The sequence below is a fragment of the Micromonospora sp. NPDC051543 genome (assembly GCF_044454415.1).
Taxonomy (GTDB): domain Bacteria; phylum Actinomycetota; class Actinomycetes; order Mycobacteriales; family Micromonosporaceae; genus Micromonospora.
Window position 1 is genome coordinate 507,541 of the sequence record NZ_JBITDT010000001.1, and the last position, 56,729, is coordinate 564,269.

Annotated in this window: 52 protein-coding genes (2 of these 52 only partly in view); 32 read left to right on the forward strand and 20 right to left on the reverse strand. The window is 71.2% G+C overall.

Annotated elements, in window-relative coordinates:
• On the forward strand, positions 1-282 hold the 3' portion of the coding sequence (locus ACIA3K_RS02425) for a hypothetical protein (protein ID WP_396798619.1). It extends 372 nt beyond the left edge of the window; only the last 282 of its 654 coding nucleotides appear in the window; its start codon lies beyond the left edge, outside the window; the stop codon is at positions 280-282.
• A 314-nt stretch (positions 283-596) separates the two neighbouring features.
• A complete protein-coding gene (locus ACIA3K_RS02430) occupies positions 597-1,163 on the forward strand; it encodes a hypothetical protein (protein ID WP_396798622.1) in 567 nt (188 codons plus the stop codon).
• A 133-nt stretch (positions 1,164-1,296) separates the two neighbouring features.
• Here the strand turns inward: ACIA3K_RS02430 and ACIA3K_RS02435 are convergent, their stop codons facing one another.
• Positions 1,297-1,581, reverse strand: a complete 285-nt coding sequence (locus ACIA3K_RS02435; protein WP_396798623.1) for a hypothetical protein — start codon at positions 1,579-1,581, stop codon at positions 1,297-1,299.
• Positions 1,582-1,680: 99 nt separating this feature from the next.
• Between ACIA3K_RS02435 and ACIA3K_RS02440 the strand changes: the two genes are divergently transcribed.
• A complete protein-coding gene (locus ACIA3K_RS02440; RefSeq protein WP_396798625.1) occupies positions 1,681-1,887 on the forward strand; it encodes a hypothetical protein in 207 nt (68 codons plus the stop codon).
• Between the two features lie 4 nt (positions 1,888-1,891).
• On the forward strand, positions 1,892-2,278 hold the full coding sequence (locus ACIA3K_RS02445) for a hypothetical protein (protein WP_396798627.1): 387 nt from the start codon (positions 1,892-1,894) through the stop codon (positions 2,276-2,278).
• A gap of 332 nt (positions 2,279-2,610) precedes the next feature.
• Here the strand turns inward: ACIA3K_RS02445 and ACIA3K_RS02450 are convergent, their stop codons facing one another.
• Positions 2,611-3,795 (reverse strand): LLM class flavin-dependent oxidoreductase, encoded by a 1,185-nt coding sequence (locus ACIA3K_RS02450; RefSeq protein WP_396798628.1) that lies wholly within the window; start codon positions 3,793-3,795, stop codon positions 2,611-2,613.
• 156 nt (positions 3,796-3,951) lie between these two features.
• Here ACIA3K_RS02450 and ACIA3K_RS02455 point away from each other — a divergent pair, with 156 nt between their 5' ends.
• The 5 genes from ACIA3K_RS02455 to ACIA3K_RS02475 are packed head-to-tail and all read left to right on the forward strand — an operon-like array spanning position 3,952 to position 8,508.
• A complete protein-coding gene (locus tag ACIA3K_RS02455) occupies positions 3,952-4,929 on the forward strand; it encodes an aliphatic sulfonate ABC transporter substrate-binding protein (RefSeq protein ID WP_396798629.1) in 978 nt (325 codons plus the stop codon).
• Complete coding sequence (locus tag ACIA3K_RS02460; RefSeq protein WP_396798631.1) at positions 4,926-5,756, forward strand: ABC transporter permease; 831 nt, start codon at positions 4,926-4,928, stop codon at positions 5,754-5,756. The genes ACIA3K_RS02455 and ACIA3K_RS02460 overlap by 4 nt, the downstream gene beginning before the upstream one ends.
• Complete coding sequence (locus ACIA3K_RS02465; RefSeq protein ID WP_396798632.1) at positions 5,729-6,460, forward strand: ABC transporter ATP-binding protein; 732 nt, start codon at positions 5,729-5,731, stop codon at positions 6,458-6,460. Before ACIA3K_RS02460 ends, ACIA3K_RS02465 begins: the two co-directional genes overlap by 28 nt.
• A 15-nt stretch (positions 6,461-6,475) precedes the next feature.
• Positions 6,476-7,882 (forward strand): selenium-binding family protein, encoded by a 1,407-nt coding sequence (locus ACIA3K_RS02470; RefSeq protein ID WP_396798634.1) that lies wholly within the window; start codon positions 6,476-6,478, stop codon positions 7,880-7,882.
• Positions 7,879-8,508: a hypothetical protein gene (locus ACIA3K_RS02475; protein WP_396798635.1), complete on the forward strand. Its 630-nt coding sequence runs from the start codon at positions 7,879-7,881 to the stop codon at positions 8,506-8,508. Before ACIA3K_RS02470 ends, ACIA3K_RS02475 begins: the two co-directional genes overlap by 4 nt.
• 95 nt (positions 8,509-8,603) lie before the next feature.
• Here ACIA3K_RS02475 and ACIA3K_RS02480 read toward each other — a convergent pair whose 3' ends face one another.
• On the reverse strand, positions 8,604-9,455 hold the full coding sequence (locus ACIA3K_RS02480) for an alpha/beta fold hydrolase (protein ID WP_396798637.1): 852 nt from the start codon (positions 9,453-9,455) through the stop codon (positions 8,604-8,606).
• A gap of 168 nt (positions 9,456-9,623) precedes the next feature.
• Between ACIA3K_RS02480 and ACIA3K_RS02485 the strand changes: the two genes are divergently transcribed.
• The 3 genes from ACIA3K_RS02485 to ACIA3K_RS02495 all read left to right on the forward strand — a co-directional run bounded on the left by ACIA3K_RS02485 (position 9,624) and on the right by ACIA3K_RS02495 (position 13,277).
• Positions 9,624-10,490, forward strand: a complete 867-nt coding sequence (locus tag ACIA3K_RS02485; protein ID WP_396798638.1) for a metallophosphoesterase family protein — start codon at positions 9,624-9,626, stop codon at positions 10,488-10,490.
• Between the two features lie 553 nt (positions 10,491-11,043).
• Positions 11,044-12,210 carry a hypothetical protein gene (locus tag ACIA3K_RS02490; RefSeq protein ID WP_396798640.1) on the forward strand — a complete coding sequence of 389 codons (1,167 nt, stop codon included), beginning with the start codon at positions 11,044-11,046 and terminating at the stop codon, positions 12,208-12,210.
• A 224-nt stretch (positions 12,211-12,434) separates the two neighbouring features.
• Positions 12,435-13,277: a hypothetical protein gene (locus ACIA3K_RS02495; RefSeq protein WP_396798642.1), complete on the forward strand. Its 843-nt coding sequence runs from the start codon at positions 12,435-12,437 to the stop codon at positions 13,275-13,277.
• A 156-nt stretch (positions 13,278-13,433) separates the two neighbouring features.
• Here the strand turns inward: ACIA3K_RS02495 and ACIA3K_RS02500 are convergent, their stop codons facing one another.
• The 6 genes from ACIA3K_RS02500 to ACIA3K_RS02525 all read right to left on the reverse strand — a co-directional run bounded on the left by ACIA3K_RS02500 (position 13,434) and on the right by ACIA3K_RS02525 (position 20,792).
• Positions 13,434-14,720, reverse strand: a complete 1,287-nt coding sequence (locus ACIA3K_RS02500; protein WP_396798644.1) for a helix-turn-helix domain-containing protein — start codon at positions 14,718-14,720, stop codon at positions 13,434-13,436.
• Positions 14,707-14,886 (reverse strand): hypothetical protein, encoded by a 180-nt coding sequence (locus tag ACIA3K_RS02505; RefSeq protein ID WP_396798646.1) that lies wholly within the window; start codon positions 14,884-14,886, stop codon positions 14,707-14,709. Before ACIA3K_RS02505 ends, ACIA3K_RS02500 begins: the two co-directional genes overlap by 14 nt.
• Positions 14,887-15,034: 148 nt before the next feature.
• Positions 15,035-16,354, reverse strand: coding sequence for a multiprotein-bridging factor 1 family protein (locus tag ACIA3K_RS02510; protein WP_396798648.1), 1,320 nt, complete (start codon positions 16,352-16,354; stop codon positions 15,035-15,037).
• Between the two features lie 158 nt (positions 16,355-16,512).
• Positions 16,513-17,067: an HDIG domain-containing metalloprotein gene (locus tag ACIA3K_RS02515; RefSeq protein WP_396798650.1), complete on the reverse strand. Its 555-nt coding sequence runs from the start codon at positions 17,065-17,067 to the stop codon at positions 16,513-16,515.
• A 118-nt stretch (positions 17,068-17,185) separates the two neighbouring features.
• Positions 17,186-17,857: a hypothetical protein gene (locus ACIA3K_RS02520; RefSeq protein ID WP_396798652.1), complete on the reverse strand. Its 672-nt coding sequence runs from the start codon at positions 17,855-17,857 to the stop codon at positions 17,186-17,188.
• A 556-nt stretch (positions 17,858-18,413) separates the two neighbouring features.
• Positions 18,414-20,792: a discoidin domain-containing protein gene (locus tag ACIA3K_RS02525; RefSeq protein WP_396798654.1), complete on the reverse strand. Its 2,379-nt coding sequence runs from the start codon at positions 20,790-20,792 to the stop codon at positions 18,414-18,416.
• Positions 20,793-20,973: 181 nt separating this feature from the next.
• Between ACIA3K_RS02525 and rfbD the strand changes: the two genes are divergently transcribed.
• Positions 20,974-21,906, forward strand: coding sequence for a dTDP-4-dehydrorhamnose reductase (gene rfbD / locus ACIA3K_RS02530; protein ID WP_396798656.1), 933 nt, complete (start codon positions 20,974-20,976; stop codon positions 21,904-21,906).
• 29 nt (positions 21,907-21,935) lie between these two features.
• On the opposite strand, the gene ACIA3K_RS02535 is transcribed toward rfbD, so the two are convergent.
• The gene (locus tag ACIA3K_RS02535) at positions 21,936-22,988 is read right to left on the reverse strand and encodes an NAD-dependent epimerase/dehydratase family protein (protein ID WP_396798658.1); all 1,053 of its coding nucleotides are present in this window, start codon (positions 22,986-22,988) and stop codon (positions 21,936-21,938) included.
• A gap of 208 nt (positions 22,989-23,196) precedes the next feature.
• Here ACIA3K_RS02535 and ACIA3K_RS02540 point away from each other — a divergent pair, with 208 nt between their 5' ends.
• The 11 genes from ACIA3K_RS02540 to ACIA3K_RS02590 all read left to right on the forward strand — a co-directional run bounded on the left by ACIA3K_RS02540 (position 23,197) and on the right by ACIA3K_RS02590 (position 36,346).
• Complete coding sequence (locus ACIA3K_RS02540; RefSeq protein ID WP_396798659.1) at positions 23,197-24,300, forward strand: sugar transferase; 1,104 nt, start codon at positions 23,197-23,199, stop codon at positions 24,298-24,300.
• Complete coding sequence (locus tag ACIA3K_RS02545; protein WP_396798660.1) at positions 24,293-25,858, forward strand: lipopolysaccharide biosynthesis protein; 1,566 nt, start codon at positions 24,293-24,295, stop codon at positions 25,856-25,858. The genes ACIA3K_RS02540 and ACIA3K_RS02545 overlap by 8 nt, the downstream gene beginning before the upstream one ends.
• A complete protein-coding gene (locus ACIA3K_RS02550) occupies positions 25,855-26,706 on the forward strand; it encodes a class I SAM-dependent methyltransferase (protein ID WP_396798661.1) in 852 nt (283 codons plus the stop codon). Before ACIA3K_RS02545 ends, ACIA3K_RS02550 begins: the two co-directional genes overlap by 4 nt.
• Positions 26,703-27,554: a class I SAM-dependent methyltransferase gene (locus tag ACIA3K_RS02555; protein WP_396798662.1), complete on the forward strand. Its 852-nt coding sequence runs from the start codon at positions 26,703-26,705 to the stop codon at positions 27,552-27,554. Before ACIA3K_RS02550 ends, ACIA3K_RS02555 begins: the two co-directional genes overlap by 4 nt.
• A complete protein-coding gene (locus ACIA3K_RS02560; protein ID WP_396798663.1) occupies positions 27,554-28,861 on the forward strand; it encodes a glycosyltransferase family 2 protein in 1,308 nt (435 codons plus the stop codon). Before ACIA3K_RS02555 ends, ACIA3K_RS02560 begins: the two co-directional genes overlap by 1 nt.
• Positions 28,854-30,014, forward strand: a complete 1,161-nt coding sequence (locus ACIA3K_RS02565) for a glycosyltransferase (protein WP_396798664.1) — start codon at positions 28,854-28,856, stop codon at positions 30,012-30,014. Before ACIA3K_RS02560 ends, ACIA3K_RS02565 begins: the two co-directional genes overlap by 8 nt.
• Entirely contained in the window at positions 30,011-31,327 is a 1,317-nt protein-coding gene (locus ACIA3K_RS02570; protein WP_396798666.1) for a hypothetical protein, read from the forward strand. The genes ACIA3K_RS02565 and ACIA3K_RS02570 overlap by 4 nt, the downstream gene beginning before the upstream one ends.
• Positions 31,324-32,271 carry a glycosyltransferase family 2 protein gene (locus ACIA3K_RS02575; protein ID WP_396798667.1) on the forward strand — a complete coding sequence of 316 codons (948 nt, stop codon included), beginning with the start codon at positions 31,324-31,326 and terminating at the stop codon, positions 32,269-32,271. Before ACIA3K_RS02570 ends, ACIA3K_RS02575 begins: the two co-directional genes overlap by 4 nt.
• The gene (locus tag ACIA3K_RS02580; protein WP_396798669.1) at positions 32,271-33,470 is read left to right on the forward strand and encodes a glycosyltransferase family 4 protein; all 1,200 of its coding nucleotides are present in this window, start codon (positions 32,271-32,273) and stop codon (positions 33,468-33,470) included. The genes ACIA3K_RS02575 and ACIA3K_RS02580 overlap by 1 nt, the downstream gene beginning before the upstream one ends.
• Positions 33,470-35,395, forward strand: a complete 1,926-nt coding sequence (locus ACIA3K_RS02585) for a hypothetical protein (RefSeq protein ID WP_396798671.1) — start codon at positions 33,470-33,472, stop codon at positions 35,393-35,395. The genes ACIA3K_RS02580 and ACIA3K_RS02585 overlap by 1 nt, the downstream gene beginning before the upstream one ends.
• An 87-nt stretch (positions 35,396-35,482) precedes the next feature.
• Positions 35,483-36,346 (forward strand): TylF/MycF family methyltransferase, encoded by an 864-nt coding sequence (locus tag ACIA3K_RS02590; RefSeq protein WP_396798673.1) that lies wholly within the window; start codon positions 35,483-35,485, stop codon positions 36,344-36,346.
• Positions 36,347-36,427: 81 nt separating this feature from the next.
• On the opposite strand, the gene ACIA3K_RS02595 is transcribed toward ACIA3K_RS02590, so the two are convergent.
• Positions 36,428-36,886 (reverse strand): ankyrin repeat domain-containing protein, encoded by a 459-nt coding sequence (locus tag ACIA3K_RS02595; protein ID WP_396798675.1) that lies wholly within the window; start codon positions 36,884-36,886, stop codon positions 36,428-36,430.
• Positions 36,887-37,020: 134 nt separating this feature from the next.
• Positions 37,021-38,073 carry an LCP family protein gene (locus ACIA3K_RS02600; protein ID WP_396798677.1) on the reverse strand — a complete coding sequence of 351 codons (1,053 nt, stop codon included), beginning with the start codon at positions 38,071-38,073 and terminating at the stop codon, positions 37,021-37,023.
• A gap of 188 nt (positions 38,074-38,261) precedes the next feature.
• On the opposite strand from ACIA3K_RS02600, the gene ACIA3K_RS02605 reads away from it, so the two are divergent.
• From ACIA3K_RS02605 to ACIA3K_RS02630, 6 genes are all read left to right on the forward strand, one after another.
• Positions 38,262-38,411 (forward strand): peptidase, encoded by a 150-nt coding sequence (locus ACIA3K_RS02605; RefSeq protein WP_396798679.1) that lies wholly within the window; start codon positions 38,262-38,264, stop codon positions 38,409-38,411.
• Positions 38,408-38,953 (forward strand): hypothetical protein, encoded by a 546-nt coding sequence (locus tag ACIA3K_RS02610; protein ID WP_396798681.1) that lies wholly within the window; start codon positions 38,408-38,410, stop codon positions 38,951-38,953. The genes ACIA3K_RS02605 and ACIA3K_RS02610 overlap by 4 nt, the downstream gene beginning before the upstream one ends.
• On the forward strand, positions 38,943-40,520 hold the full coding sequence (locus tag ACIA3K_RS02615; RefSeq protein WP_396798682.1) for a glycosyltransferase family 2 protein: 1,578 nt from the start codon (positions 38,943-38,945) through the stop codon (positions 40,518-40,520). Before ACIA3K_RS02610 ends, ACIA3K_RS02615 begins: the two co-directional genes overlap by 11 nt.
• Before the next feature lie 6 nt (positions 40,521-40,526).
• Complete coding sequence (locus ACIA3K_RS02620; protein WP_396798683.1) at positions 40,527-41,390, forward strand: choice-of-anchor P family protein; 864 nt, start codon at positions 40,527-40,529, stop codon at positions 41,388-41,390.
• Between the two features lie 6 nt (positions 41,391-41,396).
• Positions 41,397-42,554 (forward strand): non-hydrolyzing UDP-N-acetylglucosamine 2-epimerase, encoded by a 1,158-nt coding sequence (wecB, locus tag ACIA3K_RS02625; protein WP_396798685.1) that lies wholly within the window; start codon positions 41,397-41,399, stop codon positions 42,552-42,554.
• Positions 42,555-42,684: 130 nt separating this feature from the next.
• On the forward strand, positions 42,685-44,151 hold the full coding sequence (locus ACIA3K_RS02630; RefSeq protein WP_396798687.1) for an acyltransferase family protein: 1,467 nt from the start codon (positions 42,685-42,687) through the stop codon (positions 44,149-44,151).
• Positions 44,152-44,259: 108 nt separating this feature from the next.
• On the opposite strand, the gene ACIA3K_RS02635 is transcribed toward ACIA3K_RS02630, so the two are convergent.
• Complete coding sequence (locus tag ACIA3K_RS02635; protein ID WP_396798689.1) at positions 44,260-46,113, reverse strand: adenylyl cyclase; 1,854 nt, start codon at positions 46,111-46,113, stop codon at positions 44,260-44,262.
• Between the two features lie 157 nt (positions 46,114-46,270).
• Between ACIA3K_RS02635 and ACIA3K_RS02640 the strand changes: the two genes are divergently transcribed.
• Positions 46,271-46,723, forward strand: a complete 453-nt coding sequence (locus tag ACIA3K_RS02640; protein ID WP_396798691.1) for a hypothetical protein — start codon at positions 46,271-46,273, stop codon at positions 46,721-46,723.
• A 319-nt stretch (positions 46,724-47,042) separates the two neighbouring features.
• Here ACIA3K_RS02640 and ACIA3K_RS02645 read toward each other — a convergent pair whose 3' ends face one another.
• Together ACIA3K_RS02645 and ACIA3K_RS02650 are read right to left on the reverse strand one after the other, a co-directional pair.
• Complete coding sequence (locus ACIA3K_RS02645) at positions 47,043-47,717, reverse strand: maleylpyruvate isomerase N-terminal domain-containing protein (RefSeq protein ID WP_396798692.1); 675 nt, start codon at positions 47,715-47,717, stop codon at positions 47,043-47,045.
• Between the two features lie 75 nt (positions 47,718-47,792).
• A complete protein-coding gene (locus tag ACIA3K_RS02650; protein ID WP_396798693.1) occupies positions 47,793-48,602 on the reverse strand; it encodes an alpha/beta fold hydrolase in 810 nt (269 codons plus the stop codon).
• Positions 48,603-48,711: 109 nt separating this feature from the next.
• Between ACIA3K_RS02650 and ACIA3K_RS02655 the strand changes: the two genes are divergently transcribed.
• Positions 48,712-51,753 (forward strand): BTAD domain-containing putative transcriptional regulator, encoded by a 3,042-nt coding sequence (locus tag ACIA3K_RS02655; protein WP_396798695.1) that lies wholly within the window; start codon positions 48,712-48,714, stop codon positions 51,751-51,753.
• A gap of 30 nt (positions 51,754-51,783) precedes the next feature.
• On the opposite strand, the gene ACIA3K_RS02660 is transcribed toward ACIA3K_RS02655, so the two are convergent.
• From ACIA3K_RS02660 to ACIA3K_RS02680, 5 genes are all read right to left on the reverse strand, one after another.
• The gene (locus ACIA3K_RS02660; protein WP_396798696.1) at positions 51,784-52,338 is read right to left on the reverse strand and encodes a dihydrofolate reductase family protein; all 555 of its coding nucleotides are present in this window, start codon (positions 52,336-52,338) and stop codon (positions 51,784-51,786) included.
• A 73-nt stretch (positions 52,339-52,411) separates the two neighbouring features.
• Positions 52,412-52,990, reverse strand: a complete 579-nt coding sequence (locus ACIA3K_RS02665; protein WP_396798697.1) for a hypothetical protein — start codon at positions 52,988-52,990, stop codon at positions 52,412-52,414.
• Positions 52,991-53,007: 17 nt separating this feature from the next.
• Positions 53,008-54,843, reverse strand: a complete 1,836-nt coding sequence (locus ACIA3K_RS02670) for a S9 family peptidase (protein WP_396798699.1) — start codon at positions 54,841-54,843, stop codon at positions 53,008-53,010.
• Positions 54,844-56,622, reverse strand: a complete 1,779-nt coding sequence (locus ACIA3K_RS02675; protein WP_396798700.1) for an N-acetylglutaminylglutamine amidotransferase — start codon at positions 56,620-56,622, stop codon at positions 54,844-54,846.
• 98 nt (positions 56,623-56,720) lie between these two features.
• A protein-coding gene (locus ACIA3K_RS02680; RefSeq protein ID WP_396798814.1) for a glutamate--cysteine ligase crosses the window boundary here: on the reverse strand, positions 56,721-56,729 show its final stretch. The gene runs 2,658 nt beyond the window's last position; the window shows 9 of its 2,667 coding nt (coding positions 2,659-2,667); its start codon lies beyond the right edge, outside the window — the gene reads right to left on this strand; it ends in the stop codon at positions 56,721-56,723.

Below are 56,729 nucleotides of genomic sequence, written 5' to 3' on the forward strand. Positions count from 1 at the left end.
GTCCGAGTCGCCGATGTGCTCACCGACTACGCATGGCTATGGGACGACGACGACCTCGAACTCTCAATCAACCCCGACGAGTACTACGCCGTCGCCGTGGAGGCCAACGGGAATCTGACGCTGGCGCATCGCGACGACGGCCGGCTCCTTCTCTTCGCACCAGACCACGCTTTCGCGAATGTCACGCCGTTGACCGGCTCCCCGCCGTACTCGCTACTCACGATCGATCATGTGCCCAACCTCGCGGCCTGGATAGAGGTATGCGCCTCGGCCTGGCGATAGCAGTTGACCGACGAGCATCCGCATCTGCCGCCACGAGCGCGCTGCCCGGAGCCCGCAGATCCCACCAGAGTTTCCCAAGGACCAAATCGTCAGGCACGCCGGCATCCTGTCATGCCGCCGACCGTGCGCGCTGGTGCGGAGCGTCCGTCACCCCTGATAGCTGTCGGAGGTCGTGCCTATCTGCAGCATGTGGCGGCGGCATCGGGTGGCCGGGGCCGTGGCGGCCGACAATCTGTCCGAGGTCGCGGCAGCGGTGGCCCCTGCTGGCCCCTTTGCGGATGCGTACGCTCAGCTTGAAATGACACACTCCAGGAGTGGAAAGCCTTCAGTGCGCGTCGTGCGGGAACGAGTTGAGCGTTCCGCTGCGGCTGGTCGAGCTGCCCGCCGGACCGCACTGGTCGCTGCTGGACCACCACCATGTGAACCCTCCGCGGCTCCAACCCGGCACCTATGCGATCGACGCGACCGCCTACGGCCGTGATCAGGTCGTCAACACGTTCCTGCTCTCGCCCGGCGACGTCCGTGGCACACGATTCGTCCACGACCTCGTTCAGGTCGGCTGCTGGTCCCTCGTGGGATGGAACCCTTGCGTAGCCTGCGAGAAGTGCGGCGCCTTGGTCGCTTCTCGGACCGACGACTGCGATGTGGCCCAGGAGACGCGCTTTAATCCACTTATGGTCGTCCTGACGACCTGCGACGATAAGGCGGGCATCATCCCAGACCCATTCGCGTTGATCGCTGACTGGGACAACGAAGCGCTCGACACCAGACGATACGGCTGGGTGCCCAAACCCGTCCGGCAGCGGCCGGAGCTTACGGCCACTCGCTGGAGCGGCCGAGATGTGAAATCGGATCTCTACCGGGACGACCCACCTGCCTGACCAGGCGGCCGGGATCGGTCTCCCAAGCGGCATACGGTATCTGCCGGCCCCTAGAGAGGGGCTATCGGACTCATCGCCGAGTCGCCACCTGCGCACTCATCTGCCGCGAAGTGCGTGGGTCTTGAGGCTCGGGCTATCCGTCAGCGGATTCCCACACATGCTCGAACGCATCCCGTGCGACGACGAACGGGCTCCAGTCTTCTTCAGGATCATCCAGGCTCGCCTGCCCGAGGCCGCCGTACCGGTCTTCCTCATGTCCAGGCCCGTACCGGAGGACTGGGCCATGGTCGTACACCTGGACCTGCCGAACCGGCCAACCGTCGTCATCCACCTCGAAGTACCAGACCGAGTGCCCCCAACCGTCGAACTCGTCGCCGCGCGATTCGTCCCAGTGGCGACGGTAGAAGCGACCAACCATGTCCGTAAGCGTAGATCCACTCGCGCGCGGATCTGCCGCAGGTCGCGTGCTGCTCCAGGGACCGGTGTCGGGAACCGGCGACAGTGGCCCACTTCGCTCGTGAACGCGACGGTGGCAGTCGGCCGGCTCTCGGAGATCCTGGAATCTCTCGCGGCGCAGGGCTTCGACGCCCGACCGCTGGTGGTCGATTCGCCGGCTTCGCCGGGGAAGGTCGATGCGGTAGAGGGCCAACTGGGATGCAAGCTGCCGACGTCGTTGCGCCACTGGAGTCGGGAGCGGCGCGGGCGACACGGCAAGCGACCATGAGAGGGTGACCCACGCCGTATCGTCTTCCTTGGCTGCTGTGATCGACCTCATCGATGGATACATGCATCGAGTGCTGAAGGGCAGAGAAGACCCGGTGGGGGTCATCGGGGACCTGATGTATGCGCTGATCGACCTGCCCCCCGCCCACGTCGGCCGCTTGTACAACATCTACGGGGACTTGTCGGACATTGTCGACGGCTACCCGTTCGACTACGGCGATGGCACCGAGATGATCGCCCAACGGGAGATTCGTGACGCTGCGTGGGACTGGTTGACCACTGCGCGCAATGCCGAGGGAATTAAGACCTACGTCGACCAGTGGGTTGCGAAAATTGCAGCGTTACCGAAGACCGAAGGAGGACGGCCGTTCCGCCACCCCTCGGCTCAGTGACGTACGGTACCGGCACCGTGCGTACGGCAGGCCGACCTCCAGGTGCAGTGCCCGGACCAACGCAGGGCGTCCCCACATGCCGCTGACACGCGCGGCGTCGCGGGGTCGGCGTCGCTCGCGCCGATGAGTTGCCAGAGTCCGTCGTCGGCGTCGTGGCTGACGTACTAGCGGCACGGACGGAGCGGGCAGGTAGGCGGCGACGCGTCGCTGGGTGCTGGCGCGCGCCACCTACCTGTTCGTCCGCGCCATGGGCCGGTCAGCGGGACGGCAGCGGCGGGTGACCCGATGATCGTTGGCTGCTCAGCCGCAAACGGCACGTCGTGTCGTGTCGCTCAGCGACCAACGATCGCGGGCTCCGGCGTCGGGCGGCGGGTCGTAGTGCCGGCGAAGGGGATATCCGGGAGGTCCACGGGCTGGGCGTCGGGGCGTTGCCACAGGCCGCGTTCGCGCAGGATCGGCAGGACGCCCTCGCCGAACCAGTACGCCTCCTCCAGGTGGGGGTAGCCGGAGAGGATGAACTCGTCGATGCCGAGCGCGTGGTACTCGGCGATCCGGTCGGCGATCTCGCGGTGGCTGCCGACGAGGGCGGTGCCGGCCCCTCCCCGTACCAGGCCGACCCCGGCCCACAGGTTGGGTGCGACCTCCAGGCTGTCGCGGGAGCCGCCGTGCAGGTCGAGCATCCGGCGCTGTCCCTCCGACTCGCTGCGGCGCAGCCCCTCCTGCACCGCCTTGATGTCGGCCTCGGCGATGCCGTTGAGCAGCCGGCGGGCCTGTGCCCACGCCTCGTCGGCGGTGTCGCGGGCGATGACGTGCAGCCGGATGCCGAAGCGCAACTCCCGGCCGGCGTCGGCGGCCAGGGCCCGTACCCGGTCGAGTTTCTCGGCGACCTGGGCCGGTGGCTCGCCCCAGGTGAGGTAGACGTCGCTGTGCCGTACGGCCACGGGCAGGGCGGCGGCGGACGAGCCACCGAAGTAGACCGGCGGCGTGGGGTCGGGCAGCCGGTGCAGTCGCGCCTGCTCGACGCGCAGGTGTTCGCCCGCGTGGTCGACGGTCTCGCCCCGCCACAGCGCGCGGACGATGTGCAGGAACTCATCCGTGCGCGCGTACCGGGCGTCCTTGTCCAGGAAGTCGCCGTACGCCCGCTGCTCGGTCGACTCGCCGCCGGTGACCACGTTGAGCAGCAGTCGGCCCCGGGACAGCCGCTGGAAGGTGGAGGCCATCTGCGCGGCCAGGGTGGGTGAGGTCAGGCCGGGCCGGAACGCCACCAGGAACTTGAGGCGTTCGGTGACCTCGGTGAGCATCGCGGTGCTGAGCCAGGCGTCCTCGCACCACGCGCCGGTCGGGGTGAGCGCCCCGACGAAGCCGAGTTGCTCGGCGGTGCGGGCGATCTGACCCAGGTAGGCCACGCTCGGCGGGCGGGCGCCTCCGGCCGTGCCGGTGGGTACGCCGTGTCCACCGCCGACGACGTCCCGGCTGTCGCCGTTGGTGGGCAGGAACCAGTGGAAGGTGAGGGTCATCGGGACTCTTTCCGTGTGTGCGCGTGGCGCTCCTGAGGGGTGGGACGAACCCGCCGACAGCCTACCGATAAAACCTATCGGGTTAGTAGGCTACCGCCCACGCCATCCCACGCCGGTCGACGCGGCCCGGCCCACCCGCTCGTCCAAGGAGCCGTCATGCGTACCCCCTCACCTGGTCATCCTCCGCGTCGCCGCCTGCTCACGGCGGCGATCACCGCCGTCGTCCTGCTCGCCACGGGCGGCGTGAGCGCCTGCGGCGGGTCGGCTGACGCCGGCGACGACGGGGGCAAGTTGCGGATCGGCTACCAGCGCTTCGGCGGGCTCAGCCTGGTCAAGGCGCGCGACGCGGCCCCCGGCGTCGAGTGGTCGCTGTTCGAGAGCGGGCCGGCGCTCACCGAGGCGCTCAAGGCCGGGTCGATCGACATCGGACAGGTGGGCGAGGCCCCGCCGGTCTTCGCCGCCGCCGGCAAGATCCCGTTCTCCATCATCGGCACCTCGGCGCCGATCCCGCAGGGTGAGGCCGTGCTCGTCAAGGCCGACAGTGGCTACCGCAGCTTCGCCGACCTCAAGGGCAAGACGGTCGCCCTCAACAAGGGCTCCAACGTGCACTGGCTGCTGGTCCGGCTGCTGGAGGCCAACAAGATGACGCTGCGCGACATCAACGTCAAGTACCTCAAGCCGGCCGAGGGACGGCCCGCCTTCGACAGCGGGCAGGTCGACGCGTGGGTGATCTGGGACCCGTACTTCGCCCTGGCCGAGCAGCCCGGCGTACGGGTGCTCGCCGACGCGACCGGCCTGGCCAGCAACCGCGAGTACGTGCTGGCCGCCCCCGACGCGGTCACCAAGCGCACGGACGACGTCCGGGCGTTCCTGCAGAAGTACCGCGAGGTGACCGACTGGGGCATCGCCAACCCGCAGGAGCGGGCCCGCGTCCTCGCGCCGGAGTTGAAGATCCCGGAGGACGTGACCAGTCGCGCCCTGGCTCGCAGCGCCAAGCCACTCGCCCCGGTCAGCCCGGCCATCGGCGACGAACTCCAGGCGATCACCGACAGCTTCATCGCGCTGGAGCTCATCCCGGGACCGGTCGACATCAGGAGCCGGGTGGACGACCGCTTCAGCGCGGTGTTCCAGTGAGTCGTACCCCTCTGCTCGACACGCCGCCGGAAGTCGCGGCCGAGGCGACGGCCGAAGCGCGCCCCCGACGGGCCCGGCGGTGGCGGCGGCTGGTCAGCCCGGTCGCGCTGGTGCTGAGCTGGGAGTTGGCGGCCCGGACCGGCGTGCTGGCGCCGGAGAAGCTGCCCGCGCCCAGCGACGTCCTCGCGACCGGCTGGCGACTGTCCCGCGACGGCACCCTCGCCGTGCACCTGGTGGACTCCCTCACCCGGGCCGGCGCGGGGCTGCTCATCGGCGGCGTGCTGGCGCTCGTGCTGGGCACGGTGGCCGGGCTGCTGCGCCTCGGCGACGACCTCGTCGACCCTCCGGTGCAGATGGCCCGTATGTTGCCGCACCTGGGCCTGGTCCCCCTGCTGATCATCTGGGTGGGCATCGGTGAGTCGTTGAAGATCAGCCTGGTGGCGCTCGGCGCGTTCTTCCCGGTCTACTTCAACACGTACGCCGGCATTCGGGACATCGACGAACGGCTGGTGGAGGCGGCCCGGGCCTGCGGGCTCGGGCCGGCCGCCCGGCTGCGGCACGTGGTGCTGCCCGGGGCGCTGCCGTCGCTCTTTCTCGGCCTGCGCCTCGCGATCGGCGCGGCCTGGCTCAGCCTCGTGGTCGGCGAGCAGGTCAACGCCCAGACCGGCATCGGCTTCCTGATGATGGAGGCGCGGGAGTTCAGCCAGACCGACGTGGTGGTCCTCGGCCTGCTCGTCTACGCGCTGCTCGGGCTGATATCCGACCTTGCCCTACGCGTGGCGGAGAGGAGGATGTTGACATGGCGACGCGGACTGCGAGCCACCTGATCGGCGCGACCCCGGTGCTGACCGCGACTGCGATCCGCCGGTCCTTCGGGCCGACGGTCGTGCTGGCCGGGGTCGACCTCAGCATCGCCCGGGGCGAGGTCGTGGCCCTGCTCGGCGGCAGCGGTTCAGGCAAGAGCACCCTCCTGCGCATCCTCGCCGGCCTGGACGGCGACGCCACCGGTGAGACCGTCGTGCACGGCACCGCCGCCGTGGTCTTCCAGGAGCACCGGCTCCTGCCCTGGAAGCGGGTGGCCGCGAACGTCGGGCTCGGGCTGACCGGCCCGGACACCGCCGGCCGCATCGAGCGGGCGTTGACCGAGGTCGGGTTGGCCGAGCGGCACCGGGCCTGGCCCGCCGAGCTGTCCGGCGGGCAGGCACAGCGGGTCGCCGTCGCCCGGGCGCTGGTCCGCGAACCGGACCTGCTGCTGCTCGACGAGCCGTTCGGCGCCCTCGACGCGCTCACCCGGCTGCGGATGCAGGTGCTGCTGCGCCGGCTGCGCGCCGAACACGGCTTCGCCGCCCTGCTCGTCACCCACGACGTGGAGGAGGCGCTGCTGCTCGCCGATCGGATCCTGCTCCTCGACGAGGGCCGCATCGCCGCGGACCTGCCCGTCGACCTGGCACCCACCCGCACGCCGGACGACCCGGGCTTCGGCGCGCTGCGCCGTCTCCTGCTCGACCGACTCGGCGTTCCCACCACCTGACGAAGCGGAGATGCGATGACCCGCTGGACGCCCGACCCCACCTTCTACCCGTCACCCCGCGAGGCGGCCACCGCGCCGGCCGAGAAGCTCGCCTACGTGGCGGCCTTCGACCGTACGGCCAGCCGCCCGGACGCCATCGTGGTGCTCGACACCGACCCGGACTCCGCCGACTACGGCCGGGTCGTCGGCTGGACCGACCTGCCGCACCTCGGCGACGAGCTGCACCACTTCGGCTGGAACGCGTGCAGCAGCGCGCTCTGCCCGACCGCCCCGCACCCGCACGTGGAGCGGCGCTACCTGATCGTGCCGGGCCTGCGCTCCTCGCGCATCCACGTGATCGACACCCAGCCTGACCCGCGTCAGCCGCAGGTCGTCAAGGTGATCGGCCCGGAGGAGCTGGCGAAACGGGCCGGCTACTCCCGGCCGCACACCGTGCACTGTGGCCCGGACGGCATCTACCTGTCGGCGCTCGGCGGCGCGGACGGCGAGGAGGGTCCGGGTGGCGTCGCGATCCTCGACCACACCACCTTCGAGGTACGCGGGGCGTGGGAGGCCGACCGGGGGCCGCAGTTCCTCGCGTACGACGTGTGGTGGCACCTCAACCAGGACGTGCTGGTCACCAGCGAGTGGGGCACCCCGTCGATGATCGAGGACGGCATCATCGGGGAGCTGCTGCTGGGCCGCCGCTACGGTCACGCCATCCACTTCTGGGATCTCGCCAAGCGCCGGCACGTGCAGCGGGTCGACCTGGGCGATCAGTACCAGATGCCGCTGGAGCTGCGCCCGGCGCACGATCCGACGAAGTCGTACGGGTTCGTCGGGGTGGTGATCAGCGTCGAGGACCTGTCCGCCTCGGTGTGGCTGTGGCACCGCGACGGAGACGCCTGGGCGGTCACCAAGGTGATCGACATCCCGGCCGAGCCGGCCGACCCGGCGGACCTGCCCGACCTGCTCAAGCCGTTCGGCGCGGTGCCACCACTGGTGACCGACATCGACCTCTCCGTCGACGACCGGTTCCTCTACGTGTCGTGCTGGGGCACCGGTGAGCTACGCCAGTACGACGTCAGCGACCCGCTGCACCCGGTGCAGACCGGCTCGGTGCACCTCGGCGGCATCGTGCGTCGTACCGCGCACCCGTCCGCCCCGGACGAGGCCCTCGCGGGCGGCCCGCAGATGGTGGAGGTCAGCCGGGACGGCCGGCGCGTCTACGTCAGCAACTCCCTCTACGGCGCGTGGGACGACCAGTTCTATCCCGACGGGGTGGGCGCGTGGCTGGCCAAGCTCGACGTGGACGTCGAAGCCGGCGGGCTCACCCCCGACGAACGGTTCTTCCCGCACGGTGACGAGTTCCGGGGGCTGCGCGTGCACCAGACGCGCCTACAGGGCGGGGACGCGTCCTCCGACTCGTACTGCTTCCCGTGACCGTCGCCACCTGGGCGACCCTCGCCGCGCTCGGCGCGTTCCACGGCCTGAACCCGGCGATGGGCTGGCTGTTCGCGGTGGCGCGGGGTCTTCAGGAGCGCAGCCGTTCGGCGCTGCTGCGGGCCCTGCCCCCGATCGCGGCGGGGCACCTGGCCTCGGTGGCGATCGTCGCCGCCCTGGTCACGTCGACCCGCTCGGTGACGGCGAGCACCGCCCTGGCGGTGGTGGGCGGCGTGCTGCTGGTCGGCTTCGGGCTGTGGCGGCTGCTCTCCGAGCGGCACTTTCGCTGGGCGGGCATGCGACTGTCGGCGGCACAGCTCGCCGGCTGGTCGTTCCTCATGTCGTCGGCGCACGGCGCGGGGTTGATGCTGCTGCCGGTGCTGGTGGCCGAGCCGCCTGCCGGGGGCCATTCGGGGCACCTGGCCGCCGCGCCGGTGGGCGCGCTGCCCGGGTTGGCCGCGGCGGGCGTGCACACCGTGGCGATGTTCGGCACGGCCCTGGTCGTGGCGGTGCTGGTCTACGAGGTGCTCGGGGTGGGGGTGCTACGCAAGGCGTGGTTCAACGTCGACCGGCTCTGGGCCGGCGTGCTGGTGGCGGCGGGGCTGGTGACGCTGATCCGGGCGTGAGGCGGACGCCGACACCCGGCCCCCGGTGCGAAACCCTGGGGCCGGGTGCCGCAGCGCCGTTACGGCGCTGGCGTCCGATCGGCTACCGATACGGGTCAGGCGCGCGCCTTCGCAGGCTGCTTCATGAAGTCCATGATCGCCTTGTTGACCTCGTCGGCGTGCGTCCACGGGATGCCGTGCGGCGCGCCCTTGAGCGTGACGAGCGTGCCGGTCGGCATCATCGGGCCGAGCCGCTGACCGGTCACCGGGTACGGCAGCACCCGGTCCTGGTCGCCCTGCACGATCAACACCGGAATGTTGATCTTCGGCAGGTCCGGCCGGAAGTCTTCCTGCCAGGCGTCCACACTGTCGTGGGTGGCCTTGGCGGAGGCCATCGCGCCGATCTGCCAGTGCGCCCGGTACGCCTCTTCGCTGACCCGCTTGCCCATGTTCTGGTCCGGGTTGAAGAACGCGTCGCAGAACGACGTCAGGTAGGCGAAGCGGTCCTTGATGATGGCGTCCTGGAAGCCCTTGAAGAGGTTCCGGTCGACGCCCTCGGGGTTGTCGTCCGCCTTGGCCAGCATCGGCTCGAGCGGGCTGAGCAGCACCGCCTTGCTGACCCGCTGGGAGCCGTAGTTGCCCAGGTAACGAACGACCTCACCGGTGCCCATCGAGTGACCCACCAGGGTCACGTCGTTGAGGTCCAGCTCGGTCATCAGCACGTCGAGGTCCGCCGCGAACGTGTTGTAGTCGTACCCGAACGCCGGCTGCGCCGAGTTGCCGTAACCGCGACGGTCGTAGGTGATCGTCCGGTATCCGGCGTTGAGCAGCGCCCTGGTCTCCTTCTCCCACGTTGCTCCGTTGAACGGGAAGCCGTGGATCAGCACCACGGGCTTACCGGAACCGTGGTCCTCGTAGTACAGGTCGATGGGTGCGGAGTTTTCCGTCCCCACGGTGATGAAAGGCATGTTTCGTCTCCTGCTCCGGTTTCGGGCTCTCGGACGCCCCGCGCTTTCCCGCCGGGTCCCCGGATATGCCGGCCGGCCGGCACGTCCCGTGGTAGCCGACGGCGAGCGGAGGAGGACACGGCCAGATCGGGGTGTGCCGATCGGGCCACCGCCGCCTAGCCTCAAGGCGTGAGCGCTTCCCCCCGGCTGCGGGCCGTCAGCGACCTGCACATCAGCTACGCGGAGAACCGCGCCTTCGTCCAGGACCTACGCCCGGACCACCCCGGCGACTGGCTGCTCGTGGCAGGTGACGTGGGCGAGAAGTTCGCCGACATCGAGTGGGCGCTTGAGCTGCTGAGCAGCCGCTTCGCGAAGGTCGTCTGGGCGCCGGGCAACCACGAGCTGTGGACGCCGCCCGGCGACCCCGAGCACCTGCGCGGCGAGACCCGCTACCGCGAACTGGTGGCGATGTGCCGCCGCCTGGGCGTCGTCACGCCCGAGGACCCGTACCCGGTCTGGGACGGCGAGGGCGGCCCGGCCACCATCGCCCCGCTCTTCGTGCTCTACGACTACACGTTCCGGGTGCCCCAGGCGAGCACCAAACAGGAGTCCCTCGACATCGCGTACGCGGCCGGCGTGGTCTGCACGGACGAGGCGCTGCTGCACCCCGACCCGTACCCGAGCCGCGAGGCCTGGTGCGATGCCCGCGTCACCGAGACCGAACGCCGGCTCGCCGAGCGCGACCCGGACCTGCCGACCGTGCTGGTCAACCACTACCCGCTGATGCGCGAACCCACCGACATCCTCTGGTTCCCGGAGTTCGCCCAGTGGTGCGGCACCGTCCGCACCCGCGACTGGCACCTGCGCTTCGGCGCGTCCACGATGGTCTACGGGCACCTGCACATCCCCCGCACGACCTTCTACGACGGCGTCCGCTTCGAGGAGGTCTCGCTCGGCTACCCCCGCGAGTGGCGGCGACGCGGCCCGGTCCCCAACCCGGTCCGCACCATCAACCCCGCCGACGACGTGCGCCGCCGCGAGTCCGTCACCGGGTAAGCCCGACCAGCGTCGCCAGCCGCGCCACGCCGGCCGGCGCCGGCTTCGCCCGCGCAAGATCGCCAATGAGGGTACGCGCCAGAGGCCGCCCCCGAACCTCACCCGGCGCGGCACTGTCCGCGTCGACCAGAGCGCGTGCCGCCCCACGCGCCCAAGGCCGCAGGTAGCCGTCGAGGCGACGTGTTCGGGACTGTTTCGCACAGCTCAGACCCTTCCCCGCATCACCAATCGCCGGCCAGGCTTACCGCCAGAACACCTACGCGGCGCGGTGCTCCGGAGCACCGCGCCGGGTTCTACCGCGACTCAGGACGTGTTTTCGGTGGTTGGTACCAGAGGGCAAGTTGGCTGCACACACTGACTGACCACGCGGCCGGATTACCACCGCCGTAGCCGGTCCATCCGCCCTTGATGACCCCGCCGCCTGAGCATCGACCGTCACCGACGGGTACGGCCCGGCACGGGCCGTACCCGAGCATGATCAACCCCCAGTTCTTACCGCTGTTCTTGGGCTGGAGACTGCGGGGCTCCGATCGCGTTGGGCAGGCCAGCGCGAGTGATGCAGGGAGGCTTTGTGGTAAAGGAAATATGGGGCCGGCTCCGCCGGTCAGCGGTGGCGATTGGGTTGATCGCCGCAGTTGCGACACCGGTCGTGGTTCTGCCGGCCAATCCGGCGAACGCCGCGTCCACGGTGGTGTGTGTCGGCGATGGTGTCAGCGGTCGCCGCGTCCAACTCGTCTACGTCCGCCCGACCGGCGGCACCAACCGCTATCCCGAGATGGATCCGAAGATCCAGGATTGGGCGACGAAGATCGACGCGGCATATCTGGAGGCCGCACAGCGTGGCGGCGGTGTACGCCACGTCATTTTCGTCCATTCTGTTGCCTGTAACCCGATTGTCGCCTACGTCGAGGTGCCGGCCAGCGAGATCAACAACCCCGAGAAGGTGGCCGCCGCGATGAAGGCTCGCGGCTACAACCGGACTGACCGGATCTACCTCACGTTCTACCAGGGCACCCACGAGTGCGGGTTGGGCTGGAACGACGCCGGTGACAGCGACAGCCCAGGCTCGGGCAGTCCCTACAACTCCGGGCCCGGCTGGGCGATGATCGACGAGGGCTGCTGGGCCTGGAACACCGCCGGGCACGAACTGCTGCACGCGATGGGTGCGGTCCAGGCGAGCGCACCGCACGCCACCCCGTTCGGGCACTGCTGGGACGACCAGGACATCCTCTGCTACGACGACGGCGGGCTGCCGTCGGGAGGCCTGAAAAACGAGTGCCCGACCGCGGTCGGCGACATCATCGACTGCAACAACGACGACTACTTCAACTACGCCCCGGCGGCCGGCACCTATCTGGCCAGCCACTGGAACGTCGCCAACAGCTACTACCTGACCGGCTTCGGACCAGGCGCCCCCATCTACACGGGGACCAAGACGGTCGCCACCGCCCGGGCCGGCGCCAATGCCTACGTGACGAAGTACCAGCTTCCGGACGGCCGGTGGACCCTCAAGGCCAAAGTCGTGACCAACACGAGCAGTCCGTTCTACTCCGCCGTCCTCGCCGTACGCACACCCTCCGGGGTGCGCTACATCCCGCCGTCGGGCGTTCCCCGAGGGGCCGCAGAGTACGTGACGGTAGAGGCGAACACCTCCATCGAGGTCAAGCTGTGCGAGGGCAACGCCGCAGCAAAAGGCGGCTGCACCGCAACCTGGTGGTGACAGGACCGCCGCCTCGGCGGCCACAGTCGGGATCCGTCGTCTGGGCCTAAGGCCAGCGGCGACGACACCAGAGAGCACGCCAGTGGCCCGGGTCGACAACGATCCGGGCCACCGGCGTGTGCCGCCCGTTCCTGCCGCACGCCAAGCATGCCGGCATTCCGGAAGATCGACTCGGTTCCAGCCGCAGGCGCAAAGTTTGGGATCCGCCTGTATACCCTGTGCGGATGCCTTCAGCGAAGCAGCTTCTGCTGCTCCTCGGGGCCGCGCTGCTCGCCGTCGTGGGCGCGCTGTTCGGATCCCTCTGGGCGACCGGGGCCGGCGGCGTCGTCGTGCTGGGTGTCCTCGCCGTCCACCCCGCGGTGACCGGTCCCGCCGTGCCCCGGTCGACACGTCTGCTGCTGCAGGGTGGCCTGCTCCTCCTCACCCTCGCGGGTGTCGTGGAAATGTGGGGATGGGCGGCCCCGTCATTCGGCGACGCGCCGCCGAGCGCGAGCGAGCTGATCGCGCTGGTGACCGACCCGGTACGGCAGCGGACACAGTTCCTGCGACAGCTGGCCGTGGCAAGCTGTCTGATCCTGGCCTGCGTCTTCCTCGGCGTCGCTGTCGGACGGTTGCCGCGGGATCGGCTGCGCCGGATCGGCCGGGCCGCGCCGGCCGTGGGCGTGCTCACGCTGGTCACCCTGGTGTTCGTCGCCCTCCTCCCGTCGGGGCTGGCCGCTCTGCTCGGCTCTTTCACCAATGTGGCCGTGGCGGTGTTGCTCGTACTCGGGGGGTATGCCTGGGTCGTGAGCCGCGCGGTCCGGCGCCATGGCACCGCCCCGATCGCCGTAGTGGGTGCCACGCTGCTGGCCGCGGTGGCCTGGCTCGCGGCGGACGATGCCTGGCGGAGTCGGCCGGAGCCGCGCGGCAGCGACGCCTTCTACCAGACGGGCGTGAGTGTGTCGGTGGCCGTCGAGACCGGGCCCGACGTCGAGACCGCCGTCGCCGTCGCGGTGCTGCTGCTCGGAGCCGCCCTGACCGTGCTGGCCTGCGCGAGGCTCAGCACGACCCACAGCGAGACGCGCTGAGCCGGATCGGTTGACGGTGCCATCCGCGTTGGCATCGTTGATGATGACGATTTGGAGCACCAGCCGCTGGGCCGTTGACGAGCTGTGTGTAACCGCCGCGTGGCCGACGGCCGCTCCACTGACGTATCCGTATCGGTGACCAGCGCAAGCGTCGGCCTACGAAAGCGCGGTGGGTGGCGGCCGCCGGTCGGCGTCCGGCGGCCGAACAAGCCCGACCAGCGTCGCCAGCCGCGCCACGCCCGCCGGCGCCGGCTTGGCCCGGGCGACATCGGCGATGAGAGTACGCGCCAGAGGCCGCCCTCGAACCTCACCCGGCGCGACACTGTCCGCGTCGACCAGGGCCCGCGCCGCCCCGCGCAGGTCCCCGGCGTGCACGTAGACCCGCGCGACGTCGAGCAGGTAGGCACCCCGATACTCGGCCGGCAAACGCCGCCACACCTCCCGCCGCACGACGCTCACATGCCGCGCCAGTGCGCCGTCGACGTCACCCCGCTGGGCTGCGAGGATTACCCGCGCCATCTCCACGGTTACCGTCCCAAAGCTGGTGCCGTGCGGGTCGTCGTACCCGCGAAGGTTGGCGGCGACGCCCGCGGCCCGGTCGATCAGCTCGGTGGCGCGGCGGTGCTCGCCGCAGCCAGCGGCAGCGAGGGCGGCCTGGACCAGCAACGTCCCACCCACCGCCCACGCTCGACGATCACCCGGCCCTGCGTGCTCGCCCTGTCCCCGGTGATCAAGAGGTTTGCGTCGACTTTGATCTCCAAAAGTGCCACAAACCTCTTGATCACTCTCGTCGGCCGACCGTGGGAGGACACGGTGTGCAGCGGTGAGGGTCGCCGACAGGGCCAGGCGGTCCCGGCCCGACGCGCGCAGCGCCTGGGCCACCGCGATTGCCACCGTCGCCGCGAGAACTGGCTCGTCTTGGGCAGCGCCCATCGCGCGGTCGGCGGCCAGCCAGGCGAGGTCGGCCTCGCCGAGCTTGACCAGCAGCAGCGCGGTGATCCGGTACGCCTGCACCAGCACCTCCGGCGACCGCGTGCCCTGGGCGGCGTCCAGCAGAGCCGGCACCGCGCGCACCAACTGCGGGTAGTGCGCGTGCTGGTAGGTCAACCAGGCGTGCCCAACCTGCCGCCTCAGGTCGTGCAGGTGTGGTGGGGTCGGCGGGGTGTCGTAGCGGGCGAGCGCGGCTCGGATGTCGTCCACACCGACAGGCGTGCTCGCCGGGGTGCTGGACGGCTGACCGAGCAGCACCTCCGGGTCGACCCGCAGGACGCGGGAGAGTTCCTGGATGACCGAGTACCGGTCCAGGGGGCGGACGCCGCGCTCGATCTTGTCGACCCAGCTCTTCGACCTGCGCAGACGGTCGGCCAGCATCTGCTGCGTCATCGAACGCCGCACCCGCCAACCGGCCACCCGTCGTCCGATGGGGAAGTCATCGCTGCTCACGCCGCCACCGCCGGTCCGGGACCGCACGGGTCGTGTCGTCCACGGGTACGCGCTCCGCCTCGGCCTGAGCAAGGATGCGCTGCTTGGCAGCCTCCCGCTCGACCGCCTCAACCTGTTCACCCTTGCTCGCCGTCGAGTCGGCGTGCCAATGGTGCCTGCCGCTCATTCCCCCACCTCACGGGTCGGGGCGCGACGTGCACATGACCAGTTGGCCGCCGCGCCCGGCTCGCCGCGCCCCATCGGGCGACCACTCAGCGATGCCTAGGTGACAGCCTGTGACGACCATTGATTGCGATCCAGACGGATCGCGTCCGCTACTGTCCTTCGAGGTGTCCGCCTGGATCGGCGGACAGGCCAGCGGACAGCTCTAGGAATTCGTCAGCGGCGCTCGTCCTGTCGTCGACGGCGGCGATCATGTGACGCAGCTCGGCGACACGGTCAACGGCACGTTGCGACCGCGCCGAGCGTGCCAGAGCCGCGGAACGTCCAGCCACGGCGATGGCCTGCTCAACCTCTCCGGCTTGCAGCAGCGCTTGGGTGAGCCAACCGAGGTACAAGGAGGTCTCGCGGGGCGAGTCGTCGCCGTAGCGACGGATGGCATCTTCCAACATGGGTACCGCCCTGAGCGGCCGCCGCAATTCAGTCCACACCCGCCCCGCCATGACCTGGACCTCGTCCTGGGTCAACCAGTACGCCCAGGAAGGCGCATCGCCCAGGTCGACGTGCTGATAGATCTCAGCGACATCGCCCAGGGCTCGCTCGGCGAGACTTGCCTCGCCCATGCGCGCATGCGCCCAGGCAACGCGCTCAAGCAACAGAGCTTGGCCGGTGGCCTCGGCCGCGTGCCGGCCCCCCACGTAGGCCGATCGAGCCAAAGTGACTGCCTCGCGCCGGTCGCCAAGATTCGCCTCAAGGTAGGAGAGGCTGCTGAGACAGTTGGCAGCACTTGCAGCGTCACCACCGGCGTGTGCAGCGCGCATGCCGGTCAGGTAGTGATGGCGTGCTTCCGCGACCCGACCGGCGTCCTCGGCGACGAAACCCGCCAACTGGCACAGGTCAGCGATGACGACGAGCAGCCTCCGACTCACGGCTTCCCGATAGCTACCCCCACGGAGCAGGTCGGCGGTGGCGGCCAGCTCGGCGGAAACCATGGCGTAGGTCTTGGCACCGCCCACGTGGTCGTCCAGCCGTCGGAGCTGACGAACCCGATCCTCGATCCGAGCCACCGTCTCGTCCCCGACCCGCCGGCCCGCGCCCAGCTCATACCGTTGAGGCGGCTCAGTGATCAACCACTGATGGGCCAGCACGGCAGCGTTCTCGTTCGTGGGCGTCTGCGTGACGAGCAGGTCCGCGAGCTGTTCCGCATCGTTCCGCAGCGATTGCGCCCCACCGATGGCCGTCCGCTCCTCGTCGACAACAGGGACCGGAGCGAGCGCGACCAGCGTCCCACCCGCCGCCAGGGCAGTGTCCAGGCGCTGAGCAGTGTTCAGGGCCGGCGTCTTCCGACCGCAGGCCAGGTCATGCAGGTAGCTCTTGCTGTAGAAGGTCTGGCGCGCCAACGTGCGATAGCTGATCCCGCGATCCGTGATCAAAGCGCGGAGCCGTTCGGCGAAAGACGAGGCGGACTCCGGCATCACTGCTCCCTACGGGTTATACAGGCAGGGCAGAGCTTGGCAACTGCCACTTCGGACAGTACCGCCGCCATCGTCGCCCGAGCCATAGCCAAACGCACGCCGCTTCCCAGCAGGATTGACATCAGTTTTCGATCACGCTTCAGTCAGCGCCGCGACCGTCACATCGGATGAGCGGAAATGCGATGCTGAGTCCTACGTATGGCACCTAGGAGCATGGGCTCAGCCTTCTGCCAAAACCGAGTCACCACGTCGTTCGGCCCGTAGCGCTGCCGAATCTCCGCCAGCCTCTCATCGACGGTGAGATCCTGCCCGTCCGGACCAGTCGTCATGTCCGCGTACCAGAGAGCATCCGAGGTCGCCGTCTCCTCGCGCGGGAACTCATCGGCCAGAGCCTGTCCCAGACCGCGCTCGTCTGCTTCATAGACAGCGCAGGAGTGATGGGCGACCAGAGCCGCGACCCGGTCTCCAAAGCCATGGCGCTGAAGCCACCGTGCGCCATCCAACGCGTGGAAACCCGTATCGGCGACCTCCGGGGCGTATCCGATGTCATGCAGCCATGCCGCCGCCGTCAGCAACTCCGCATCGTCCCCGACCAGGTGCGCAAGCTGCGTGGCTTTGGCCGCCACTGCCTGGACATGCAGCCAGCGTCGGGGTATCGCGTTTCGCAGGTGACGCTGTGAGGTTGCCGCGGCTAGTTGGTAGGGAGGACCCACGCGCGAATTCTAAAGCCCGAGCCCAGCTAGGGTGGCTATGGCTAGGTCGACGAGGGCGAATACCCGCACGACGCCTGCGCCCGCGAGATCCGAGACAGGATTCCGGCGAGGCGCTCGCCTACGGCTCGGTACGCAGCTCGCCAGCCCTCTGCTGGCTGGCCCGCAGATCGAGCGGTCGGGTAGGCGGCTGCATTTCGGTGCTGTGCGACGGGGACGACTGCGATGGCGACCACGACTGCGGAACTAGACCTGTACCTGTTGTTTGCGGCGATGCGTATGCCGGAAAGCTGACGGGCGGCAGTGAGAGCTCTAACCGCGCGGCGGCCAAGAAGGCGTGTTCGGCTGTCCATACCTTCTTGATGCGCTCCTGTGGGATGTCGCCCACGCCGCTGCTCGCACGATCGGCGGCCAGTTGACGCGCTTGCTGGACTGCTTCAGCGAGGGCGTCCAACGTCTCCTGAGACTGAGCGACGAGGCGGACCTTGGTCTTGGCGGCCTCCATTCGTTCTTTGTAATCGGTGCCTTCGTTATCAAATATCGGCATTAAGTGTCCCGGCGAATACGCATCCGGCACGGCGTCGATCTTGGCACTCGGGTTCAAAGCAAAGGCAATGTAGGAGCGAAAGGCTGACAGAAAGTCGTCGAAGGCGCTAAGCCGAATATCACGCCAATGGCGGAGGTGATCTCGATCCCAGTGTCTGCGTTGAGCCCGGATGGAGAGGTAGCCGCCAAGGGCTACGGATAGCAGTGCCACGAGAGCGGTCAAGCCGTTCGCTAGAAGATTCACCATGCGTCACCTTCCCCCTACCTTGCGCTCAACGCTATTCGCGGCGTCAAGGGCTGCGGGCTCGTGCGGTGACCGTCTGGCTGGAAAGATTGGCGAGATGAGGTCGAGGCTGCGCACGCTCCACATCGACGGTCGGGAGTTCACCTGGCAGGCCGACATTCGGTCCGCATCTGGCCCTGATGGTCGTCTTCACCGCTGCATAAGGCTTCGCGTGTGGGGTGCGGGAAAAACTGGTCGTGCCCTACAGGCCGACTTGACCGAGCGGCCGACCGCTGCATCTGATGGTCGGCACGTCGAGACGGACGTGCACGACAGCGGGGAGACGTATCCCTACCCGACAGCCGAGGATGTACGCGATCTTGTCTATTACGGCCTCGGCGCTGGATGGACGCCGCAGGCGTTGGGTGGAACGTTCAGAATCGCGCCACCGACCGAACTTGAGCTACCGCGATTTGTCATCACCGAGCTTGTGTGAAGCATCGATCAGCACCGCTAGAGCCTGGGTGTTCAACGGGAGGAGCGGCCGCCGGTCGGCGTCCGGCGGCCGCCCCACGTCCGGTCAGCTCGCGTACACCTCAAGTGCCGCCAGTTGCCCGGCCGGCCAGCCGGTGTTGCCGGTAACGGTGATCCGCACGTAGCGAGCCTGCGCGGCACTGAACGTCAGCGTCACCGAGTTGCCCGTCGACGGATCGAACGTCCGCCCCGCCGCTCCAACCAGCGTCCCGAAGCTAGAACCGTCCGTACTGCCGGTCACGGCGACGGTCTGCGTCCGAGCACCCCACGCCGACGACGGCGGCAGCTTGAGCACCACCCGCCCAACAGTGCGCGCAGCGCCCAGGTCGACCTGCACCCACTGCGGGAAGGCGTTGTTGGCGCTTTCCCAGTAGCTGTTCGCGTCGCCGTCGACCACGTTGCCCGAGCCGTAGCTCTGCACGTGGCTGCTCTCCGACGTGGACCGGCCGCGGGCGAGGTCGGAGTTGGCGGCGGCGTCGGTGGTCACCGTGACCGCGTTCGACGCGGACGAGGTGTTGCCGCCGGCGTCACGGGCGACGACCGTGAAGGTGTACGAGGTGGACGCGCTGAGCCCGCTCACGGTCGCCGTGGTGCCCGTGACCGTGGCGACGACCGTGCCGCCCTGGCGTACCTGGTAGCCGGTGACGCCCTTGTCGTCGGTCGACGCCGTCCAGGCCAGGGAGACGCTGCTCGACGTCTTGGCGGTCACCGCGAGACCGCTCGGGACGGTCGGTGGGTTGTCCGTGGTGGCGCTGGAGCCGTACACCTCGACCTTGGCGAGCTGGCCCGCCGGCCAGCCGGTGTTGCCGGCGATGCTCAGCCGGATGTAGCGGGCCGTGGTGGTCGTCAGCGTGCGGCTGACGGTGTTGCCGGTCGCCGGGTCGAAGGCGAACGCCGAGGCCCCGGCGATGGTCGAGAAGGAGCTGCCGTCGACGCTGCCCTGCACGGTGATGGTCTGGGTACGCGCCTCCCAGCCGGCGGGAAGCCGCAGCACGAGGCGGCTGACCTGCTGGCTGGCGCCCAGGTCGACCTGCCACCAGTGCGGGAACGAGCCGCCGCCGCTCTCCCAGTAGCTGCCGGCGTCGGAGTCGACCGCGTTCGCGGCCACGAAGGAGCCGTTCTGGCTGCTGGCCGAGGCGGACCGGCCGGCGGCGAGGTCGCCGCTGGTCGGGGGCGGGGTGCCGACCATGGGCGGGGTGGGGCGTGTCGCGGTGAGGGCGAGCTGTCCCTTGAGCATCCGGCCGCCGTCGGCGGTGATCCGCAGGTAGTAGTCCGACGAGCAGGCGACGCCGTCCTCGTCGAGGGAGCGGATGTTCGCGCCGGCCGGGGTGGTCGCCTGCGTCTCGGAGGTCTTGGCGATCTGGTTGCCCTCGTTGTACTCGTCGAACATCGACACGTAGAGGCCCTGGGAGCCGAGCCGGACCATGTTGTAGATGTGCCGCCAGTAGAAGTCGCCGTGGCGGCGGTGCCCGCCGGCCAGGTCACCGGGCATCACGCAGGGCAGGTAGTCGATGCCGCGCGCCGCGCAGTCGGCCATGTCGCCGATGTTGACGTTGTTGTAGTACGAGTCGAGGCCTTCGAGGGTGTCGGTCCGGTAGACCATCCACGGCGAGATCGCGTTGAAGGCGTGGTAGACGTCGAGGAAGCCGGAGCGGGAGTCGTTGATGCCCTGCCGCCACCAGGTGGGCACGCCGCCGATGACGTAGCAGCCCTGCGCCTTGAACCAGTTGATGACCTCCAGGCACGGCCCGGGGGTGAAGGGGCGGCTCGGTTCGCTGAAGCCGAAACCCCAGATGCAGACGACGGGCTTGCCGTTCTGGCGGGCATACGCGCTGGACGCGGTGTGCGTCGACATCTTGTTCAGCCAGTCGGTCTTGATGTCCGCCTGCATGGTGAGCCAGTCGGTGACGTCGTACATGATGTAGAACTTGCGGTTGTAGCGCTCGGCCGCCGAGCGGACCTTGAGCGTCATGGCGTCGCGGGTCGGCCCCTCGTCGCCCGTCGGGTTGAAGCGTTGCAGGGCGGCGGTGTCGCAGCCGTACTCCTGCATCCAGCGGAAGTGGGTGTCCACGGTCTGCTGGTCGTAGGAGGAGAAGAGGGTGGCCGGCGATCCGTTGCCGAGGTTCGGGTACGCGGTGGGATAGCTGCGCGTGTACTCGCGCATGTCCGGCCAGGACACGATGGTGGTGTTGCTGGGCGAGGGCGGCTGGAACCGGTCGCGGCTCCAGTGCCACCAGCCGCCGATCGGCGCGGAGTCGCCGGGGGCGCTGAACCAGCCCTGGTAGCCGACGGTGACCTTGCCGACCACGTCGCCGGGAGGGCTGGCGGCCTGGGCGGGGCTGGCGAGGAGCTTCGTGGTGGAGGCGGCGGCGAGGGCGGAGCCCGCCAACACGGACGTGACGAACCTGCGGCGGGTTACCGCCATGGGGACCACTCCTTCGGGACGGAAGGCATTGACGGCCATCGTGGCAGTTCCGAATGCGGTTCAGCAAGAGTGGGACTGATCAATGCAAAAATTCGTCAGGTTCCGGGAAGCGGTGCGAGCCTGTCATGTTTCATGCCCTAAAAGCTCTGCTTGGGTCTTATGTACGTTTTATCCTGTTTCGATGGAGACAGCAGCTCGTTGGTTGGTGACCGGAGCGCACGGCATGCTGGGTCGCGACATCGTCGACGCGCTCGCCCACCACCCCGGCGCGTCCGTGACCATCGCCGACCACGCGACACTCGACGTCACCGATCCGGCGGCGGTCGCGCACCTCGTACCGGGCCACGACATCGTGGTCAACGCCGCCGGCTGGACCAATGTGGACGCCGCCGAGGACGCCGAGGACGACGCGACAGCCGTCAACGGCACGGCCGTCGGCCATCTGGCCCGGGCCTGCGCGGATTCCGGGGCCTGCCTGCTGCACATCTCGACCGACTACGTCTTCGACGGGACCGCCCGCCGCCCCTACCAGGAGCACGACCGCACCGGCCCGGTGAACGCGTACGGCCGGAGCAAACTCGCCGGCGAACACGCCTTGCTACGGCTCCTGCCCGAGCAGGGCTACCTCGTCCGTACCGCCTGGCTGTACGGCGAACACGGGCGCAACTTCGTCGCCACCATGCTCGCCCAGGCCGCCGAGTCCCGCGTGGTACGGGCGGTGGCGGACCACACCGGCCAGCCGACCTGGAGCCGGGCGCTGGCCCGGCAGTTGGTGGAGCTGGGCCAGGCGGCCCACACCGGGGTCGCCCCGCCGGGGATCTACCACGGCACCAGCGCCGGCCACTCGACCTGGTACGACCTGACCCGGGCGCTCTTCGAGCTTGCCGGGCTGGACCCGGAGCGGGTCCACGCCGTGCCGCACACGATGTTTCCCCGCCCCGCGCAGCGTCCCGCCTACGGCGTGCTGGAGCACGGGCGGTGGCGGGTGGCCGGGGTCAGCCCGCAGGCGTCGTGGCGCGAGCAGCTCGCAGAAGCGTTGCGGGCACCGGTGTTCGCCGCTCTCGCCGAGACCGCCCGCGCCCGCTCACCGCGCCTCGAGACGTTGGGGCGGTAACCCGCCGGAGGCGGGCATCCCCGACGCCGTTACTGGGTCGCCGCCACCGGGTCGAGCTCGCGCGCCTGGGCGAGGACCTGGCCGCCGTGGCGGCGGCGGGCGTCGCGCACCGTCATCCGCACACCCTCGGTGAGGCCGACCTTCGGGTACCACCCGAGCAGCTCACGGGCCTTGCGGATGTCGAGCGCCATGGCGCGTACCTCCCCCGGCCAGGGCAGCGGCTCATAGCGGGCCGCCGCCACCACCCCGCACGCGTCCCGGACGGCGTCGTACACGTCGTTGATGCTGGTCTGCCGCCCGGAGGCGATGTTGACCATCCCCGCCCCCGGGTGGTGCGAGGCGACGGCCACCGCCTCGGCGACGTCGCTGACGTGGATGAAGTCCCGGGTCTGCGCGCCGTCGTCGGAGATCACCACCTGCCGACCACGGACGAGGGCATCGGCCATGAGGGAGACGACGCCGCAGTCGCCGCCCTCCTGCCGAGGGCCGTAGACATTGCCGAAGACCATCGAGGTGTACGCCAGGCCGTGCTGCCGCCCGTACCAGTCGAGGTAGTGCACTCCGGCGGCCTTGCTGATGCCATACGGGCTGACCGGCGCGATCGCGTGGTCCTCACGGATCGGCAGCTCGTTGGCGGGAACCCGGCCGAAGATGGCGCTGCTGGCCGCGTTGATCACCAGCCGTACGCCGTTGCGGACGCAGGCGTCGAGCACGTTGACGGTGCCGAACACGTTCACGTCGGCGTCGTACAGGGGCGAGCGGCGGGCCGCCGGGACACTGGGCTGCGCGGCCAGGTGCACCACCACCTCGGGCTGCCACTGCTGCACGATCTCCAGGCCCTCCGGAGTGCGGATGTCGCCGGTCACCACGTCGGCCTCGGTCAGCCCGCCGTACGCGGCATCCGCGAGGTTCTCCAGCCGCCCGGTGGAGAAGTTGTCGAGGACGCGAACCTCGCTTCCCATCAGCATCAACCGGGCGACCACGTGGCTGCCGATGAAGCCGGCGCCGCCGATCACCAGGACGCGCCGGGGCACCGGGATTGGCGCCGGTTCGGGACTGACGGCGATGTCGGGCAGGACCATCTGGAACTCCTCGATACGACAGGGCCGTCGGCCGGTGCCGGCAACTCGGGCTCGGGCCAACGGCGCTGGCCTAGAACGCCTGTAAGGGAACCTCTCCTCACCCAGGTTGCCGTCATATAGGCACGTTCGTCCCAAGAATCCTTTTTTTGCCGTTTTGACCCTGTTGGGGTTTTTGTCCTTGACACTTGCTCCCGGGGTGCTGGCTGGCATGCCCTGCGAGTCCCTGACCGAGGAGGTCGACGCGTTGAGGAAGACCCGGGGTCCCATCCGTGCGGGCCACTCTCCGGCGTCGCTCGACCGCGCCGAGGTCTCGATCGGTGTCGGTCCGGCGCCGAGGTCACCGGCGGGAGTCCACCAGGTGCCCGTCCACCGCGCCGAACGGCGCGAGCGGGCCCCACGGCCGGATCAGGGCAACCGGCGGGTACGCGTGGTGGTCATCGAGCCGAACGACGTGGCCCCCGTGCCCGACCGGCTCGACGAGGAGTTCGACGTCGCCGCCCGACTCCCGATGCCGTCGCGCGCCGAGGACGTGACGGCGGCCCTGGCCTGTCTCCGCCCCCGACTCCTGCTGCTCAAGCACTCCCTGGAGAGCATCGACGAGCGCCTCATGAGCGTTTGCCTGAGCGCCGGCGTCGAGATCCTGGTGCTGGCACGACCGGTCTACGGCCTGCTGCGCGCGCCCGCCATGGCCCGTTTCGGCGGGCTGCCCTGGATCCGGCTGGGCTCCGGCGCGGGCCGCCCCCGGCACGAACGACTCAAGCGGGCCTTCGACCTGGGCGCGATCCTGCTCAGCGCCGTCGTGGTGCTCCCGCTGATCGCGCTGATCGCCGCCGTGGTGTCGTTCACCGGGCCGCCGTTCTACCTCCAGCAACGCGTCGGCGCGGGCGGCCGGCTGTTCCGGCTGGTCAAGTTCCGGACCATGCGGGTCGGCGCGGAACAGGCCACCGGTCCCGTCCTCGCCCAGCCGGACGACGCCCGGATCACCCGGGTCGGACGCTGGCTCCGACGCTCCCGCCTGGACGAACTCCCCCAACTGTGGAACGTCGTCCGCGGCGAGATGAGCCTGGTCGGTCCGCGCCCGGAGCGCCCGGAGTTCATCGCCGGCTTCGAACGCCTGCCGCACTACGACCTGCGGCACCTGATCCGCCCGGGCCTGACCGGCATCGCGCAACTCACCGGCGGCTACGCGGCCACCGTGGAGGACAAGCTCCGCTGCGACCTGCTCTACCTCAACTGCCGCTCCATGCGGGTCGACCTGGCCCTGCTGCTGCTGACCGTCGTCGAGCTGTTCCGGGGGTTCCCCCGTGGGTAGTGCCACCGACGCGGTCGACACCCGGGTCACCCGAAACACGGCCAGCATGCTGGGCGCGCGGGTGGTCATGGCGGTGTCCGGGCTGGTCTCGGTGCCGGTCGTCTACCAGAGCCTCGGACCCCGGGAGTTCGGCGTCTGGATCGTGCTGACCGGTCTGCTGACGATGGCCGCGCTGATCGATCTCGGACTCGGCTCCACGTTGGTGCGCGAGGTGGCCAAGGCGGTCAGCGCGGCGGACCGCGATCTGGTGCGCCGGCTGCAGGGGTTGACGCTCGGTTGGGCCGTGCTGCTCGGTCTGCTCACCGTGGGCGTGCTCGGCATCTGCTGGTCGTGGATCACCGGGCTGCTGGGCCTGGGCGACCTCGCCGACGAGGCGTGGCACGCGACGCTCTGGCTGGTCCTCGGTCTGGTGGCCGGCGCCGTCGAGCTGCCGTGGCGTGCCGTGCTCGAAGGCGGCCAGCGGTACGGGTCGCTCGCGGCGATCAGCGCCGGCACCGCCGTGCTCGGCGCGGCACTGGCGATCCTGGTGGTACGCCTCGGCGGCGGCCTGGTGGCGCTGGCCGCGTCCGCCGCCGCCACCGGCGCGATCCGTACCCTCCTGCTCGCGGGCGCCACCCACCGGCAGCGTCCGGAGCTGTCTCCGCGCTGGGGACGTCTGCACCGACGCGACGTACGCCGGGTCGGCGGGTACGGCATGCGGGTGCAGGTGTCCACCGGCGCGGGCATGGTCAACGTGGAACTCGACCGCCTCATCCTCGGCGGCGTCTTCGGTCCGGCCGTCGCCGGCGATTTCGACCTGGGCAGCCGCCTGCTCAATCTGCTGCGCCTACCGCCGAGTCTCGCCCTGGTCGTGCTGTTCCCCGCGGCGGTCGCCCGCTCGGTCAGCCGCGGCACCGACTGGGCGGACCGGTTCCACCTGGCGGCCACCCGTTACCTGGCCCTGTTCCTCGCGCCGGCCGCCGCGGCCCTGATGGTCAGCGCCGACCCGCTGGTCCGGCTCTGGCTGGGACACCAGGTCACCTGGGCCACGGTCAACATCCTCGTGCTCACGCCCGCCTACGCCCTCAACCTGATCAGCGGGGCGACAACCGTCGTGGCCCGCGCCGAGGGCCGACCCGGGCTGGAGACGCGGTACGTGCTGCTCTCCGTCGTGCTCAACCTGGCCCTCACGGTGCCGCTGATCTGGTGGTGCGGGCCTCTGGGCGTACCACTGTCGACAGCCCTGGCCGTGGTGCTCAGCACCGCGTACTTCCTGGTCCACTTCCACGCGGCGACGGCCCGGCGGCTGATGCCGCTGGCACAGGCGATCTGGCCGCCGATCGCCGTGGCGGTCGGGGCCGGACTGGTCGTCAGCGCGGCGAGCCGATACCTGCCGGACGGCCCGGGGCGACTCGACGCCGCTCTCGCCGTCTCCAGCCGCGCGGGTCTGACCCTGCTCGTCGCCGCCGTCCTGCTGGTCATCGGCGGACACGTCAGCGCGGGTGACCGGATGCGGCTGCACCGGCTCCTGCGCGCTCCCGCCGCCATCCTGTCCCCGACCGCGGGCGGACCGCGATGAGTGTGGACCGCCGTACCGCCCGGTGCCTCGTCTGTGGACCGCGGCAGGACCACCGACCCGAACTCGGTGGGCTGCTCCGCCGCTGCGCGGCCTGCGGGTTCGCCTGGACCGCCCAGGAGCAGGCCGAGGCGGACAGCCGCTACGACGAGGACTACTTCGCCGACGGGGGCTATGACGACTACTTCCGGGCCGGACCGCGCCGGTTCGAGGCGGCCCGCCGGCTGCGCTGGCTGCTCTCCGCCGTCCGACCCACCACTCTGATCGAAGCCGGCTGCGCCGGCGGCTACTTCCTCGAAGCCGCCCACCACGCCGGCATCAACGCCACCGGCATCGAAGTCAGCCACGCCGCCGCCACCTACGCCCACGACCACCTCCACATGCCCGTACGCCAGGGCTACTTCGAAACCATCGCACCCACCCTCACCGCCGACACCATCTGCGCCTTCCACGTCCTCGAACACGTCCAAGACCCCCGCGCCTTCCTGCACGCCGCACACACCGCCCTCACCCCCGGCGGCTGGCTCGCCCTCGAAGTACCCAACATCGCCTCCGCCGCCGCCCAACGACTCGGCACCGACTGGCCGGGTCTGCAACCGCGCTACCACCGCTGGCACTTCACCCCCGCCACGCTGGTCCGGCTGATCACCGACGCCGGCTTCCAGGTGGTCCGGCAGGACACCACGGTCTTCCGCTACTACATGCCGCTGCGGTACCGGCTGCGGCACGCACGCCACCTGTTCCCCGCCGACCTGATGGGCCTCCGCTCGCCGCGGCTGACTCACCCACGCCTCGGCGACCTGCTCCGGGTGATCGCCCGGACGCCACGAACCGGACGGAGTATCCGATGAAACTGGATGGGATCGAGCTGGTCCGGTGCCGGCTCTGCGGCCGCGCCGGGGGTCACTCGCCGACGTTGGGCGACCTGCTGTGGAGCTGCGCCGACTGCGGCTTCGTATGGACGGCCGGCGACGCGCCGGACCCGGAGGAGTTGTACGACGAGGCGTACTACACCACCGACGGATACCAGGAGTACTTCGCCTCCGCCGCGCAACGCCGGTTCGAGGCGAAGCGGCGGCTGCGCTGGCTGCTCTCCGCCGTCCGACCCACCACTCTGATCGAAGCCGGCTGCGCCGGCGGCTACTTCCTCGAAGCCGCCCACCACGCCGGCATCAACGCCACCGGCATCGAAGTCAGCCACGCCGCCGCCACCTACGCCCACGACCACCTCCACATGCCCGTACGCCAGGGCTACTTCGAAACCATCGCACCCACCCTCACCGCCGACACCATCTGCGCCTTCCACGTCCTCGAACACGTCCAGGACCCCCGCGCCTTCCTGCACGCCGCCCACACCGCCCTCACCCCCGGCGGCTGGCTCGCCCTCGAAGTACCCAACATCGCCTCCGCCGCCGCCCAACGACTCGGCACCGACTGGCCCGCCATCGCCCCGGCGTACCACCGGTGGCACTTCACCCCGGACACCCTCAGCCGGATGTTGGTGGAGACCGGCTTCCGGGTCATCGCGCACGACACGGTCTTCTCGCGGTTCTACTGGCGGCCGGCAGCCCGGTTGCGTAACGCGCGCAATCTCCTGGTCGCCGACGTCGCCGCCTGCGGTTCGCCCCGGGTGACGCACCCGCGCCAGGGTGACCTGCTGCGGATCGTCGCCCGGCGGGACGACCGGAGCGTGTCGTGATGGGCGCCCCACTGCTGTCCGTCCTGCTGATCAGTTGGAACACGCGCGAACAGACCCGGCAGTGCCTGGAGTCGCTGGCCGCGACCGCCCCCGCCGACCTCGACTACGAGGTGGTGGCCGTGGACAACGGCTCCTCGGACGGCTCCGCCGAAATGCTCGCCGACCAACCCCGGGTCCGCCTGATCCGTAACAGCCACAACACCGGCTTCGCCGCCGCCGTCAATCAGGCGTACCGCCGCTCGACCGGACAGTTGGTCCTGCTGCTCAACAGCGACGTCCGCTTCCACCCGGGCGCGCTGACCCGGATGATCGAGCACCTGCGGGAGCGGCCGGACGTCGCCGGGGTCAGCCCGCTGTACCTCAACCCGGACGGCACGTTCCAGCAGCACTACGTCCAGCAGCCCAGTTTCGCGGCCACCATCGCGCTCGTCACCGCGCTGCGCCGCATGCCCGGGTTCCGCCAGGCACTGCACCGGTTCCAGATGCGCGGGGAGGACTTCAGCCGCCCCCGGCAACTCGCCTCGGGAAGCTGCATGCTGCTGCGCCGTGCGGTGCTCGGACGGCAGACCATCTTCGACGAGGCGTTCCCGGTCTACTGGAACGACGCCATCCTCGCCCGGCAACTCGAACAGGCCGGACACCAGCTCTGGATGATCCCGGACGCGGTGGTGACGCACACCCGGGGCGCTTCCTGCCGGCTTCTCGGACCAGCCATCCGCTTCCGACACCTGCTGGGCAGCATGGTCACCTACCTGCGGACCACCCAGCCCCGGCACCGGATGGCGGTGTTCCAGGTCGCCCTGGTCCTCGACCACCTCGTCAAGCGGCTCCTTGGCCACCCCGTACAGCTCGGAATGACCGACCTGCTCGCCGCGCTGCGCGGCGACGTCGGTCCGCTGCCCGACGGCGACACCCGCGACTGGGTGGTGCTGTTCAGCCGCGACCGCTGGTCGGTCGAACGGCACCAGGCGGTGTCGAGCCAGTTGGCGCCCGGGCAACGGTTGCTCTTCGTCGAGCCGCCGGGCCGTCGTCCCCGCTGGCGGTGTGAGATGACCCCGATCGGCTCGACGGCCTGGCGGGCGGTCGCGCCGACGGCGCTGCCGCTGGGTGACGCGCTGCGGCCGGTCAACTGGATCAACCGGCGGGTCGCGGCCAGCGTGCTGCGTGGCTGGCTGGACCGGCAGGCCGGCGCACGCCTGCTGCGGCTCGACGACGAGCGCGCGTGTCCGGTGCTGGGCCGGCTCGGTGAGGACGAGGTGCTGCCCGCCGCCGCGCCCCGGCCGATGGAACGGTCGGGTCGTGGCTGAGCGCACGGCCCGCCGACCGGTGGCACCGGCCGACCCGACGGTCACCGACGACCGGGACTGGGTGGTCGTCTTCAGCGGCACCCCGTGGGCGAACGGCGCCCACCGGCAGCACGCGCTGGCGCGCGAGCTGACCGTCGACCACCGGGTGCTCTTCGTCGATCCCGCCGGGCACCTCCCCCGCTGGCGGCTGCGCGTCCGGCGGGTGGCCGACGGCCTGTGGCAGTGCGCCGGGCCGGCGCTGCTGCCGCTCGGCCGGCACGTACCGCCGGTCAACCGGGTCAACCGCTGGTTCGCCGCGCTGCGGCTCCGTCGCTGGTTCCGCCGGCACGCCGATTCGGTACGACTGCTGTGGCTGGACGAGGACCTGGCCGCGCCGGTCGCCGCCCGCCTCGACGCGTCCGCCGTCGTGTACGACGCCACCGACCTGGACTGGACGTTCACGCGACCCTGGAACCGACGGCACCTGCGCCGGGCGCTGCACTCCGCCGTCGGCGCGGCCGACCTCGTGCTCGCCTCGTCCAGCGCGCTACCCGAACGGATGCCCGCCGTCGACCCCGCGCCGGTGGTGCTTGCCAACGGCTGCGACCCGGAGCACTTCTCGCCGGACGGCCCGGTCGCGCCCTGGTTGGCCGGGCTGCGCCGGCCACTGATCGGCTACAGCGGGGCGGTCGACACCCGCGCGTTCGACGCGGAGCTGGTCGCCGAGGTCGCCCGGGCACACCCCGAGTGGACCTTCGTGCTGATCGGACCGTCCACCCGTGCCGGCCGAGCACCGCTGCTGCACCTGTCCAACGTGCAGATGGTGGACGCCGTCGGCTTCGCCGAGGTGCCGAACATTCTGCGGGCCTGCGACGTCACCGTCATCCCCTACCGGGTCGGTAGCCTCGTCGACTACGTGCACCCGAAGAAGTGCTACGAGTACCTCGCCCTCGGCAAGCCCGTCGTCGCGACACCGCTGCCAGCGCTGCGGGCGCTCGCCGACGTCATCGCTCTCGCCGACGACGCGGCGGGCTTCGCCGCCGCCATCGGCGCTGCGCTGGACGACGCCGGCACGCCCGAACAGGTGGCCCGACGTCGGGCGGTCGCCGCCCGCAACAGCTGGTCGGTCCGGGGCGTACGGCTGCGCTCACTGCTGGCGGGGTTGCCGCGATGAGAGTGCCGATCGTCGCACCGACCGTGCTGCTCGGCGGCGCCGGGCTGGGCGCGCTGGTCACCGTGGTCACCCTGCTACCCGGGCCGGTCGGCCTCGCCGCCGCCGCCGGAGTGCTCGCCGGTGGCGTGTTCCTGCTCTGGCCCTGGGCGGTGCTGCCGGTCGGCATCATCGGCGGCGCGGTGATCGGCGCCGTGCTCAGCGGTGGTGACGTACGGGGATTCATCGCGGTGAAGGTGCTGCTGCTGGCCGTCGGCGGCGCGGCGCTGGCCGTACGGCACTGGCTGCGGGTGGAGGGGCCGACCCGGCGTACCCGCGCCGACGTGGGCATGCTGCTCCTCGTCGGGTTGACCGTCGTGGCCGCGCTCTACGGCCTGGCCGTCGGTAACGCGCCCGAGGAGGTGCTGGTCGCCGCGTACCAGATGGCCACGATCCCGGTGTACTTCTTCGTCGCGACCCACACCCTGACCACGGCCCGTCGGATCCTGGCGGCCGGGATCCTGTACGTGGTGCTGGCGGCCACCTTCACCGCCCTCTCGGTCACCACGCCGGGCCGGCACGGCGGACTCATCACCCTCATGGCGATCCCCCCGCTGATCTGGGCCGCCGGTCGACTGCGGGGATGGCGTCGCAACGGCGTCCTCCTGCTCGCCGGGTTCTTCGCCGTCGACGTCCTCCTGGCGTCGTACCGGGGAATCTGGCTCGCCGCCACACTGACCCTGCTGGTCATGCTGGTCCGTGGTGGTCGGGCCGTCCGCACCGGGCTGGCCGCGACCGCCGCCGCCGCGGTCGCGGTGGCGGCGGTCCTCGCCCTGCAACCGGGGGTACGGGACCGGGCCGGCGAGATCGCCAAGGGCGTGGAGCAGTCGGCCGGCTACCGGGGTGCGGAGTCGTCGGTGGGCCTGGGCGTCTTCGCCGACCAGCCGCTGGTCGGCGCCGGCCTCGGACAGAGCACGCCCGGCGTCTACCTGTCCGGCTTCACCCTCACCGACGTCGGGCCGGTCTACCACGCCTTCTACGTCACGGTACTGGCGAACCTCGGGCTGGTCGGCCTCCTGTTCGTCCTCTGGCCGATTCTGCGCAGCATCCGCGTCGGCCTACGCGGCCGGGACGGAATCACCCTGCCGTTCGCGGCGCTGTCCTGCGGCTTCCTGGCCGCCGCCGTCTTCGCGGCGCCGACCGACGGGCACTGGGAACTAGGCCTGTTGCCGGCGCTGACCCTGCTCACCGCACAACAGGAAGGCGCACCGCTCCGACGATTCGCAGGAGCGCCCCTCCTGCCCCGTCCGGTGCACCGGACGGGAGTCACGGTATGAGAAACACCGACGCCACCGCCGTGGTGGTGACCCACAACTCGGAGCGGCAGATCGTCGCCGCCCTGAGCGCGCTGCGGCAGGAGGGACTGCCGGTGCGGTTGGTGGACAACGCCTCCACCGACGGCACGGTCGCGCTCGTCCGACGACGCTTCCCGGAGGTGACGGTCCTCGCCAACCCCACCAACACCGGCTTCGCCAGCGCGGTGAACCGGGCCGCCGCCGGGATCGACACCGACGTCATACTCCTGGTCAACCCGGACTGCGTGGTCACCCCCGGCATGGCCGCGGAGCTGGTCCGGGTCATCAGGAGCCGGCCGTCGGTGGGCATCGCGGGACCGCGGCTCGTCGACGCGCACGGCCGGATCGCGATCAGCGCGCACCGGTTCGAGTCCCTCGGCACGGTCCTGGCCACCCGTTTCGGTGGGTCGCTGACACCGGTGGCGCTCCGCCGGCTGCTCAGCGGCCGGCGGCGCCGGGCCGCCTACGACGCCTGCGTACGAGGATCGCAGCCGGTGACGGTGGACTGGGTCTCCGGCGCCTGCCTGGCGGTGCGCAGGGACCTGTTCGAGGCGGTCGGCGGGCTCGACGAGGGCTACTTCCTGTACTACGAGGACGAGGAGCTGTGCCTCCAAGCCGCCCGACGCGGCGCCGAGGTGCGGTACGTGCCGTCCGTGACCGCCCTGCACACCGGCGGCGCGAGCAGCTCCGACCCGGCCTGGATCTGGCCCCACCTGTACCGCAGCATGCTGCGGTACTTCGCCCGGCACCGCGCTGGCACCCTACGCGCCGTACGCGGTGCCGTGCTGCTGCGCGCGCTGATCGGTATCGGTCTGGCGGGCGTGCGGATGCCCCTGCAACCCCGAGCCGGGACGGCGCGAATGCGGGCCTGGACCCGCATCGGCCGGATCGCGGTCACCCGAGGAGAGACGAGAGGAGGAGCGTGATGCACGTCCTGATCACGGTCGTCGGCAAGCGCACCGAACACTGGACGGACCTGTTCGACGTCCTGTGTGAACAGCCGGACGTCACCCTGACCGTCCTCGCCGCGGACGTGTCGCCCGTGACGCGACGCGAGCTGGCCCGGCTCTCCGGACGGCACCTGGGTCTGCGGTACCACATCGTCCCGCACCTGCTCGGCGAGTCGCTGACCGGGCACATGGCCTCGGTGCTGTTCCGGCTGCCCGGCCACCACGACGTGACCGCCGCGCGCCCCGACATCCTGCACGTCATCGGCGAGGCCGCCTACTTCACCACCTGGCAGGCCCTGCGGCTGCGGCAACGCTGCTGGGCCGGCGTGCCCACCACCCTGTACGCCGCGCAGAACGTGGTGACCCGATTTCCGGCGCCGTTCCCCCGCATCGAGCGGCAGTCGTACCTGTCCGTCGACCACGCCTTCCCGATCACGCCCGCAGCGCTGCACGTGCTGCGGGTCAAGGGATACCGGGGTCCGGCCACGATCGTGCCGCTCGGTGTCGACACCCGGGTCTTCCGCCCACTGCCCACCGATCCGGCGATGCGCCCGTTCACGGTCGGGTTCGTCGGGCGGTTCGAGCCGCACAAGGGTGTGACCGACCTGCTGCGCGCCGCCGAGCTGATCGACTGCGACGTCTCGCTGGTCGGGGACGGCAGCCTGCACGGCGAGATCGAACGGGCGGCCGCGCGACGACCCGGCCGGGTGCACCGGCACGGTTGGGCGGGGCACGCCGAGCTACCCGGGTTGCTGAACCAGATGGACGCGCTGGCGATGCCGTCGGTCGAGGTGGTGCAGCGCAACACGCTGCCGTGGATCGGCATCCCGCTGCGCGAACAGTTCGGGCGGGTGCTGGTCGAGGCCATGGCCTGCGGCGTACCGGTCGTGGGCAGCGACGTCGGCGAGATCCCGCACGTGGTGGGCGACGCCGGTCTCGTCTTCCCCGCCGGCGACGTCACCGCGCTGGCGGCCCGCCTCGCGCAACTGCGCGACGACCTCCCCCTCGCCGGCACGCTGGCCAACCACGGCCTGCGCCGGGCCGGCACCGAGTTCGGCTGGGACCGCATCGCCGACACCCTCTGCACGACGTGGCGCGGGCTGCTGTCGCCCACCCGCTCCCATCGCACACCGCCCACCGATGCCGGGCAACCAACGAGAGAGGCGATCGCCTGATGAGCGCGTCGATAGATGTGAAAGGTCTGCTCGGTGTCTCCTGGCGCCGGGTGGGCGTACCCCTGATCGGCCTGTGCGCAGGCCTGGCCGCCGCCCAGGGGGTCACCCAACTCCTGCCGGCGCGCTACGAGGCCGAGGCGTCCGTGTTGGTCAGCGCGGACCAGCCCGACGAGAGCCGGCCGGCGGATCTGGCGCTCGCGCAGAACCTCACACCCACCATCGCCCGACTCGTCGGGTCGCGGGAGGTCGCGATCGAGGCGGCACGCACGCTGCGACTGCCGGAGCACGCGGTGCTCGGCCACGTCAGCGGTGAGTACGAACTCGGTCTCCAGATCATCACCGTGCACGCGAGCGCCGGCTCCGGCGCCCAGGCCGCCGCCATCGCGAACGCGGCCTCCCGTGCCGCCAGCGAACGGCTCAGCCAGTTGGACATGGGCGGTTCCACGAGCATCAGGGCGCGGGTGCTGGACACCGCCAGCGCACCTGTCACGCCCGCGTTCCCGAAGCCGTTGTTGAACGGCGTGCTCGGGGCTCTCGCCGGCCTGCTCGCCGGGTGGGGCGTGACCCTCCTGCGCGACCGGTTCGACAGCCGGCTGCGCGACGTGGGGCAGATCGAGGCGCGCCTGGGCCTGCCGGTCCTCGGGGTGCTGCCGAAGCTGCCACGCCGATTTTCCCGCCATCACGCCTCCGCGCTGTACAGGCGCACGGACGTCGTCGACGCCGTACGCGCCACGATCTCGACGCTCAGCGTGCTCACCGCTCCGCTCCCGCGTCGGCGACTGCTGGTCACCAGCGCCCACGACGACGACGGCAAGGCGTTGGTGACCGCACTGCTCGGTCTCGGCATGGCCGACGAGCACTGCCGTGCCACGCTCGTCGATGGATCGGTACGGGACCCGGTGCTCTCCGGTCACTTCCCACAGGCGCCGTACACGTGGCAGCAGGTGCTGACGCACAACCGCGCTCCGGTGCGCCTGGTCGACTACCCCACCCTGACCGTGCTGCCGGCCGAACCCCGCGAGGGGTCCGACACGCAGTCACTCAACGAGTTGGGCGGACTCCTCAGCACGTTGGGCGAGGACGAGGACTGCGTGCTCGTGCACGCGCCGCCGATCCTGGCCGGACGGGAGATCTCGGCCTTCGCCCCGCACGCGGACGGTGTGTTGCTGGTCGTCCGCGCCGGCCGGACGAACCTCGACGACAGCACCCGGGCAGGCCGGCTCGTCCAGCGGCTCGGCCTTCCGCTGGCCGGGGTCGTGGTGATCGGCGCGGAGTCGCGCGTGGACCAGCGCGTGGCCGGCCAGCACCCCACCACCACACCGGACCCGGTCCACGACACCCTGTCGCTGCCGTCAGCGCGATCGGGCGCTGTCATCCGCGAACTGGTCAGCGCGCTCGTCGAGGACTCCTCCGCCAGCACCGGTGGGCGGCACCGCCGGCAGACCGGGGACACCGGCGGATCCGTACGCCCCCCCGGCAGTGGCAAGACGGTCGAGGGCACCGCCGTGGAACGGCCGACGCCGGGCACGCGTCGCGTCCCGACCCCGGTCGCGCCGACCCGCATCGAGGACGCCATCACCGAGCCCAATCCGGTGGTGACGGACGTCCCGGAACGCCCCGAGCCGGCGCCGACTCCCCCCGCCCGGCCCGCGCCGGCGGACGACTCACCCGCCCCGGGCAGCGCCGCCGGGGTGAGCGTCCTCGGCCGTCCACTGGCGCGGCCCGAGACGACCTGGCGGTCGGCCGCGAGCGAGGTCCCCGCGCCGTCGTCCCCGCAGGCGTCGGCCCCCGACTGCGCGCAGCGGTGGCCGGCCTTCGGGCAGGAAGTGCTGACACCCGCGCGGCCGGCTACGGGTCGGCCCGCCTCGACGGCCATCGTCCTGCGCCGCGCGGTGGCTGTCGGCGACGGCGAACGCTGGGGCTGATGACTGGCATACCCGACGAACGGCTGACCGCACACCGTGGGCGGACCGCCCAACTGCCGATCCGAGACACCGACAAGGAGATTGCCGATGAGTGAGATGGTGGCACCGACACAGTCGTCCGACCCGATGCTGGACGACCCCCGCGCGCTCTACTGCGACCTGCTCAAGAAGGCGTTGACCAGGTACGTCTTCCGCGAGACGTGGATGCCCTACCAGCCCCGCCGGGGTTCTCTGCACGGCAGGCTCTACCAGCGCGGCCGGCATCTGCTGCAACGCAAGGGGCTGGAGCTGGTGCTCCAGTTCCCGTTCGACGCGGAGGCACGGGCCAACGGCCGGGACTGGCCACCGGAGGCCGACACGATGATCGGTCTGCGCCGGTTGGACAACCTGGAGCGGTGCATCGCGGACGTGCTGGACAAGGGCGTGCCCGGCGACCTGATCGAGACCGGGGTCTGGCGGGGCGGCGCGACCATCTTCATGCGCGGCATGCTGCGCGCCTACGGCGATCGGGACCGCACGGTGTGGGTCGCCGACTCGTTCCGCGGCCTGCCGAAGCCGGACCCCCGGCGGGTCGAGGACGTCGAGGACGCGCTGTGGCAGGTGCCCTTCCTGGCCGTGTCGCAGGAGCAGGTGCAGGCGAACTTCGAACGGTACGGGCTCCTCGACGACCAGGTCCGCTTCCTCAAGGGCTGGTTCTCGGACACCCTGCCCACCGCGCCGGTGGAACGCCTGGCGGTGATGCGTCTCGACGGGGACCTCTACGACTCGACGATGGTGGCGCTGCGCTCGCTCTATCCGAAGCTGTCGGTCGGCGGGTACGTGATCATCGACGACTACCACGCCGTACGCGGATGCAAGCAGGCCGTCGACGACTTCCGTGCCGAACACGGCATCGAGGACGAGCTGCACCAGGTCGACTGGACGTGCCGCTACTGGCAGCGGTCGCGCTAGATCTGCTGTCGAGCGGTATACCTCAGAGGTACGAGTACGACTCTGAGGTATACCGCTCACAACCGCGTCCGCCGCAGCAGGTCAGGAACTACTCGTCAAGGGCGTGTTTCGGGCGTCAGCGGCGGCGGAGTCGGCACCAGCGGTCATGAGCAGATCTGCCGTTTGTAGATGGTCGCCTCGTAGCGCCCAGTCGAGTGGCGAGTAGCCGGTCCCTCGATCCTCGCGAAGGTTCGGGTCGGCGTCGCGGGCGAGAAGTTCTTGCACGACATCGGTGTATCCCCAGGCCGCGGCAGCGCACAGGGGCGTTCCCTCCTGGCCGTGCCCGCTTTCGGTGTCCGGCGTAGCGCCGGCGGCAAGGAGAAGCCGCACGAGATCGACCGAGCCATGCACGGATGCCTGGTAGAGCGGGGTCGTGCCCTCGCGGTCGGCCGCGTTGGGGTCCGCTCCGACGCGCAGGAGGGCGCTGGCGGCCGCTACGTCTTCGTGGAGCACCGCCTCCATCAGGCGCTTGGCGAGCTTTCTTCGCCGTCGCTTGTTCACGGTCGTCAGGGTAGGCAAGTTGGTTGATGTCGCACCAGACCGCGTGACGCTGCCAGATCAGGGCCGACCGCCAGTTTCCGCGCCTCTCGTCGTACCCCGTTGGTTCTGTCGGGCCGCGCGGCTCGCGGCGCGGCTCAGTTGGCTGGCGCCGTCTGCGGGTTGGCCGCGAGCCACTGCGCGACACGGTCCTCGCGGACGGCCGCGAAGAGCGCCGGGGCCTTCACCTCGTCCAGCCGTACCGCGGACCCGGCCGGGGTCTGGAGGTTGGCGTCGCTGAAGGGGGCCGTGACGAACTGGACGGTCTCGGGTCGGACCCGGCGCACCGCGAGAGCGAGGTCGGCCAGGTCGAGGTCACGGTCGACGACCAGCGACTCGGCCGCCGTGGTGAGCACCCGGTCGAGTCGGGTCGGGTTGGTGAGCAGACTCGTCGCGCTGATCCGCTCCGCGAGGGCACGGACCACCAGCTGCTGGTCGTAGATGCGCCCGAAGTCGCCGCCGGGCACGCCGTGCCGCTGCCGCATCAGGTCGTCGGCCGCCCTGCCGTCCAGGTCGTGGCAGCCGGCGGTCCAGGTGACTTTCGTGTCCGAGGAGGTGACCGCGTACGGGAGGCAGACGTTGATGGTGCCCACCGCGTCCACGAGCTTGCGGACGGCGGCGAAGTTGGCCACCAGTACCCCGTCCAGGGGTAGGCCGGTGAGCTTGGCGACCGTCTCGGCGGCCAGCGCGGCGCCGCCGAAGGCGAACGCGGCGTTGATCTTGTTGAGCCCGCCGGACCACACCGTTCCGGCGGCGGGAACGTCGACGTAGCTGTCCCGGGGAATCGAGACGATGGTGGCCGCGTCCCGGGCGGCGTTGACGTGCACCAGCATGATGGTGTCCGAGCGTTGCCCCGGGTATAACGCCTGATCCGGCTCACCGTCGCGGGAGTCCGACCCGAGCAGCAGCAGGTTGAGGGGTCCCGACTTCCAGCGGCGCTCGTCGCGCGGACCGGTGCCCTGACCGAGGATGTCCTCGCGCTGCACCCGGCTCTCGTACCGGTGCTTCAGACCGAAGCCGACCGTGACGACGCCCGCGCAGAGCACCGCGAAGATCGCGATCAACGCGACCATGGCCTTCTGCCAGCCCGCCATGGCCCGCCATCGGGACGGTGCCGGCGGGCCCATCCTGCCGGGAGATCCGGTCACCATCTTGACCACCTCTGCACCACCTGTCGGGACATCAAATCTGTTGCGGCGCAAGGGATGCCGCCAGACCGTTGCGGCGTCACCCACACCATGGGTATTTAATCACTCTTTAGGGTTTCTATGGCTTTTAATCCTGTTTGCCCGATTCTGGCGATGCCATCCTGACCTTCGAGTTCACGAGGGGGTTGGCCATGTACGGAAGACCTACCAAGGGTCCACACATCGGCGGAGGGCTGGCGGCCACCGGGGTTGCCGTCCAGTCCTGGTTGCTGGTCGGGATCGGCCTGGTCGTGCTCGGCCTGGCGCTGTGGTTCGTCGCCATGCTGGGCCGTGAGCGATGACAGGTTCCTCCACCTGGGGAGCGTGGCTGCGCGCGGCGACAGGCATCCTGTTCGGCGTCGCCGTGGCCGCCGCCACCCTGTGGCGCTGGCACGACATCGCCAGCGGCGAGGCCTGGCTGAACGCCCGCCTGGTCGACGCCGTCGGCCTGGCGCAAACCAGGTCGATCGGCGCGGCGGTCATCTTCCCGCTCGACGAGCGCTGGGTCGGCTTCATGGTCTCCAGTGGATGTTCGGTCGCCATGTTGCTGATACCGCCGATCGTGCTGGCCTCGACGCTCGTCGGGTTCCGGCGCATCTCGATGTTCCGTGGACTGAACGCCCTGGGAATCGCCACGCTGCTGCTGGTCACGGTGAACCAGGTACGACTCGCCGCGGTCGTGGTCTCGATGCAGACCTGGGGCTTTCGGCTCGGCTACGAGCGCAGCCACGTGCTGATCGGATCCGTGATCACGACGGCCGGTCTGATCGCCGTGGCGATCCTGTTCATCGTCCTGGTCAGCCGGACCACGCGCATGCGGGGGGCGGTCGCCGGTGTCCGCTGAGACCCAGACCCTCGCGTTGCTCAACACCGCGGCGTTCCTGCTCTGCGTCAGCTTCTGCGCGTACGTGCTGAGCATCCTGGTCTTCCATTTGAAGACCCGACGTAGCCGGGGCGGCAGCCCGGACGGCTTCGACTGGCACGTCATCGTGCCGTGTCGCAACGAGGCGTCCGTCATCGGCGACACGCTGCGGCGGCTGCTCGGCGACTTCCCAGAGGTGACCGTCTGGTGCGTCGACGACGCCTCCGACGACGGCACGCTCGCCGAACTGGCCGCGTTCGCCGACCAGCCCCGGGTGCACGTCATCCGGCGTCAGCTGCCGGACGCGCGGCAGGGCAAGGGCGCCGCGCTGAACGCCGCCTGGCGGTGTATCGAGCAGTCGCTGCCGGCCGACATCGACCGCAGCCGGGTGATCGTCGGCGTCCTGGACGCGGACAGCCGACTCGACCCGCAAGGGGCCGTCGCCCTGTCCGGCCGACAGTACTTCGGCTCGGACGACGTCGGCGCCGTGCAGGTCGAGGTACGGATGCTCCAGTGCGCACCCCGTCGGTACGCCCCGGCGACCGAGATCAGCCGGTGGGGACGGCTGCTGATCCGGCTACAGGACATGGAGTTCCGGGCGCCGATCGCCGCCATGCAGTCCCTGCGTCGACATACCGGCAGCGTGGCGATGGGCGGCAACGGCCAGTTCACCCGACTGTCGCTGCTCAACGACATCGCCGCCGAGCACGGCACACCGTGGCACGGCGCACTGCTGGAGGACTTCGAGCTGGGCCTGCACATCCTGCTGGCCGGAGGGCGTACCGAGTACTGCGCCGAGAGTTGGGTGGCCCAGGAGGCGTTGACCCGGATCCGGCCGCTCGTACGACAGCGGACCCGCTGGGCCCAGGGGTCGATGCAGTGCGGCCGATATCTGGGCAAGGTGCTGCGCTCCCCCCGAATCCGCAACTCCGCGACGTTGGAGATCGCCCACTTCCTGGCCGCACCGTGGACCCAACTGCTCGGCACGCCTGTCTATCTCGCCTGCCTGCTGGTGATGACCTACTACATCGACCACACGGCCGGTGGACTGAGCGGCTGGTGGAGCAGCGGTGGCTGGGGCGTACCCCCGCTGGTGCTCGTCTTCGGTGTCGGGCCGTTCGCCCTGTGGGGCATCGTCTACCGCGCCCGGTGCGAGCCGCAGTTGTCGGTGGGCAGGGCGTTGCTGCTCGGCGTCTGCCACTGGCTGTACAGCTACGCCCAGTCGCTCGCCGTCTGGCTGGCCTTCGCCCGCATGGTGACCGCCCGCACCGACTGGCAGAAGACCGCCCGGGCCGCCGACCCGAAGCCCGATCCGGCCCCCGTACGGGCCGTGGGCCGGGTGTCCGTGCAGGCGGTCGCGGCGGCGACGTCAGCCGCCGTGGGCACGGCGGCCGTGCCCACCCAGCCACGCCCCCTGCTCCCGGCACGCCGGCCCGGCCGCCGCACGAACGAGCCGCGCTCGATCAGGCCGCCCCGGCACCTGAGCCACCTCGCGCACCTCACCACCCCCACCACAGACCGCCCCACAACCGCCCACGTCAGAAAGTAGTCATCTATGCCACGAGTCAGATCCGGTCTCGCCCGTACCGCTGCGGTGCTGGCCGGTGGCCTCGCCATGGCCGTCCTGGCGGCCTCCCCGGCGATGGCCGACACCTCCCAGTCGTCGGCGTCCGCGCTGCAGATCAGCCTGCTCGGCGGAGGCTTCGCGAGCTCCGGCACCGCGTCGGCCACCAACGACGGCACCACCGAGTCGATCTCCGGTAACCAGAGTCCCCCGCTGGCCGTGCTCGGCGGTCAGACCGTCATCACCGCCGGCGTGCTGGCCCAGAACGTCCGGGCCTTCAACGATGGCACCTCGGCGGCCTGCGCCGGCGTGCTCGGCGTGGGCGGCACCGTGACCATCGGTGCCGGCGGGTCGTGCCTCGTCACGCCCGGCGCCGCGGTGAACCTCAACCTCGGCACCAACGGTCTCGCCACGATCGCGCTGGTGGCCGACGCCATCTACTCGTCGTGCACCGCCACCAGCAGCCCGTCGGCGACCGGCACGACGACACTAGTCAACGCCCGGATCACCTCGACCCTCCTGGGCATCGAGACGACCCTGCTCAACCTGCCGGCCAACCCGTTGCCGAACACCGGGCTGAGCGTGCCAGGGCTGATCGACCTCACGCTCAACAACCAGACCAGCTCGGGCGTGGGTCAGCTCACCGTCACCGCGCTGAACCTGACGGCGCTCGGCGGAGCGCTCGCGGGCGTGACCATCGGCACGTCGAGCTGCGGGGCCAACGCGGTCGCACCGCCCATCCCGGTGATCCCGCTCGCCGGGGCACCGCTCGCACTCGGTATCGGCGCGCTCGCGGCCGGCACCACCGGCGGGTTCTCGCTCTACCGGCGTCGCCGCGCGGCGGCCAGGAGCTGACCCACCATGTGTGCGAACAGGTCGACACGAGAGGTTCTGATCCTCGCCGGCACCAGGCCGGAGGGAGTGAAGACCGCGCCTCTGATCCGCCGTCTCCTCGACGATCCGAGGTTCACGGTGCGGGTGGCGGACACCGGTCAACAGCCGGGACGCGTCACCGAGGCACTCACCCCGTTCGGTCTCCGCCCGGAGGTGAGCCTGCGACCGCAGCGTCGCACCGGCTCGCTTGCGGAGTTGGCGGCGGCGCTCATCACGGGGATCGACGACCTGTTCGCACACCACCGCCCAGCGGCGGTCGTGGTGCAGGGGGACACCACGACCGCCCTGGCCGGCGGGACGGCCGCGTTCTGGCGACGCATCCCGGTCGTCCACCTGGAAGCCGGCCTGCGGACCAACAACCTGGACCGGCCGTTCCCGGAGGAGGCCAACCGGGCGATGCTCGCCCGGATCGCCGCGCTGCACCTGGCGCCCACGCCAGAGGCCAGGGCGAACCTCCTGGACGAGGGCATCCATGCCGACGCGATCACGGTGACCGGCAACACGGTCGTGGACGCGCTCGAGGACCTCGTCGACCGCGGCCTGGCCCAGCCACCGCCCTGGGTCGACCCGACCCGCAAGCTGGTGGTGGCCACCGCCCACCGTCGGGAGAACTGGGGCCAGGGGGTGGCGGCCACGATGGACGGGCTTCGCCGCCTGGCACGGCGGTGCCCGGAGGTCCAGGTCGTGATGGTCTCCCACCCGAATCCGCGCCTGAGCGCGGAGGTCGGTGCGGGCCTCGCGGGCGTCGCCAACGCGCGGGTCACCCCACCGCTGGCCTACCCACAGATGATCGGGCTGCTGCGCAGCGCCGACCTGGTCGTCACGGACTCCGGCGGACTTCAGGAGGAAGCTGCCACCCTGGGGGTGCCGCTGCTGGTCACCAGGGACACCACCGAACGTCCGGAGGCACTCGCGGCAGGTCGGGGTGAGTTGGTCGGCACCGATCCGGAACTGCTCCTGTCGGCCGGGCTCCGACACCTCGCTCTGGGTCGCGTACCGGCGGTCGGCTCGCCGTTCGGCGACGGGCGGGCGGCCGAGCGTTGCGTCACCGCCATGGTACGGCTCCTGGACGCACCGGCTCGACCGGTCACACAGTCGCGCAGGGCGGTCGCCACGGTGATCTGACGGATCAGCGAAACGGACAATCCTCTAAAATTCGGGACAAATCTCCTTCGTCGCCTGATAATTGGTCCATCGATCGGCAGCGTTTCCGGTCGGAGTCCCCGACACATCAGCGACCAGAGGGAGTCGTCAGGTGCAGGCGGTTTTGAACGGGCAACAGTCCCTGACCCTGCAGGGCAGATTCTCGGCCCAGCACAACGCCTTTGGCGTACTCCGACTGGCGATGGCCTGTGGCGTGATCATCGCGCACGCCGGGCCGCTCGGCTTCGGCAGGGCGAACATCGGGGCGGCGACGTTCGGCCGGCAGAGCGACCTCGGCACCCTGTGCCTGTACGGATTCTTCCTGATCTCCGGCTTCCTCATCACCGACAGCGCGTTGCGCTCCACACTCCGGCAGTACGTCCGCGCCCGCGCGCTGCGCGTCTTCCCGGGACTGTGGGTCTGCCTGCTGGTCACCGCGTTCGTCTTCGCCCCGCTGGCCGCGCTCTACGAGAACGGCAACCTCGACGGGTTCTGGGGGCACCCGGAGGGCCCGCTCGACTACGTCCTGACCAATATCGCCGCCTCGATGGAGCAGTTCCCCATCTCCGGGCTTCTGGCCGACACCCCGTACGGGCAGATCGCCGGCGGGCCGAGCGCGTTCGACGGATCACTGTGGACACTCCGGTACGACCTGGCGCTCTACGCCGTCGTCGCCGTCCTCATGGTGACCTCGGTGCTGCACCGTGCTCCCCGCGCGGTGCTCGTGCTGACCGGCGGTTGCTACGCGCTGATCCTGGCGGACTTCTTCGCGGCGCCCGGCTGGAGCTCCCGGCCGCCCCAGCACGGCGCGGTCGGGCCGTTCCCGCTGATCGGGGCCTTCGCCGCCGACTGGACGTTGATGCTCGGTTTCCTGTTCCTGCTGGGCGCCGCCGCCCGCCTGTACGCGCACCGGGTTCCGATGAACTCGACATTGGCCGTGCTGGCCGCCGTCACGCTGGTCGGCTCGTTGTGGCTGGGCGGATTCTTCGCAGTCGGTCTTCCGGCATTCGCCTACCTGGTGCTGTTCGCAGCGGTCGCGCTGCCGAAGCGGTGGTCCCGCGTCAGCCGCCGGCACGACTACACATACGGCATCTACATCTACGGCTTCCCGGTACAGCAGATGATCGCCCTGCTCGGCGGTAACCGGTTCGGGATCCTCGGTTACATCGTGCTGAGCCTGCTCGGCAGCCTCCTGTTCGCCGCCCTCTCCTGGCACCTGGTGGAGCGCCCGGCGCTCGGGTTCAAGACCGGCAGCGGTCGCGCACGGCACCGGGTCGCCAAGCAGGTCGCCCGGCAACGCCCGCAGCGGGTCGCCGGCACGGCCGGCGCCACCAGCGCCGTGGCGCGTCCGTCGACCGGCCGGCACCAGGCGGGTGGCCGGCACGGCCGCTCGACGCAACAGACCCCAAAGGCAAGGCCCGCGCTGCGCCGTCCCACCCGGCCCGGTACGACGGACCTGACGTTCCTGGTCCCACCGGTCAAGGCCACGACGGTGCCCCTGCCAAACCCGGCGAGCCTGCCCGGCACCTCCGCACCCACGCCGCCCGAGCAGAGCGCCACGGTGACGTCGACCCCGTGACGTCGCCGGTGGGCCCTGGCCCTTCTCACGAGGTACGGCCGGACCGGTACTGAACGGACCGAGGGCCGGAGCCGCACGTCGGCTCCGGCCCTCGCTGCCACGTCCGGGCTACGAAGCCGGGTACTGCGCGAGGTAGACCGGCACGCCGACCTTCGTCATGTCGGCCGCGTCGCCGACACCGTTGACGACGTGGTCGATCGTGCCGGCGCTGAGGTTGACGGTCATGATGTGGTGCAGCCGCACACCCGGCCGGTTCGGCACCTCGAACCCGTTCTCGGTGTGGATCGACGGGTTGTTCTGGTTGAACACGTACACCCCACCGCCGTAGAGATCGTGGTGGCGTACCCGGTCGCCGACCTTGTAGCCGGCGTAGCCCTCGACCGGGCCGTTCATCCAGTCGGCCTGCGTCGGCGGGTCGTACGGCAGCTCGTTCTGGTAGAGGACCGTGGTGCCGTGCTCGCCGTTCCAGACGGTGTTGTAGCGCTGGAAGTGCTCGACGAAGAGGCCGGTGGCGGTCACGTTGTCGCCGTTGATGACCGCGCCGTACCGACCGGTGTTGGTGCGCCAGCGGTCGGTGTCACCGTTGACGCCCTCGGTGAAGCCCTCGACGCCGTGGTCGCCGCGCCACACCCAGGTGTGGTCGATGAGCACGTTGTCGCTGTTGACCTCCAGGGCGGTGTTCGTCCGGCCGATGTGCGGGCCGCCGACCCGGAAGTACACGTCGGACAGCGTGGTGGGGTTGGCCGCGCTGCTGGCGTCGTTGCCGTGCTGCCGGCCCACCCGCAGCAGCACCGGCGACTCGACCGTACCGGCGTCGATCGTGACGCCCGCGACGATGACACCGGGGACGTTCGCGACGTCCAGCGGGACGGCGCCGTTCACGGCGGTGAGGGTGGCGTGGCCGATGCCGAGCACCACCGTGTTGGCCCGCCGGATCTCGATGCTGCGGGCGATGTCGTAGACGCCGGGGGTGAGCAGCAGGTGCTTGCCGCGCGCGAGCTGCGCGTTGATCACGCGGACCGGGTCGGACGGCTTCGCGATGAAGAAGTCGTCGATGCCGATGGTCCGTCCGGGGGTCATGCCGTTCGCCCACGAGACGCCCCGGCTGTCGCGCTGCGCGGCCGGCACCCGCACGTTGTAGTGGCCCTTGGCGTCCACGAACAGGTAGGGCTTCTCCCGGCTCACCGGGGTCGTGTCGAGGGTGGTGTACGGCGGGTCGGGGAAGGTCGCGTCGTCCGGGGCGCCCTCGACGCCCGCGAACACCTGGTTCCACACCGCGTTGGACCACCCGGCGACCTCGCTGTTGCGGGTGAGCCACTGCTGCTGGGAGCCGTTGGTGGTGGCGGGCAGCCGGGAGTCGGCGATGAAGCCGCCGCTGGCGTACTGCGGGCCGGCCGTGCAGTAGTCCATCAGGGACAGCCCGCCGCCGGTGATGTTGAGCCGGCGCATCGAGACCGCCTGGGACACCGCCCAGAAGTTCGCCGTCGAGCGGCAGCCGTCCTGGCCGGCGGCGTTGACGGTGAGCGAGAGGTTCGACAGGGTGCGCCAGAAGTTGACAAGGGCGAGGCAGTTGCCGGTGCCGCCGTCGGCGAGGCAACGGTTGTAGACCTCGATCTTGCCGTTGACGGCGACGTCGGTGGGGGACGCGCCGAGGCCGGCGACCTCGGTGTAGTAGCCGACCTTCGCCTGCAACGGCTGCTCGGCCGTGCCGTAGTTGCCCGGCTTGAAGAGGTACGCGTGCCGCTCGGTGCCCATCTCGTTGTCGACCTGTCGGGCGTGCGCGGCGTCGAGGGTCTGCTGGATCTCCCCGACCGGCGTGGACGGGTCGAAGATGGTCACGTTCGGCCCGAAATCGGGTGCGCTGTGCGTCGGGCGGCCGGCGCTGGCCGCGGTGCCGCTCACGCTGACGGCGGCGGTCACCAGCAGGGCAAGGGTGAAGGTACGTCGGGACGGGCTCGTCATGTGGTTCGTCCTATCGACTGGGCGGACCATGGGCGCACTCGACGGTGAGAGCGCTCTCTGACCCCGTTTCTACCCGCTCGACGCCCCGTACGCCATCGCCCCGGTCGACGATGTCCACGGTGGAGGCGAGAATGGACCGGAACGCGGGGAGGCGCCCATGCGGATCGACTCGTTGCCCGAGGTGGACGAACACGCCATCGTGATCGCGGCCGAACCGCACGACATCTGGCCGCACCTACTGCACGTGGTGCAGGAGACGTTCGACGGGACCGCCGTGAGCGCGTACGCCCGCCTGGTGCGCGCCGCCGACCCCGTCGCGTCCGGGCCACGGCCCCTCGCCGAGGGCTCGACCCTCCCCGGCTTCCACGTGGCCACCGCGCACCCCGCCCGGGAGCTGACGCTGCGGGGCAGCCACCGGTTCTCGACGTACGCGCTGAGTTTCCACGTCGAACCGGTCGAGCCGGGACGGACCCGCCTGCGGGCAAAGACCCGAGCGGTCTTCCCCGGCCTGGCCGGCGGCCTCTACGGGCAACTGCTGCTGCGCTCCGGCGGCCACGTGCTCGGCGTACGCCGGATGCTGACCAGAGTCCGCCGCCGCGCCACCTCCTAGTGCCGCGTGCCGCGTGCCGCGTTCAGTCTCGTCACAACTTCAGGGATGTTGCTGCCTGAGACGCGCCGGAGGCAGCACCATCCCCGAAGCTGCTGCCTGGGGGCCGAAGGCCCGGTGCTACCTGGGGGCCGAAGGCCCGGTGCTACCTGGGGGCCGAAGGCCCGGTGCTACCTGGGGGCCGGAGGCCCGGTGCTACCTGGGGGCCGGAGGCCCGGTGCTACCTGGGGGCCGGAGGCCCGGTGCTACCTGGGGGCCGGAGGCCCGGTGCTGCCTGGGGCCGGAGGCCCGGTGCCGCCCGGTCCGGAGGCTCGGTGGGAGGTCAGGCCAGGGTCAGGGGGCGCAGGCCCAGGTGGTCCAGGGCGCGGCGCTCGTCGGCGGTGGCGGGCGCGCGTCCGGTCGCCTTGCGTAGGAGGGTGATCGGGTCTCCGGTGGCGTCGACCGCGACCCGCCACTGCGGGCCGAAGAGTAGAAGCAGCAGGTGTTCGATGGCGGCCGGGGTGAGCCACGGCTCCCGGGGTACCGCGTCGGCGACGTCGAGGCCGTGCAGGACCACCTCGACGAGGCGGGTCGTCAGGAATTCCGACAGCAGCATCGGGTCGCCGTGCCGGGTCCGGACCACCCGGTCGGCTGGCTCCCCGCGGCACACCTCGACCACGGTCCGCCCAGTGTCCGCGAGATCCCGCACCAGCGTGACCGCGTCCGGGTCGGCCGCGCGGCGCTGCGCCGTCCGTACCCGCTCGTCGTTCGTGTCGTCGCTGAACCGCCCGTCCGCGCGGTAGTAGCCCGCCGCGGTGGTCACCGCCCGCTCGGGAGCGGGCGCGGCCACCATGTCCGGGACCCGCGAGAGTACGACGATGACGTGCCCCACCACGTCGCGTACCCGCCACGGATCGCAGCGCGTCGGCCGCTCCCACCCCAACGCCGGCACCCGAGCCAGCGCACCGGCAAACGCGTCGATCTCGCCACCCATCACCGACAGAACAGCCCCGTTCACGCCCCCCATCCTGCCCCGCCCACCCACCTCCCCGCGATCTTGCACTTTCTGTCGGCGTTGTGCGGCTTTCACGCCTTATGCCGCCACAGAAAGTGCAAGATCGCGGGGAGGAACGGGGGACGGGGCGGGGGTGGGGTCGTCGAGGAACTCGTCGATCATCGGGGCCAGCCAGTCGGCGCGGTGCGGGATCGTCGTGTGGGTGGTGCCCGGCAGGATGGCCAGGCGGCACGACGGCAGGCCGGTCAGGTCGCCGGCTACCGCGCCGCCGAGCAGCCGGAACATCCGTACCGCGTGTTCGGGCTGGACGATGTCGGCGTCGGCCAACACGAGCATGGTGGGTACGGACAGGGCCGCGATCTGCTCGGGCGTCCAGCGGGGCAGGTTCGCGTCCAGCACCTTCATCTTGGTGACCAGGTTGGCCCAGCCGGCCGGGTCCGGGGCGGTCCGCAGGTACTCGTCGTGGAACTCCGACCCGTGCAGGTGCTCCGGTCGCAGGTCCTGGATGCCGTCGAGCAGCCCGGGGTGCAGGCCCGCGTCGTCGAAGCTCACCGAGGCGAGCACCAGCCGCCCCACCCGGTCGGCGTGGTCGGTGCCGAGGCGCAGCGCCACCGCCGCGCCCATGCTCCACCCGTACACGTCGGCCCGGGCGACACCGAGGCGGTCGAGCAGCTCGACCACGTCGACGGCGAAGTGCTCGACGGTCAGTGGACGGTCGACGTCCGGGGTGTGGCCGTGCGCCTGCAACTCCACGGCGATCACCCGCCGGGACCGGGCGAGGAGCGGCAGGATCGTGCCGAACGAGGTGCCGATGCCGGAGAGCGCGCCGTGGATGAGCAGCAGTGGCCGACCCTCGCCGGCGCCGTGGATCTCGTGGTAGATGTCCATGCCCACACGGTGCGCCGGCCCGCTTACGGTCCGCTTCAGGTCGGCTTACCGGCGTTCGGGACCGTGCCGAACCCTTCGGTCCGACCGGGGACGTCGATACCGGCCTAAGATGACCGCCGTGCAGTTCGGGGTGCTCGGGCCGCTCGCCGTCACCACGGACGCCGGCGAGCCGGTGGTGGTGCCCGGCGCCAAGGTCCGCGTCCTCCTGGCCGACCTGCTCACCAACCGCAACCAGGTGGTCTCCGCCGACCGGCTCATCGACGACCTGTGGGGTGACGACTCCCCCGCCAACCCCACCGGGGCGCTCCAGGTGCGGGTGTCGCAGCTGCGCAAGGCGCTCAACGACGCCGAGCCGGGTGCCCGAAACCTGGTCGAGTCCCGCGCTCCCGGCTACCTGTTGCGGGCCGGGACGGTCGACGCCGACCGGTTCGCCGAACTGGCCCGGCACACCGACGTCGGCCGGCTGACCGAGGCCCTGGCGCTGTGGCGGGGCGACGCGTACGCCGACGTGGCCGACGCCGAGTTCGTCCGCGCCGAGGCGACCCGCCTCGCCGAGCAGCGTCTCGCCGTGCACGAGCGGCTGGCCGAGGCGCGGGTGGCCCGGGGCGAGCACGACCTGGCCGCCGCCGACCTGGCCGAGCTGGTGGCCCGCAATCCCCTGCACGAGGGGCTGCGGGCGGTGCAGCTCCGCGCGCTGTACGCGGCCGGTCGCCAGTCCGAGGCGCTGGACAGCTACACCGACCTGCGGGACCGGCTCGCCGACGAGCTGGGCCTCGACCCGAGCCCCGAACTGGTCGCCCTGCACCGCCGCATCCTCGAACAGGACGCCGGTCTGAGCGCGCCGCCGAAGGCCGCGATCATCCGCAACAGCCTGCCGGCGCAGCTCGACGAACTGGTCGGCCGGGCCGAGGCCTTGACCGAGCTGCGCGCCCTGCTGCCCGGGCAGCGCCTGGTCACACTGGTCGGGCCGGGTGGTGTCGGCAAGACCCGGCTGGCCACCGAGGCCGCCCGCACCCAGTCTCCGCCGGACGGCGTCCTGCTGGTCGAGCTGGCGCCGCTGCCGGCGGGCGACCCGGGCGTCGCCGAGCAGGTGCTCGGCGCGCTCGACGTTCGCGAGGCCGCCGGTGCCAGCCTGTCCCCCACCGACCGGCTCGTCACGGCACTGCGGCAACGGCACCTGCTGCTGGTCCTGGACAACTGCGAACACGTCGTCGAGCCGGTCGCCACGCTGGTCGCCCGGCTGCTGCGCGACGCGCCCGGGGTGCACGTGCTCGCCACCAGCCGGGAACCCCTCGGCCTGACCGGCGAACTGCTCTGGGACGTACCCCCGTTGTCGGTGCCGCCGTCGGACGGTGACCCGGACGCGGTCCGGCGCTCGGCGGCGGCCCGGTTGTTCGCCGCCCGCGCCGCCGCCCAGCAGCGCGGTTTCCGCCTCGACGAGCGCACCGCGCCGGCCGTCGCCCAGCTCTGCCGTCGCCTGGACGGTCTGCCGCTGGCCCTGGAGCTGGCCGCCACCCGGGTCCGCGCCCTGGGCGTGCAGGGCGTGGTGGAGCGCCTCGACGACCGGTTCCGGCTGCTCAGCACCCCGCAACGCGACGTGCCGCCGCGCCAGCGGACCCTGACCGCGGTGATCGGCTGGAGTTGGGACCTGCTCGACGAGGCCGACCGGCAGGTGCTCGCCCGGCTCGCGGTGTTCCGCGACGGCTGCACGCCGAAGGCCGCCGAACTGGTCTGCCGCACCGACCTGGACGCCCTCGCCCGGCTGGTGGACCGATCGCTGGTGGTGTTGGACGACTCTCCCGACGGGCCGCGCTACCGGCTGCTCGAATCGGTCGCCGCGTTCTGCCTGGACCGCCTCGACGACGCCGACGAGGTCCGCACGCGGCACGCCGGCTACTACACCGAGCTGGCCGAGCGCGCCGACCCGGAGTTGCGCGGGCCCGAGCAGCGGCGGTGGCTGGCGCTGCTGGACGCCGAGACGGCGAACCTGCGCGCGGCGCTGGCGCACGGGGGCGGGTTGCGACTGGCGGTGGCGCTGAGCTGGTACTGGTATCTGCGCGGCCGGCTCACCGAGGCGGGTCGAGCCCTGGCCGTCACCGGCGACCCGGAACAGGAGCGGAGAGCAGCCCCCTGGCGGGTCGGGTTCGCGCTGCTGCGGGGCGCGGCGGTCGCGCCGGCCGACGTCCGGGCGGCGGTCGCCGGCGACCCGGGCGGCCGGGGCGCGTGGTTCGCGGCGAACGCGCTGATCGAGCACAGTGACCTGGCCCTGGCCATGGAGCTGATGCCGGCGGACGTCGACCCGTGGACCGAGGCGGCCGTGCTCGCCGCGCAGGCCAAGATCGCGCACGTAGCGGGTGACCAGGCGACCCTGGAGCGTACGGCGACCCGCAGCGCGGCGCTCTTCGCCGAGATTGGCGACCGGTGGGGCCGGCTCCAGGCCACCGAGTGGGTGGGTGGGCTCGCCGAGATGCGCGGCGACCACGTACGCGCCGCCGCCCTGCACACCGAGGGGCTGCGCTGGGCCGAGGAGTTGCGGCTGTGGCCGCAGGTGTGCACCGAACTGTCCTGGCTGGCCTGGCTGGCGGTGCAGACCCGGGACTATTCGCAGGCCCGGGAGCTGGCCGAACGCGCGTACCACCTGGCGGTGCAGCAGGACGCCCCGGGCGCGCTGGTCTTCGCGGAGCTGAGCCTCGGGTTGGCGGCCCGCCGCGATGGCAAGCTCGACCTGGCCGTCACCCACCTCGGCAACCTCGCCGAGCGGGGACGCGCGGAGGCCCAGCCCGCGCTGTACCTGCCGCCGGTCCTGGTCGAGCTGGGGCACGCGATCGAGCAGGGTGGCGACCCGGACGCCGCGCTGGCCCTGCACGTCGAGGCGTTCGAGGCCGCCGAGGCGATGGCCGCGCCCCGGGACGCGATCTTCGCGCTGGAGGGGATGGCATCGGCGGTACGCGTGCCGGAGGTCGCGGCCCGGCTGCTCGGCGCGGCGACGGCCGCCCGGCTGGCCACTCGGTCGCCGTGCGCGCCGGCCGAACGCGACGAGGTCGACCGGGTGACCCGGCGACTGCGGGCCGCCCTCGGGCCGGACCGCTTCGACGCGCTCCTCGCCGAGGGCACGAAGCTGAGCCCGGGCGAGGCCCGGGCCCAGCTCTGAGGCGACCGTCGGCGACGGCCCCGGCGACGGTCAGGCGGCGCTCTTCGGCCGGTACGTCGCGACGATCACGCCGCTCTTGTGCACCCGGGTGTCGAGCAGGTCGAACGATGCCGTGAAGTCGTTCAGCGGCGTCGTCACGCTGGACGCGCCCTGCAACACCGGGTGGATCCAGAAGCGGACCTCGTCCACCAGGCCCGCGTCGACGAGCTGGGCGGTGACCGAGCCGAAGCCGTACTGGATGATGTTCTTGCCGTCCTGGGCCTTGAGCTTGCGGACCGCCTCGACCAGGTCTCCCTGGAGCACCTCCGTGTTGTTCCAGGTGGGGTCGGTGAGGGTGGTCGAGGCGACGTACTTCTTGACGTTGTTGAAGTAGGCCGCGCCGGTCGTCGGGTCGCTCTCGTCCTGCTGCGGCCAGGCGACGGACATACCGTCGTAGGTGGCCCGGCCCATCAGCATCGCGTCGGCGGCGTCGGTCAGCTCGCCGGCGAGGCCCATGGCCTCCTCGTCGAAGTACGGCGCGGTCCACATCGGGTTCTCGATGACGCCGTCGAGGGTGATGTAGGTCGAGTTGACGAGCTTGCGCATCGGTATCTCCTGGGTGTCGGTCGTGTTCTCCGGTGACACCCAGGACACTGCCGGGCCCCGCTTACGATTCGCTTCAGGTGCCCTTGCCAGGGTCCGAAAGCGGGTCCGGAAGCGGGTCGACCAGCGGGTCGACCAGCGGGATCGGCAGCGCCTGCGTGGCCGCCGTGCCGCCGCCGGCCGAGTGCTCCGGCGCGGGCCGGTCGTCGACGCGGCTGTGCAGGCGTCCACGCCCGGCCGGCCCGGAGCGTCGGGTGACCTCGACGGTCACCATCGCCACCGGTGGTGGTGGGGCGGTGAACCGGCCGACGCCCCAGCGCACCCAGATGGGGATCCGCCCGGCGTCCGCCTCCGCGGTCAGCTTCTGGACCGTTCGGGCCCGGTCGGTGTGGTCGACCTCCAGAACCACCGGCGGCCCGTCCGGGCGGGCGCAGGCCACGTCGAGGACCGAGTGTCGCTGCTGCATCGGCGGCGGCAACGGCAGCACGCTGGGCGCCCGCCGATAGACCCGCCAGCCCTGCGCCCTGGCCCACCGCACCACAGCGTCGATCACCAGCGCCGTGACCTCGTCCGTGTCCAGGTCGACGAAGGTCAGCTCGGCGAGGGACCGGCCCAGGTCGGCGGCCAGCCGCTCACCCTGCGCCGTGACGTCCACCGGCGCAGGATAACGCCTCAGCCGAGGGTGATCACCGTCGTGGCGAGGTGCCGGGTCAGCCAGGCGGTGGTGGCCGTACGCGCCGCCTCGGCGTTGTCGCGGGCCAGGAAGTCGTGCCCCTCACCGGCGAGCACGAGGTGCCCGTGCGGCACGTCCCGGGCGGCGAGCGCCTGCGCCACCTGCGCCGACTCCCCGGCCGGCACGTTGGTGTCGTTCGCGCCGTGGATGAGCATCACCGGCACGTCGAGCTGGTCGATGCGGGTCATCGGCGACAGGTCGCGCAGCAGCTCCGCGTCGCGCACCGGGTCGCCGTACTTGCTGACGGCGGCGGCGGCGATCCACGGCTCGGTGCCGGCGTAGAAGGTGCGGAAGTCGGAGATGCCGCACTCGGCCACGCCGGCGGCGAACAGGCCGGGAAAGTTCACCAGCACCGCGAGTACGAGATAGCCGCCGTAGGAGCGGCCCAGGCAACCGAGGTGGCCCGGAATCGCGACACCGCTGTCGACGAGGTGCTCGGCGCACGCCGCCACATCGGCGATGGCCCCGTACCGGCCGGCGAGGTTGTCGGCGGTGACGAAGGAGCGGCCGAAGCCGGACGAGCCGCGCACGTTCGGCGCGAACACCGCGATGCCCTGCGCGACGAGGGCCTGGAACAGCGGGTTGTAGCCGGGGCGTTCCTGCGCCTCGGGACCACCGTGCAGGCTGATCGCCGTCGGCCAGGGGCCCGGGCCGGCCGGGCGGTACAGCCAACCGGACAGCGGCAACCCGTCGTGGGCACGCAGGTCGACCAGCTGCGGCGCGACACCCGGGCCACCCGTACGCGCGGCGTCGGTGTCCGGCCGCAGCGGGCGCGGGTCGCCGGTCGCCGGGTCGACCAGCCACACCTCACGGGGCTGCACCGGCCCCTGCGCGGTGAGGCAGAGCAGGTCACCGCCGTCGGCGAAGACCGCGTCGCTGAGCACCTCGCCGGGGGCGGTCACCGCCCGTTGGATGCCGCTGGTCAGGTCGAACAGGCTCAACTCGCTGCGCCCGCCGTAGGTGTTCCACAGCAGCGCGGCCCGCTCCCGCCGGGTGTCGAGCGCGACGTGCTCCAGCTCCGCGTCCGGCCGCGCCGCGACGCGCGTCGGGGTCAGCGCCGGTCGCGCGAGGTCGACGCGCACGAGCGCCGCCAGCTCCGAGAACGCGTCGGTACGCGCCAGCACGCTCGTCCCGTCGGGGCCGAACCAGCCCTGATCGGTGCTGCCCCGGCCGGTGTCCGGCAGCAGGCGTACCCGGTCGCCGGTGGTCACGTCGAGCAGTTCCAGCCAGCGGGCGTTACGGGGGCCACGCCGCAGCAGGGCGGACCCGCCGTCGTCGGTGACGTCCAGGAGGATGAGCAGGTCGTCCTCGGCGAGCACCCGCCGCTGCCCGGTCTCGGCGTCGACGAGTACGGCGGCGCTCCGTTCGGCGCTCTCGGTGACCGCCATCAGCGCGCCACCGGGCAGCCACCGGGACAGGCTCGCGCTGCGGCGGCCGAAGCCGGCGACCTGGCGGAGTCCCGTACCGTCCGGGCGCAGCACCCACAGCTCGGTGCGGGGCGCGCCGCCGGGCGCGACGACGCAGGCCAGCCACTGCCCGTCCGCGGACCAGCTCACCGAGAGGACCGGCTCGTCGCCGCCGGGCAGCGCGACGGCCTCGACGGCGTCCACGTCCCGGACCCAGACGGCCGGGGTGCCCGCCCGGTCGGACACGTACGCCACCCGCCGGCCGTCCGGCGCCGGCGCGGGCGCGAAGTCCTCGCCGGGAGGCGGGGTCACCGCCGGCCGGTGCCGCGCGGGGCGGGTCCGGCGCGGTACCTCGGTCCGTACGCTCATCTAAACCCCGATCCGCTGCAACCAGAGCTCGAGCAGCCCGAGCTGCCAGAGCGCGTTGGAACCCAACGTGGTCCGCTGGGCGTTCGGCGTGTCCAGCAACTCCTCCAGGTAGTCCTTGCGGAACAGACCACGCTCGCGCGCCGGGCGCGCGGTCAGCGCGTCCCGGACGTCGTCCAGCAGCGGACCGGAGAGGTGCCGGATCGCCGGCACCGGGAAGTAGCCCTTGGGCCGGTCGATCACCTCGTCGGGGACGATGCCCCGGCTCGCGGCCTTCAGCACGCCCTTGCCGCCCAGGGCCAGCTTGAGCGCCGGTGGGCAGGCGGCGGCCAACTCGACGACCTCGTGGTCGAGGAACGGCACGCGGGCCTCCAACCCCCACGCCATCGTCATGTTGTCGACCCGCTTGACCGGGTCGTCGACAAGCATCACCAGGCTGTCCTGGCGCAGCGCCGCGTCGAGCGCGGTGTCCGCGCCCGGCGCGCCGAAGTGCGCGGTGACGAACTCCAGGCTCGCGTCGTGGTCGAGCATCCACTCGGGCGCCAGGTGGCCGGCCAGCGCGTCGTGGCGACGATCGAAGAACACCCGGGCGTACGCCTCGACGGCGTCCTCGCGGGCGACGTTGGCCATCGGCGGATACCAGTCGTAGCCGGCGAAGATCTCGTCCGCGCCCTGGCCCGACTGGACCACGGTGATCCGCTTCGAGACCTCCTCGGAGAGCAGGTGGAACGCCACGCAGTCGTGGCTGACCATCGGCTCGCTCATCGCCGCGATGGCGTCGTGCACGGCCGGCACGAAACGGGCGGCGTCGATGCGGATCTGCTGGTGGTCGGTGTCGAAGTGGCGGGCGATCAGGTCGGAGTAGTGGAACTCGTCGCCGGTCTCCCCCGCCGCCGCCTCGAAGCCGATGCTGAAGGTGGCCAGCCCGGTCTGGCCCTGTTCGGCGAGCAGGGCCACGATCAGGCTGGAGTCGAGGCCCCCGGAGAGCAGCACTCCGACCGGCACGTCGGCGACCATGCGCCGCCGTACGGCGGTCCGCAGCGCCGCCATGATCCGTTCCTGCCACTCCTCGGCGGACATGGCCGGCGCGGCGGCGCGGTTGAACTCGGGCCGCCAGTAGACGGTGTCGGTGCTGCGGCCGTCGGCGGTGATCACCCGCACGGTGGCGGGCGGGAGTTTGCGGACGCCGGCCAGGATGGTGCGCGGCGGCGGCACCACCGAGTGGAAGCTCATGTAGTGGTGCAGCGCCACCGGGTCCAGGGCGGTGTCCACGTCACCGGCGGCGAGCAGCGCCGGCAGCGTCGACGCGAAGCGGATGCGGCCCGGCGTCTCGGCCAGGTAGAGGGGTTTGATGCCGAGCCGGTCGCGGGCCAGCACGAGAGTGTGCGTGGCCAACTCGACGAGGGCGAACGCGAACATCCCGAACAGGCGCTCGACGCACGCCGTCCCCCACCGGTGGTACGCCTTGAGGATCACCTCGGTGTCCGACGTGGACCGGAAGGAGTAGCCGGCGGCGGTCAGCTCGTCGCGCAGCTCCTGGTAGTTGTAGATGCAGCCGTTGAAGACCAGGGCGAGGCCCAGCTCAGGATCGACCATCGGCTGGGCGCCGGTGTCGGACAGGTCGATGATGCGCAGCCGGCGGTGCACCAGCGCCGCCGGGCCGTGCTGCCACCGCCCCTCACCGTCCGGGCCGCGGGAGGACAGGACGGGGAGCATCCGCTCCAGGGCCGCCAGGTCCGGTGACGCCCCGTCGAGGCGGAACTCGCCTCCGATACCGCACATGGCACACACCTCTCATCGGCTCGGTCCGCTCGGGCCGCTGACCGGTCCAGGCTTGGTGGACCCGGTTGCGTCCCGATGACATCCGCATCAAGCGTGGGTTACACCGA

Coding starts and splice junctions, on each gene's coding strand:
- ACIA3K_RS02660 (WP_396798696.1), bottom strand. CDS start 52,338: ATGCGCAAGCTCGTCAACTCGACCTACATCACCCTCGACGGCGTCATC.
- ACIA3K_RS02605 (WP_396798679.1), top strand. CDS start 38,262: ATGTACGGAAGACCTACCAAGGGTCCACACATCGGCGGAGGGCTGGCG.
- ACIA3K_RS02655 (WP_396798695.1), top strand. CDS start 48,712: ATGACCGCCGTGCAGTTCGGGGTGCTCGGGCCGCTCGCCGTCACCACG.
- ACIA3K_RS02540 (WP_396798659.1), top strand. CDS start 23,197: ATGCCCTGCGAGTCCCTGACCGAGGAGGTCGACGCGTTGAGGAAGACC.
- ACIA3K_RS02450 (WP_396798628.1), bottom strand. CDS start 3,795: ATGACCCTCACCTTCCACTGGTTCCTGCCCACCAACGGCGACAGCCGG.
- ACIA3K_RS02550 (WP_396798661.1), top strand. CDS start 25,855: ATGAGTGTGGACCGCCGTACCGCCCGGTGCCTCGTCTGTGGACCGCGG.
- ACIA3K_RS02525 (WP_396798654.1), bottom strand. CDS start 20,792: ATGGCGGTAACCCGCCGCAGGTTCGTCACGTCCGTGTTGGCGGGCTCC.
- ACIA3K_RS02510 (WP_396798648.1), bottom strand. CDS start 16,354: ATGCCGGAGTCCGCCTCGTCTTTCGCCGAACGGCTCCGCGCTTTGATC.
- ACIA3K_RS02480 (WP_396798637.1), bottom strand. CDS start 9,455: ATGCCTTTCATCACCGTGGGGACGGAAAACTCCGCACCCATCGACCTG.
- ACIA3K_RS02585 (WP_396798671.1), top strand. CDS start 33,470: ATGAGCGCGTCGATAGATGTGAAAGGTCTGCTCGGTGTCTCCTGGCGC.
- ACIA3K_RS02435 (WP_396798623.1), bottom strand. CDS start 1,581: ATGGTTGGTCGCTTCTACCGTCGCCACTGGGACGAATCGCGCGGCGAC.
- ACIA3K_RS02640 (WP_396798691.1), top strand. CDS start 46,271: ATGCGGATCGACTCGTTGCCCGAGGTGGACGAACACGCCATCGTGATC.
- ACIA3K_RS02465 (WP_396798632.1), top strand. CDS start 5,729: ATGGCGACGCGGACTGCGAGCCACCTGATCGGCGCGACCCCGGTGCTG.
- ACIA3K_RS02570 (WP_396798666.1), top strand. CDS start 30,011: ATGAGAGTGCCGATCGTCGCACCGACCGTGCTGCTCGGCGGCGCCGGG.
- ACIA3K_RS02575 (WP_396798667.1), top strand. CDS start 31,324: ATGAGAAACACCGACGCCACCGCCGTGGTGGTGACCCACAACTCGGAG.
- rfbD (WP_396798656.1), top strand. CDS start 20,974: ATGGAGACAGCAGCTCGTTGGTTGGTGACCGGAGCGCACGGCATGCTG.
- wecB (WP_396798685.1), top strand. CDS start 41,397: ATGTGTGCGAACAGGTCGACACGAGAGGTTCTGATCCTCGCCGGCACC.
- ACIA3K_RS02535 (WP_396798658.1), bottom strand. CDS start 22,988: ATGGTCCTGCCCGACATCGCCGTCAGTCCCGAACCGGCGCCAATCCCG.
- ACIA3K_RS02675 (WP_396798700.1), bottom strand. CDS start 56,622: ATGTGCGGTATCGGAGGCGAGTTCCGCCTCGACGGGGCGTCACCGGAC.
- ACIA3K_RS02455 (WP_396798629.1), top strand. CDS start 3,952: ATGCGTACCCCCTCACCTGGTCATCCTCCGCGTCGCCGCCTGCTCACG.
- ACIA3K_RS02650 (WP_396798693.1), bottom strand. CDS start 48,602: ATGGACATCTACCACGAGATCCACGGCGCCGGCGAGGGTCGGCCACTG.
- ACIA3K_RS02600 (WP_396798677.1), bottom strand. CDS start 38,073: ATGGTGACCGGATCTCCCGGCAGGATGGGCCCGCCGGCACCGTCCCGA.
- ACIA3K_RS02495 (WP_396798642.1), top strand. CDS start 12,435: ATGCCTTCAGCGAAGCAGCTTCTGCTGCTCCTCGGGGCCGCGCTGCTC.
- ACIA3K_RS02590 (WP_396798673.1), top strand. CDS start 35,483: ATGAGTGAGATGGTGGCACCGACACAGTCGTCCGACCCGATGCTGGAC.
- ACIA3K_RS02555 (WP_396798662.1), top strand. CDS start 26,703: ATGAAACTGGATGGGATCGAGCTGGTCCGGTGCCGGCTCTGCGGCCGC.
- ACIA3K_RS02505 (WP_396798646.1), bottom strand. CDS start 14,886: ATGAGCGGCAGGCACCATTGGCACGCCGACTCGACGGCGAGCAAGGGT.
- ACIA3K_RS02470 (WP_396798634.1), top strand. CDS start 6,476: ATGACCCGCTGGACGCCCGACCCCACCTTCTACCCGTCACCCCGCGAG.
- ACIA3K_RS02670 (WP_396798699.1), bottom strand. CDS start 54,843: ATGAGCGTACGGACCGAGGTACCGCGCCGGACCCGCCCCGCGCGGCAC.
- ACIA3K_RS02560 (WP_396798663.1), top strand. CDS start 27,554: ATGGGCGCCCCACTGCTGTCCGTCCTGCTGATCAGTTGGAACACGCGC.
- ACIA3K_RS02610 (WP_396798681.1), top strand. CDS start 38,408: ATGACAGGTTCCTCCACCTGGGGAGCGTGGCTGCGCGCGGCGACAGGC.
- ACIA3K_RS02635 (WP_396798689.1), bottom strand. CDS start 46,113: ATGACGAGCCCGTCCCGACGTACCTTCACCCTTGCCCTGCTGGTGACC.
- ACIA3K_RS02620 (WP_396798683.1), top strand. CDS start 40,527: ATGCCACGAGTCAGATCCGGTCTCGCCCGTACCGCTGCGGTGCTGGCC.
- ACIA3K_RS02520 (WP_396798652.1), bottom strand. CDS start 17,857: ATGGTGAATCTTCTAGCGAACGGCTTGACCGCTCTCGTGGCACTGCTA.
- ACIA3K_RS02580 (WP_396798669.1), top strand. CDS start 32,271: ATGCACGTCCTGATCACGGTCGTCGGCAAGCGCACCGAACACTGGACG.